The 57,671-nt window shown below is 74.5% G+C and carries 47 protein-coding genes and 2 pseudogenes (1 of these 49 running past the window's edge); 12 read left to right on the forward strand and 37 right to left on the reverse strand.

What is annotated here, in order from left to right:
* Nucleotides 1–836: 836 nt before the first annotated feature.
* Entirely contained in the window at nt 837–1,727 is an 891-nt protein-coding gene (locus BM093_RS17155; protein ID WP_093344739.1) for a heme o synthase, read from the reverse strand.
* A gap of 604 nt (nt 1,728–2,331) precedes the next feature.
* Between BM093_RS17155 and tkt the strand changes: the two genes are divergently transcribed.
* From tkt to BM093_RS17200, 9 genes are all read left to right on the forward strand, one after another.
* Complete coding sequence (tkt, locus tag BM093_RS17160) at nt 2,332–4,452, forward strand: transketolase (protein ID WP_093344744.1); 2,121 nt, start codon at nt 2,332–2,334, stop codon at nt 4,450–4,452.
* A 28-nt stretch (nt 4,453–4,480) separates the two neighbouring features.
* Nucleotides 4,481–5,590, forward strand: coding sequence for a transaldolase (gene tal / locus BM093_RS17165; RefSeq protein ID WP_093344412.1), 1,110 nt, complete (start codon nt 4,481–4,483; stop codon nt 5,588–5,590).
* Between the two features lie 84 nt (nt 5,591–5,674).
* On the forward strand, nt 5,675–7,702 hold the full coding sequence (locus BM093_RS17170) for a hypothetical protein (RefSeq protein ID WP_143105415.1): 2,028 nt from the start codon (nt 5,675–5,677) through the stop codon (nt 7,700–7,702).
* A 5-nt stretch (nt 7,703–7,707) separates the two neighbouring features.
* Nucleotides 7,708–9,249 (forward strand): glucose-6-phosphate dehydrogenase, encoded by a 1,542-nt coding sequence (zwf, locus tag BM093_RS17175; protein WP_093344417.1) that lies wholly within the window; start codon nt 7,708–7,710, stop codon nt 9,247–9,249.
* A gap of 46 nt (nt 9,250–9,295) precedes the next feature.
* Nucleotides 9,296–10,240, forward strand: a complete 945-nt coding sequence (gene opcA / locus BM093_RS17180) for a glucose-6-phosphate dehydrogenase assembly protein OpcA (protein WP_093344419.1) — start codon at nt 9,296–9,298, stop codon at nt 10,238–10,240.
* Nucleotides 10,237–11,019: a 6-phosphogluconolactonase gene (pgl, locus tag BM093_RS17185; protein WP_093344421.1), complete on the forward strand. Its 783-nt coding sequence runs from the start codon at nt 10,237–10,239 to the stop codon at nt 11,017–11,019. Before opcA ends, pgl begins: the two co-directional genes overlap by 4 nt.
* A 75-nt stretch (nt 11,020–11,094) precedes the next feature.
* Nucleotides 11,095–12,285 (forward strand): formate-dependent phosphoribosylglycinamide formyltransferase, encoded by a 1,191-nt coding sequence (purT, locus tag BM093_RS17190; RefSeq protein ID WP_093344423.1) that lies wholly within the window; start codon nt 11,095–11,097, stop codon nt 12,283–12,285.
* A 49-nt stretch (nt 12,286–12,334) separates the two neighbouring features.
* Nucleotides 12,335–13,657, forward strand: coding sequence for a patatin-like phospholipase family protein (locus BM093_RS17195; RefSeq protein WP_177238532.1), 1,323 nt, complete (start codon nt 12,335–12,337; stop codon nt 13,655–13,657).
* Nucleotides 13,658–13,697: 40 nt separating this feature from the next.
* Nucleotides 13,698–14,120 carry a DoxX family protein gene (locus BM093_RS17200; RefSeq protein ID WP_093344426.1) on the forward strand — a complete coding sequence of 141 codons (423 nt, stop codon included), beginning with the start codon at nt 13,698–13,700 and terminating at the stop codon, nt 14,118–14,120.
* A gap of 17 nt (nt 14,121–14,137) precedes the next feature.
* Here BM093_RS17200 and BM093_RS17205 read toward each other — a convergent pair whose 3' ends face one another.
* The 12 genes from BM093_RS17205 to uvrC all read right to left on the reverse strand — a co-directional run bounded on the left by BM093_RS17205 (nt 14,138) and on the right by uvrC (nt 26,509).
* On the reverse strand, nt 14,138–15,397 hold the full coding sequence (locus BM093_RS17205) for a TrpB-like pyridoxal phosphate-dependent enzyme (protein ID WP_093344428.1): 1,260 nt from the start codon (nt 15,395–15,397) through the stop codon (nt 14,138–14,140).
* A gap of 11 nt (nt 15,398–15,408) precedes the next feature.
* The gene (locus BM093_RS17210; protein ID WP_245773587.1) at nt 15,409–16,272 is read right to left on the reverse strand and encodes a class I SAM-dependent methyltransferase; all 864 of its coding nucleotides are present in this window, start codon (nt 16,270–16,272) and stop codon (nt 15,409–15,411) included.
* Nucleotides 16,269–16,610, reverse strand: coding sequence for an RNA polymerase-binding protein RbpA (locus BM093_RS17215; RefSeq protein WP_093344430.1), 342 nt, complete (start codon nt 16,608–16,610; stop codon nt 16,269–16,271). The genes BM093_RS17210 and BM093_RS17215 overlap by 4 nt, the downstream gene beginning before the upstream one ends.
* Nucleotides 16,611–16,649: 39 nt before the next feature.
* Nucleotides 16,650–16,883: a preprotein translocase subunit SecG gene (gene secG, locus BM093_RS17220; RefSeq protein ID WP_093344432.1), complete on the reverse strand. Its 234-nt coding sequence runs from the start codon at nt 16,881–16,883 to the stop codon at nt 16,650–16,652.
* A 156-nt stretch (nt 16,884–17,039) separates the two neighbouring features.
* Nucleotides 17,040–17,828 carry a triose-phosphate isomerase gene (tpiA, locus tag BM093_RS17225; protein WP_093344435.1) on the reverse strand — a complete coding sequence of 263 codons (789 nt, stop codon included), beginning with the start codon at nt 17,826–17,828 and terminating at the stop codon, nt 17,040–17,042.
* Nucleotides 17,828–19,018, reverse strand: coding sequence for a phosphoglycerate kinase (locus BM093_RS17230; RefSeq protein ID WP_093344437.1), 1,191 nt, complete (start codon nt 19,016–19,018; stop codon nt 17,828–17,830). Before BM093_RS17230 ends, tpiA begins: the two co-directional genes overlap by 1 nt.
* Nucleotides 19,015–20,028 (reverse strand): type I glyceraldehyde-3-phosphate dehydrogenase, encoded by a 1,014-nt coding sequence (gap, locus tag BM093_RS17235; RefSeq protein ID WP_093344439.1) that lies wholly within the window; start codon nt 20,026–20,028, stop codon nt 19,015–19,017. Before gap ends, BM093_RS17230 begins: the two co-directional genes overlap by 4 nt.
* 239 nt (nt 20,029–20,267) lie before the next feature.
* Nucleotides 20,268–21,227: a hypothetical protein gene (locus tag BM093_RS36005; RefSeq protein WP_093344441.1), complete on the reverse strand. Its 960-nt coding sequence runs from the start codon at nt 21,225–21,227 to the stop codon at nt 20,268–20,270.
* A gap of 206 nt (nt 21,228–21,433) precedes the next feature.
* The gene (gene whiA, locus BM093_RS17245) at nt 21,434–22,423 is read right to left on the reverse strand and encodes a DNA-binding protein WhiA (RefSeq protein ID WP_093344443.1); all 990 of its coding nucleotides are present in this window, start codon (nt 22,421–22,423) and stop codon (nt 21,434–21,436) included.
* A complete protein-coding gene (locus BM093_RS17250) occupies nt 22,414–23,484 on the reverse strand; it encodes a gluconeogenesis factor YvcK family protein (protein WP_177238533.1) in 1,071 nt (356 codons plus the stop codon). Before BM093_RS17250 ends, whiA begins: the two co-directional genes overlap by 10 nt.
* The gene (gene rapZ / locus BM093_RS17255; RefSeq protein ID WP_093344445.1) at nt 23,481–24,395 is read right to left on the reverse strand and encodes an RNase adapter RapZ; all 915 of its coding nucleotides are present in this window, start codon (nt 24,393–24,395) and stop codon (nt 23,481–23,483) included. The genes BM093_RS17250 and rapZ overlap by 4 nt, the downstream gene beginning before the upstream one ends.
* The gene (uvrC, locus tag BM093_RS17260; RefSeq protein ID WP_093344448.1) at nt 24,392–26,509 is read right to left on the reverse strand and encodes an excinuclease ABC subunit UvrC; all 2,118 of its coding nucleotides are present in this window, start codon (nt 26,507–26,509) and stop codon (nt 24,392–24,394) included. Before uvrC ends, rapZ begins: the two co-directional genes overlap by 4 nt.
* A 189-nt stretch (nt 26,510–26,698) precedes the next feature.
* Here uvrC and BM093_RS17265 point away from each other — a divergent pair, with 189 nt between their 5' ends.
* Nucleotides 26,699–27,481, forward strand: a complete 783-nt coding sequence (locus tag BM093_RS17265) for a DUF2786 domain-containing protein (RefSeq protein ID WP_093344451.1) — start codon at nt 26,699–26,701, stop codon at nt 27,479–27,481.
* Nucleotides 27,482–27,557: 76 nt separating this feature from the next.
* On the opposite strand, the gene BM093_RS17270 is transcribed toward BM093_RS17265, so the two are convergent.
* From BM093_RS17270 to pyrR, 22 genes and pseudogenes are all read right to left on the reverse strand, one after another.
* Nucleotides 27,558–27,986, reverse strand: a complete 429-nt coding sequence (locus BM093_RS17270) for a PH domain-containing protein (RefSeq protein ID WP_425439170.1) — start codon at nt 27,984–27,986, stop codon at nt 27,558–27,560.
* A 113-nt stretch (nt 27,987–28,099) separates the two neighbouring features.
* Nucleotides 28,100–28,591 carry a 6,7-dimethyl-8-ribityllumazine synthase gene (ribH, locus tag BM093_RS17275; RefSeq protein ID WP_093344453.1) on the reverse strand — a complete coding sequence of 164 codons (492 nt, stop codon included), beginning with the start codon at nt 28,589–28,591 and terminating at the stop codon, nt 28,100–28,102.
* A gap of 64 nt (nt 28,592–28,655) precedes the next feature.
* The gene (locus BM093_RS17280; RefSeq protein ID WP_093344762.1) at nt 28,656–29,924 is read right to left on the reverse strand and encodes a bifunctional 3,4-dihydroxy-2-butanone-4-phosphate synthase/GTP cyclohydrolase II; all 1,269 of its coding nucleotides are present in this window, start codon (nt 29,922–29,924) and stop codon (nt 28,656–28,658) included.
* Nucleotides 29,925–30,001: 77 nt separating this feature from the next.
* A complete protein-coding gene (locus BM093_RS17285) occupies nt 30,002–30,640 on the reverse strand; it encodes a riboflavin synthase (protein WP_093344456.1) in 639 nt (212 codons plus the stop codon).
* A 15-nt stretch (nt 30,641–30,655) separates the two neighbouring features.
* Nucleotides 30,656–31,741 carry a bifunctional diaminohydroxyphosphoribosylaminopyrimidine deaminase/5-amino-6-(5-phosphoribosylamino)uracil reductase RibD gene (gene ribD, locus BM093_RS17290; protein WP_425439168.1) on the reverse strand — a complete coding sequence of 362 codons (1,086 nt, stop codon included), beginning with the start codon at nt 31,739–31,741 and terminating at the stop codon, nt 30,656–30,658.
* 13 nt (nt 31,742–31,754) lie between these two features.
* Nucleotides 31,755–32,447, reverse strand: a complete 693-nt coding sequence (rpe, locus tag BM093_RS17295) for a ribulose-phosphate 3-epimerase (protein ID WP_093344458.1) — start codon at nt 32,445–32,447, stop codon at nt 31,755–31,757.
* Nucleotides 32,448–32,546: 99 nt separating this feature from the next.
* Nucleotides 32,547–33,995 (reverse strand): annotated as a pseudogene (locus tag BM093_RS37360) (RsmB/NOP family class I SAM-dependent RNA methyltransferase); the annotation flags it as partial.
* A 1,122-nt stretch (nt 33,996–35,117) separates the two neighbouring features.
* Nucleotides 35,118–36,050 carry a methionyl-tRNA formyltransferase gene (locus tag BM093_RS17305; RefSeq protein WP_093344462.1) on the reverse strand — a complete coding sequence of 311 codons (933 nt, stop codon included), beginning with the start codon at nt 36,048–36,050 and terminating at the stop codon, nt 35,118–35,120.
* Nucleotides 36,047–36,595: a peptide deformylase gene (gene def, locus BM093_RS17310; RefSeq protein WP_093344464.1), complete on the reverse strand. Its 549-nt coding sequence runs from the start codon at nt 36,593–36,595 to the stop codon at nt 36,047–36,049. Before def ends, BM093_RS17305 begins: the two co-directional genes overlap by 4 nt.
* A gap of 145 nt (nt 36,596–36,740) precedes the next feature.
* Complete coding sequence (locus BM093_RS17315; protein WP_093344467.1) at nt 36,741–38,894, reverse strand: primosomal protein N'; 2,154 nt, start codon at nt 38,892–38,894, stop codon at nt 36,741–36,743.
* A gap of 95 nt (nt 38,895–38,989) precedes the next feature.
* On the reverse strand, nt 38,990–40,192 hold the full coding sequence (gene metK / locus BM093_RS17320; protein WP_245773588.1) for a methionine adenosyltransferase: 1,203 nt from the start codon (nt 40,190–40,192) through the stop codon (nt 38,990–38,992).
* A 606-nt stretch (nt 40,193–40,798) separates the two neighbouring features.
* Nucleotides 40,799–41,050 carry a hypothetical protein gene (locus tag BM093_RS36015; RefSeq protein WP_177238534.1) on the reverse strand — a complete coding sequence of 84 codons (252 nt, stop codon included), beginning with the start codon at nt 41,048–41,050 and terminating at the stop codon, nt 40,799–40,801.
* A gap of 116 nt (nt 41,051–41,166) precedes the next feature.
* Entirely contained in the window at nt 41,167–42,396 is a 1,230-nt protein-coding gene (gene coaBC, locus BM093_RS17330) for a bifunctional phosphopantothenoylcysteine decarboxylase/phosphopantothenate--cysteine ligase CoaBC (RefSeq protein ID WP_093344474.1), read from the reverse strand.
* A gap of 9 nt (nt 42,397–42,405) precedes the next feature.
* Nucleotides 42,406–42,675 carry a DNA-directed RNA polymerase subunit omega gene (gene rpoZ, locus BM093_RS17335; protein WP_093344476.1) on the reverse strand — a complete coding sequence of 90 codons (270 nt, stop codon included), beginning with the start codon at nt 42,673–42,675 and terminating at the stop codon, nt 42,406–42,408.
* 104 nt (nt 42,676–42,779) lie between these two features.
* Nucleotides 42,780–43,403 (reverse strand): guanylate kinase, encoded by a 624-nt coding sequence (gmk, locus tag BM093_RS17340; protein ID WP_093344479.1) that lies wholly within the window; start codon nt 43,401–43,403, stop codon nt 42,780–42,782.
* Between the two features lie 13 nt (nt 43,404–43,416).
* On the reverse strand, nt 43,417–43,731 hold the full coding sequence (gene mihF / locus BM093_RS17345) for an integration host factor, actinobacterial type (RefSeq protein ID WP_177238535.1): 315 nt from the start codon (nt 43,729–43,731) through the stop codon (nt 43,417–43,419).
* Nucleotides 43,732–45,190: 1,459 nt separating this feature from the next.
* Nucleotides 45,191–46,060, reverse strand: coding sequence for an orotidine-5'-phosphate decarboxylase (gene pyrF / locus BM093_RS17350; RefSeq protein WP_093344483.1), 870 nt, complete (start codon nt 46,058–46,060; stop codon nt 45,191–45,193).
* Entirely contained in the window at nt 46,057–49,587 is a 3,531-nt protein-coding gene (carB, locus tag BM093_RS17355; RefSeq protein ID WP_245773589.1) for a carbamoyl-phosphate synthase large subunit, read from the reverse strand. Before carB ends, pyrF begins: the two co-directional genes overlap by 4 nt.
* Nucleotides 49,588–50,498: 911 nt before the next feature.
* Nucleotides 50,499–51,638: pseudogene (gene carA, locus BM093_RS36655) on the reverse strand (glutamine-hydrolyzing carbamoyl-phosphate synthase small subunit); the annotation flags it as partial.
* The gene (locus tag BM093_RS17365; RefSeq protein ID WP_093344485.1) at nt 51,638–52,930 is read right to left on the reverse strand and encodes a dihydroorotase; all 1,293 of its coding nucleotides are present in this window, start codon (nt 52,928–52,930) and stop codon (nt 51,638–51,640) included. The gene BM093_RS17365 and the pseudogene carA, both read right to left, overlap by 1 nt.
* Nucleotides 52,927–53,904, reverse strand: coding sequence for an aspartate carbamoyltransferase catalytic subunit (locus BM093_RS17370; RefSeq protein ID WP_093344487.1), 978 nt, complete (start codon nt 53,902–53,904; stop codon nt 52,927–52,929). The genes BM093_RS17365 and BM093_RS17370 overlap by 4 nt, the downstream gene beginning before the upstream one ends.
* A complete protein-coding gene (gene pyrR, locus BM093_RS17375) occupies nt 53,901–54,566 on the reverse strand; it encodes a bifunctional pyr operon transcriptional regulator/uracil phosphoribosyltransferase PyrR (RefSeq protein ID WP_093344489.1) in 666 nt (221 codons plus the stop codon). Before pyrR ends, BM093_RS17370 begins: the two co-directional genes overlap by 4 nt.
* 574 nt (nt 54,567–55,140) lie before the next feature.
* Between pyrR and bldD the strand changes: the two genes are divergently transcribed.
* Complete coding sequence (gene bldD, locus BM093_RS17380) at nt 55,141–55,632, forward strand: transcriptional regulator BldD (protein ID WP_093344491.1); 492 nt, start codon at nt 55,141–55,143, stop codon at nt 55,630–55,632.
* 211 nt (nt 55,633–55,843) lie between these two features.
* Here bldD and nusB read toward each other — a convergent pair whose 3' ends face one another.
* Complete coding sequence (nusB, locus tag BM093_RS17385; RefSeq protein WP_093344493.1) at nt 55,844–56,263, reverse strand: transcription antitermination factor NusB; 420 nt, start codon at nt 56,261–56,263, stop codon at nt 55,844–55,846.
* Nucleotides 56,264–56,278: 15 nt separating this feature from the next.
* On the reverse strand, nt 56,279–56,839 hold the full coding sequence (gene efp / locus BM093_RS17390) for an elongation factor P (RefSeq protein ID WP_093344496.1): 561 nt from the start codon (nt 56,837–56,839) through the stop codon (nt 56,279–56,281).
* Between the two features lie 209 nt (nt 56,840–57,048).
* Here efp and BM093_RS17395 point away from each other — a divergent pair, with 209 nt between their 5' ends.
* A protein-coding gene (locus BM093_RS17395) for a response regulator (RefSeq protein ID WP_093344500.1) crosses the window boundary here: on the forward strand, nt 57,049–57,671 show its 5' portion. The gene runs 43 nt beyond the window's last position; the window shows 623 of its 666 coding nt (coding positions 1–623); it begins with the start codon at nt 57,049–57,051; its stop codon lies off the right edge, out of view.

Raw genomic sequence — 57,671 nt, forward strand, 5'->3', positions numbered from 1 at the left:
ATTTCTTGGTGAAAAGTTCGCGGCGGGCCGCGGGGTGGCCGGGTTGGCGTGCCGGGGTGACACCTGTCGAACCGGCCCGGCCAGCTCTCCGCGGGGCGGGACTGTGCTGATCGACAGGCCCTGGCGCAGTGACGTGCCCGCTTTCGCCCCGCGTCGGGCGGGTAGGTGCTGATCGACAGGCGTTGGTGCAGTGACATGCACGCTCTCGCCCGCGCTGGGCGCGACCGTGCTGGTCAACAGGCCCTGGTCTGGCGACATGCGCGCTTCCGCCCCGGACTGGGCGCGGAAGTGCTGATCAACAGCCTGCGGCGCTGAGGCATGCGCGCTTCCGCCCTCTACTGGGCGGGACGGTGCTGATCGACAGGCCCCGGTGCGTCGAGATGCGCGCTTCCGCCCCGCGACAAGCGGGTAGGTCCTGATCAACAGGCTCCGGTGCGGCGACGCGCACGCTTCCGCCCTCCAGAGGACGAGAGCGTGCCACTCGACCCCCACGGCTCGCCCGGACGCACCCTGTCGCCCCTCGAAGGGCGAGAACGTGCTGCTCGGTACCGACACCCACCCCGACATGCACGCTGTCGCCCATAACGGGCCCTCGGCACCCCGACCCGGCGTGCGCGACGAGCTGCCGGGCAGCGAACCGAACGGCGCAGCCTCCGTGTGCGGACGATTCCCGATGTCCGGAGGTGGCTCGACCTGGCCGGAGGCTCGCACCCGTCCGGACACACCGGCGGCGACACCCGGCCCCCCGGGCGGCGGGTCGTTGAGACACAGTGCGACCGGGGCCGACCCCGACCCCGACCCCACGTGAGCGTCGCCGCCCACGCGGGCACGGGGAGTCAGAACAGGACCGGCAGCCCCAGCGCGGCGTCGACGGCGATGGCCGCGAACAGCACGCACAGGTACAGGTTCGACAGGTGGAACAGCGGCATCGGCGAGACCTCACCGCCCGCCTTGACCTCGCTGTGCAGCCGGTGCGCCTTGAGGATGAAGTAGGCCCCGCTGAGCAGCGCGACGGCCAGGTACACCCACGACGTCGCCGGCAGCAGGAGCAGGCTCCAGGCCACCATCACCCAGCTGTAGACCACGATCCGGACCGACACCGCGGCCGCCGGGGCGACGACCGGCAGCATCGGGACACCGGCCGCGGCGTAGTCCTCGCGGTAGCGCATCGCCAGCGCCCAGAAGTGCGGCGGCGTCCAGAAGAAGATCACGCCGAACATGACCAGCGCGGGCCACTCGACGGTCCCGGTCACCGCGGCCCAGCCGATCACCACCGGCATGCAGCCCGCGGCACCGCCCCAGACGATGTTCTGCGAGGTCCGCCGCTTGAGCAGCAGGGTGTAGACGAGGACGTAGAAGGCGATCGCCGCCAGCGCGAGGACGGCGGCGAGCCAGTTCGTCGTGAACGCCAGCCACACTGAGCTGGCCGCGGAGAGCACCAGCCCGAACACGAGCGCGTGGCTCTTCGGGACCTGCCCCTTCGCCAGCGGACGCCGCGCGGTGCGCTTCATCTTCTGGTCGATGTCGGCGTCGACCACGCAGTTGAGCGCGTGTGCCGCCGCCGCGGCGACGGCACCGCCGATCAGCGTCGCGACGATCAGCCACAGCGACGGGACACCGCGCTGGGCCAGGAACATGGCGGGCACGGTGACCACGAGCAGCTGCTCGATGATCCGGGTCTTGGTCAGGCCCAGGTAGGCCTGCAGCGTGGCGCGGACCCGGGCCATCCGGCCCGTGGGCACCGCGACCTGCGGAGCGTCGAGAACGGGCTCCACCGGCTCCGGGGAAACCGGCGGAACGCCGGGCACTCCGGCACCGGCCGTCGCGGACGCCTCCGTCCGTCCCGGCCGTGCGGACTGCTCCGCCCGGCTCCGCCGCGACGCGGGTGCGCTCACCTGTTCGTACCTCGCTCGGCTCGGCAGTTCGGAATCTGCACCGCCACGATGCACCACCGTGCGGCACAGTGCTGAGAGCCGGGGTCGCTGCGGTGGCGGCGCTCCTCTAGTTCTACAGCGCGTCGATGCTAACCCGTCGCATGCGATCGGGGGCGCCCGGGTAGGCCCGCGTGGGCGTCGCGACCGCCCACCGCGCCGGGCGGCAAAGCCGCAGGCGACAGGCCCGCGCAGTAGGGTGGACGGGAGCCGGGGGCGGCGACGGTGCCGCCGGGTGATCCGGGTCGGAGTACGACAGCCCCGATCCGCACCACACGCGGTGCCGTGTCGCCACCGGGCGGTGCGTGACACACCCGCCGTGACACGCCCGTTGCAGCCTACGGCTCGACCGTCACACGCCGATGCGAGTACAGGAGTCACCGCTTTGTCCGACACCGCCATGTCCCCCCACGCCGGGGACAGCGCCGTCGCCGCGCTCACCCGCGCGCACGTGCCCGACGACTGGACCGACCTCGACCGCAGGGCCGTGGACACGATCCGCGTACTCGCCGCGGACGCGGTCCAGAAGTGCGGCAGCGGACACCCGGGCACCGCGATGAGCCTGGCCCCGCTGGCGTACACGCTGTTCCAGCGGGTCATGCGGCACGACCCGGCCGACCCGGACTGGATGGGCCGCGACCGGTTCGTGCTGTCCGCCGGGCACTCCAGCCTGACCCTGTACATCCAGCTCTACCTCGCCGGCTACGGCCTGGAGCGCGAGGACCTGGAGCAGCTGCGGCAGTGGGGATCGCTGACCCCGGGCCACCCGGAGTACGGCCACACCCGCGGTGTCGAGATGACCACCGGGCCGCTGGGCCAGGGCCTGTCCTCCGCGGTCGGCATGGCGATCGCCGCCCGCCGTGAGCGCGGCCTGTTCGACCCGGACGCCGCCGAGGGCGCCTCGCCGTTCGACCACCAGATCTACGTGATCGCCTCGGACGGCGACATCGAGGAGGGCGTCACCTCCGAGGCGTCGTCGCTGGCCGGCCGCCAGGAGCTGGGCAACCTCACGGTGATCTACGACGCCAACGAGATCTCCATCGAGGACGACACCACCATCGCCCTCAACGAGGACACGGCCAAGCGCTACGAGGCCTACGGCTGGCACGTCCAGGTCGTCGACGGCGGCGAGAACGTCACCGGCATCCTCGAGGCCCTCGAGGCGGCGCGGGCCGAGACCTCGCGGCCGTCGTTCATCATGCTGCGGACCGTGATCGGCTACCCGGCGCCGAACAAGATGAACACCGGTGCCGCGCACGGCGCCGCCCTCGGCGACGAGGAGGTCCGCGAGGTCAAGAAGGTGCTGGGCTTCGACCCGGACCAGAACTTCGAGGTCGACGAGGACGTCCTCAAGCACACCCGGGCCGTCGGCGAGCGGTCCCGGGAGGTGCACGACACCTGGCAGGGCACCTTCGACGAGTGGGCGCAGCGCGAGCCGGAGCGCAAGCGGCTGCTGGACCGCCTCCTCGCCGGTCGCCTGCCCGACGGCTGGGACGCGAACCTCCCGCACTGGGACGCCGACGAGAAGGGCCTGGCCACCCGCAAGGCCTCCGGCGCGGTGCTGGCCGCCGTCGCCGACGCGCTGCCCGAGCTGTGGGGCGGCTCGGCCGACCTGGCCGAGTCCAACAACACCACGATGAAGGGCGCCGACTCGTTCGGCCCGCGCTCCGCCGCGACCGGCATGTGGAACGCCACCCCGTACGGGCGGACGCTGCACTTCGGCGTCCGCGAGCACGCGATGGGCGCGGTGCTCAACGGGATCGCGCTGCACGGCCCGACCCGGCCCTACGGCGGCACCTTCCTGGTCTTCTCCGACTACATGCGCCCGGCCGTGCGGCTGGCCGCGCTGATGAAGACCAACCCGATCTACGTGTGGACGCACGACTCGATCGGCCTCGGCGAGGATGGCCCGACCCACCAGCCGATCGAGCACCTCGCCGCGCTGCGGGGGATCCCCGGCCTGTCGGTCGTGCGCCCCGGTGACGCCAACGAGACCGCCTACGCCTGGAAGGCCGCCCTGGAGCAGGTCGACGGCGGCCCGGTCGGCTTCGCGCTGACCCGGCAGAACGTGCCCACCCTGACCGGCACCTCCGCCGAGGGCGTGGCCCGGGGCGGCTACGTCATCGCCGAGGCCGGCTCCGGCTGGCCCCAGGTGCTGATCATCGCGACCGGTTCCGAGCTGCACCTGGCCCTCGGCGCGCGCGAGGCCCTGGAGGCCGAGGGCGTCGGCACCCGGGTCGTCTCGATGCCGTGTGTCGAGTGGTTCGAGCAGCAGGACGACGCCTACCGCGAGTCGGTGCTGCCCGCGGCCGTGCGGGCCCGCGTCTCGGTCGAGGCGGGCATCGCGATGCCGTGGCGCGGGTACGTCGGCGACGCCGGCCGCTCGGTGTCGATCGAGCACTTCGGTGCCAGCGCCGACCAGGCCACCCTGTTCGAGAAGTTCGGCTTCACCGCCGAGACCGTCGCCGCGGCCGCCCGCGGGTCCCTCGCCGCGGCGGGCACCGCCGGGACGACCGCCTGATCCGGCACCCGATCGCAAGGAGACACGAATGAGCAACGATCGACTCGCCGCACTCGCCGCGGCTGGGGTCTCCATCTGGCTGGACGACCTGTCGCGGGAGCGGCTCGACAGCGGCAACCTGGCCCGGCTGATCGCCGACTGGCACCTGGTCGGTGTCACGACCAACCCGACGATCTTCGCGGGGGCCCTGGCCGACGGTGCCGCCTACGACGAGCAGGTCCGCGAGCTCGCCGCCCGCGACGCCGACGTCGACAGCGCGATCCGCGAGATCACCGTGGCCGACGTGCAGCAGGCCTGCGACGTCTTCTCCGGCACCTGGGAGAGGACCGACGGTGTCGACGGCCGGGTCTCGCTCGAGGTCGACCCGAACCTCGCGCACGACACCGAGCAGACCTACGCCCAGGCGCAGGACCTGTGGAAGGCCGTCGACCGGCCGAACCTGCTGGTCAAGATCCCGGCCACGGAGGCGGGCCTGCCCGCCATCACCCGGGCCACCGCGGACGGCATCAGCGTCAACGTCACGCTGATCTTCTCGGTGGAGCGCTACAAGGCCGTCATGGACGCCTACCTCACCGGCCTCGAGCAGGCGGTGGAGAACGGCCAGGAGCTGTCCCGTATCCACTCCGTCGGCTCGTTCTTCGTGTCCCGGGTGGACAGCGAGATCGACAAGCGGCTGGAGGCGAACGGCAGCGACGAGGCCCTGGCGCTGCGCGGCAAGGCCGCGATCGCCAACTCCCGCCTGGCCTACGCGGCATACCGCAACGCGTTCTCCGGGGCCCGCTGGGAGGCGCTGAAGGCCAAGGGCGCTCACGCCCAGCGGCCGCTGTGGGCCTCGACCGGGGTCAAGAACCCGGACTACCCGGACACGCTCTACGTCTCCGAGCTGGTGGTCGACAACACCGTCAACACCATGCCGGAGAAGACCCTCGAGGCGTTCGCCGACCACGGCGAGGTGCAGGGCGACAAGGTCACCGACACCGCCGGTGCCGCCCAGCAGGTCTTCACCGACCTGGAGGGCGTCGGGGTCGACCTCGACGACGTGTACCGCGTGCTCGAGGACGAGGGCGTCGACAAGTTCGCGAAGTCCTGGACCGAGCTGCAGGACACCGTCCGCCGGCAGCTCGAGGCCGCGAAGTAGCCCCCGAAGTAGAAGCCGCGAAGTAACCGGCGGAGCAGCCGGCGCCGGGGTCACCGGCGCACGATCTGGTTGGTGGAGGGCTGGTTGACGGAGCACTCTCCCGGTGGTGACGGGGCCGATCTCGGCTCCGCCGCCACCGGCGGTCCGTCCGGATCCGCGTCCGGTGCCCCGGTGCGGGTGCTCCTCGCCGGTGAGCCGTTCACCGGCGCGGCCCGGCGCATCGCCGCCGAGCTGGCCGACGAGACGGTGGCGTCCCGGCTGGCCGACGGCGACGACAGCGTCTGGCCGGCGCCCGCGACCGGGGCAGGCCGGGCTCGGCCCGCCCCGGTCGCCGGGAGCGATCCCACCCGGCCGGGTGCCGCGCCCGGCCGCTCCGGCCCGTCCACCGGCTGGGCCGGGCTGGCCCGCCGCTCCCGCCCGCTGAGCGGGCAGATCGCCGCGCTGCGCGAACGGTTCGCGGTCGCCGGCGCGCACCGGGTGCTGCTGGTCGGGACGCCGGACGCCGTCGCGGCCGCGCGGCTCGTCGCCGCCCACTCCCCCGGCAGCACGCGACTCACCGCGCTCGACTCGGCCGACCCGGTGCAGCTCGCGGAGGCGCTCTCCGGCGAGCTCACCGAGACCGTGCTGGTGATCGCCGACGCCACCGGTGACGACCCGGTCGTCGGTGCCGTCGCCCACGCGGTGACCGCGGTGCTCGCCGACGAGGTCGGGCCGGACACCCTCGCCGCCCGCACGGTGCACCTCACCGAGCCGGGCTCCCCGCTGGACACCGCCGGAGCCGGGGACACCACCCCGGTGGTGATCACCCTCGACGCCGACGTACCGGGCCGGTTCGGGGCGCTCGGCCCGCTGGGTCTGGTGCCGGCCGGGCTGGCCGGTGCCGACGTCGCCGGGTTGTTGGCGGGCGCCGTGCCCGCCGAGGAGGCGCTCGCCGCCGACGACCCCGACAACCCGGCGCTGCTGCTCGCCGGCGGCCTCGCCGCTGCCCGCGGGTCGGTGCTGGCGCTGCGCGACGAGGTCCGCTCCCCCGCCGTCACAGCCTGGCTCGCACCGCTGCTGACCGCGGCCGGGCTGGTCGCGGTGCCCGCGGCACCGGACGAGACCGTGCCCCCGGCCGCCGGTGGTACTCCGGGCGGAGGAGACGACGGCGACGACCGGCGCAGTGACAACAGGCGCAGCGACGACCGGCGCGGCGACGACGGCCGCGGCGGCGGCGACCGGCGCGGTGACAACAGGCGCTGTGACGACGGCGACGGCGGGCGCGGTGACGACGGGCACGACGACGACGGCGGCGACCGGGCCGGGGCCCACGGGGACGACCACGACGGCGACGACCACGACGGCACCGCACCGCCCCGGGTCGTCGACGTCCACGCCGACGGCACCGGAGCCGTCCCCCGGGCCGTGAACGGCGCCGTCCGCACCGACGCCGACCCCGGCGCGACGATCGTGCTGTGGCAGGTCGCGGCCGCGCTGGCCGCCCGGGTGCTCGGCACCGACCCGTTCGCCCCGGCGCCGCCGATCCCCCGGACGGGCCCCGCCCCGGACGGGCCCGCGTTCGTCGACGAGGGCGTCGTCGTGCACGCGGGTGACTGGCTCCCGTCCGGGGTGGACACCGTCGCCGGGGCGCTGGACGCGCTCGCCGACGCCGCGCGTGCCGAGGGCGGGCACCTGACCGTCTCGGCCTGGCTGGACCCGGAGTCCGACGCCTCGGTCGGGGTCCTGCGCGCCCCGCTCAGCGCGCGGACGGGACTGCCGGTGGCCTTCGGCTGGGCTCCCGGCAGCCGCAGCGGGGACACCGGCGCGCCGGACCGGGCCGCGCACTGCCACCTCACCGGCGGCGGCCTGGACGACCCGGACGACCTCGCCGACACCGGTCTGCACGGACCGGGTGACGACGCGCTCGTCGCCGGCACCGCGCCGGAACCCTCCGGAATGGATAGCCTGCACGCGGCGCAGGCCCGTGCGGTCGTCGAGGACCAGCGGCGCCGGGGACGCCCGGTGCTGCACCTGCACCTCGCCGACCGGCTGACCGGCCTGGTCACGCTCGCACGGGCCGTCCAGGGCCGTGCCGGCACCGACACGGCCACACTGCACGAGAGAGGCTTCTAGGAGCGATGCCCACCGCGAACGGCGGCCGGACCAACCCGCTGCGCGACCCCCGCGACAAGCGGCTCCCCCGCATCGCGGGTCCCTGCGGACTGGTGATCTTCGGGGTGACCGGGGACCTGTCCCGCAAGAAGCTGATGCCGGCCATCTACGACCTCGCCAACCGCGGCCTGCTGCCGCCCGGTTTCGCCCTCACCGGCTTCGCCCGGCGGGACTGGGCGACCGAGGACTTCGGGCAGGTCGTCTACGACGCGGTGCGCGAGCACGCGCGCACCCCGTTCCGCCAGGAGGTGTGGGACCGGCTCGCCGAGGGCCTGCGGTTCGTGCAGGGCAGCTTCGACGACGACGCCGCGTTCGACGAGCTGGAGCGCACCGTCCGTGAGCTCGACGAGGTGCGCGGCACCGGCGGCAACCACGCGTTCTACCTGTCGATACCGCCCTCGGCGTTCCCCGTGGTGTGCAAGCAGCTCGCCCGCTCCGGGCTCTCCGGCTCCTACGAGGACACCTGGCGCCGGGTGGTGATCGAGAAGCCGTTCGGCCACGACCTGGAGTCGGCCAAGGAGCTCAACGCGATCGTCAACGAGGTCTTCCCCGAGGACTCGGTGTTCCGCATCGACCACTACCTCGGCAAGGAGACCGTGCAGAACGTGCTCGCGCTGCGGTTCGCGAACCAGCTGTTCGAGCCGATCTGGAACGCCAACTACGTCGACCACGTCCAGATCACCATGGCCGAGGACATCGGCCTGGGCGGGCGGGCCGGCTACTACGACGGCATCGGCGCGGCCCGCGACGTCATCCAGAACCACCTGCTGCAACTGCTCGCCTTCACCGCGATGGAGGAGCCGACCTCGTTCTCCTCGGACGAGCTGCGCGCCGAGAAGACCAAGGTCCTCAAGGCGGTCAAGCTGGCCCAGCCACTGGACGAGACGACCGCCCGGGGCCAGTACGAGGGCGGCTGGCAGGGCGGCGAGGAGGTCCCTGGGCTCAAGGAGGAGGAGGGTTTCAACCCCGAGTCCACCACCGAGACCTTCGCCGCGATCACCTGCGAGGTGGAGAACCGCCGCTGGGCCGGCGTGCCGTTCTACCTGCGCACCGGCAAGCGGCTCGGGCGCCGGGTCACCGAGATCGCGGTGATCTTCAAGCGGGCCCCGCACCTGCCCTTCGACGCCACGATGACCGAGGAGCTCGGGCAGAACGCCATGGTCATCCGGGTGCAGCCGGACGAGGGGGCGACGATCCGGTTCGGCTCCAAGGTGCCCGGCAACCAGATGGAGGTCCGCGACGTCACGATGGACTTCGGCTACGGCAACGCCTTCACCGAGTCCTCGCCCGAGGCCTACGAGCGGCTCATCCTCGACGTGCTGCTCGGCGAGCCGTCGCTGTTCCCGGTGAACGAGGAGGTCGAGCGGTCCTGGGAGATCCTCGACCCGGTCCTCGAGCACTGGGCGTCGCTGCCGCAGGGGCCCGACGGCTACCCGGCCGGGTCCTGGGGCCCGGACTCCTCCGCGGAGATGCTCGCGCGCACCGGCCGGCAGTGGAGGCGCCCGTGAGTGCTTTTCGCGGTCCGGGCAACGACAACCACTCACGGGACCATTGATGATCATTGATCTGCCGTCGAGCAACACCTCGGCTGTGAACCGCAAGCTGGTCGAGCTGCGCGAGTCGGGCGGCGTCTTCGCCCTCGGGCGGGTGCTCACCCTGGTCGTCGTCACCGACGACGGGCCGGACCTCGAGCGCGCCATCGACGCCGCCAACGCCGCCAGCCGGGAGCACCCCTGCCGGGTGATCGTCCTGGCCCGCGGGCAACGCCGGGCCTCCCCGCGGCTCGACGCCCAGATCCGGGTCGGCGGCGACGCGGGCGCCAGCGAGGTCGTCGTGCTGCGCGGCTACGGCGCGCTGGCCGCCGAGGACGCCGGCGCCGGCATGGTGATGCCGCTGCTGCTGCCGGACGCCCCGGTCGTCGCGTGGTGGCCGGGTGAGGCACCGGCCAAGCCGTCGGAGGACGCCGTGGGCCGGCTCGCGCAGCGCCGGATCACCGACGCACTGTCGTCGAAGAACCCGACGAAGGCGTTCGAGCAGCGCCGTCGCGACTACGCCCCCGGCGACACCGACCTGACCTGGACGCGGCTGACGCACTGGCGGGCCCAGCTCGCGGCGGCCCTGGACATGCCGCCCTACGAGGAGATCGGCTCGGCCGTCGTCGCCGGGGAGCCGGTGTCGCCGTCGACCGAGCTGGTCGCCGGCTGGCTGGCGTCCGCGCTCGGGGTGAAGGTGAAGCGCTCGCCGTCGGAGCACGCCAACGGGCTGTCCCTGGTCCGGCTCGTGCGTCCGTCCGGCAGCGTGGAGCTGGCTCGCCCGGACGGCAAGACGGCCCGGCTCACCCAGCCCGGCCAGCCGGAGCGGCTGGTGGCACTCGCCCGCCGCGAGGTCTCGGACTGTCTGGCCGAGGAGCTGCGCCGGCTCGACCCGGACGAGGTGTACGAGGAAGCCCTGGCCGGCGTGTCCCAGGTGACGCGCGGCCGTACCCCGGTGAAGGTGTGAGCGTGACCGTCCAGATCGCAGTCCACCCGGACCCCGACACCCTCGCCGCGGCCACCGCGGCGCGGCTCGTCACCACGCTGGTCGACCTGCAGGCACGCGGCACCGTGCCGCGGGTGGTGCTCACCGGCGGCGGGGTCGGCATCGCGTTGCTGCGCGACGTCGCCGCCTCGCCCGCCCGCGACGCCGTCGACTGGGGCGCGGTGGACGTGTTCTGGGGCGACGAGCGGTTCGTCCCGGCCGACGACGACGAGCGCAACGAGAAGCAGGCCCGCGAGGCCCTCCTCGACGCACTCCCCCTCGACCCGGCGCGGGTGCACCCGATGCCGGCCGCACCGGCCGACGGCGGCACCGCCGACGAGGCCCGGGCGGCCGCCGCGGACTACGCGGCGGTGCTCGCCGAACAGGCCGGTCCGGGCGGCGGGATCCCCGCGTTCGACGTCACCCTGGTCGGCATGGGCGGGGAGGGCCACACGTTGTCGGTGTTCCCGGACTCCCCCGCCGTGCACGAGCAGGACGCCACCGTGGTCGCGGTGTTCGACTGCCCGAAGCCGCCACCGACCCGGATCTCGCTGACCCTCGCGGCGGCGCGGCGCTCCCGCGAAGTGTGGGTGGTCGCGGCCGGCGCGGCCAAGGCGCCCGCGGTGGCCGGGGCGCTGGCCGGGGCGCCGGAGACGGAGCTGCCGGTCGGCGGGGCGCGGGGTACCGAGGTCACCCGCTGGCTGCTCGACACCGAGGCCGCCGGCGCGCTGCCGCAGGACCTGCGCCCGCGGATCTCCTGACCGGCGCGACGGCCGGTGTGAGATCGCGCCCGTCGACCGGGTCCGGGCGGGGGCGCTCCGGTTAGGGTCCGGCGCATGCGCATCGGCACCCCGCTCGGCCCGGACCCCACCCGCGTGCTGCTGCTCGGCTCGGGCGAGCTGGGCAAGGAGGTCGCGATCGCCTTCCAGCGCCTCGGCGTGGAGGTCGTGGCGGTCGACCGCTACCCGCACGCGCCGGCCCACCAGGTGGCGCACCGGTGGCACGCGATCGACATGACCGACCCGGTCACGCTCGCGACCCTGATCGAGCAGGAGTCGCCGGACCTGATCATCCCGGAGATCGAGGCGCTCGCGACGAACGCCCTGGTGGAGATCGAGGCCGCGGGCACCACGGTGGTACCGACCGCGCGGGCGGCGCAGCTGACCATGGACCGGGAGGGCATCCGCCGGCTCGCCGCCGAGAAGCTGGGCCTGCCGACCTCGCCCTACGCGTTCGCGGACACCCTCGAGGAGGTCCGGGCCGCGGTCGACGAGGTCGGGCTGCCGTGCGTGCTCAAGCCGGTCATGTCCTCCTCCGGTAAGGGCCAGTCGCTGCTGCGTTCGGCCGACGACGCCGAGGCCGCCTGGGAGCACGCCCGTACCGCCGGCCGGGTGCCCAACCCGCGGGTGATCGTCGAGGGCTTCGTCGAGTTCGACTACGAGATCACCCAGCTGACCGTGCGGCACGCCGGCGGCACGGCGTTCTGCGAGCCGATCGGCCACCGCCAGGAACACGGCGACTACGTCGAGTCCTGGCAGCCGCAGCCGATGTCGCAGGCCGCGCTCGCCGCCTCCCAGGACATCGCCGGGCGGGTCACCGACGCGCTCGGCGGGCTCGGGGTCTTCGGGGTCGAGCTGTTCGTCCGCGAGGGCGCCGAGCCCGAGGTGCTGTTCTCCGAGGTCAGCCCGCGCCCGCACGACACCGGGCTGGTCACGCTGGCCACCCAGCGGCTCTCGGAGTTCGAGCTGCACGCCCGCGCCGTGCTCGGCCTGCCGGTGGACACCGGCCTGCGTACCCCCGGCGCCTCCGCGGTGGTCTACGGCGGCGCGGACATCGAGGCTCCCGGCTACACCGGTGTCGCCGAGGCGCTCGCCGTCGAGGGCGCGGACCTGCGGCTGTTCGGCAAGCCGCACGCGACCGAGCGGCGCCGGATGGGTGTCGCCGTCGCCCACGCCGACGACGTCGACACCGCCCGCGACCGCGCGACCCGGGCGGCCGGGCTCGTGCACCCCGTCCCGCGCGGCTGAGCGGAGCGGGCGGTCCGCGCGGGTACCGTCGGGTCCGGAGGTGGGTGAGATGACCGGGCGCACGGGACTCGTGGTGGCGGGCGCCGGAGCCCGGGGAGCCTACGAGGCGGGCGTGCTGACCGAGCTGCTGCCCCGGCTCACCCACACCTGGTCCGCGCCCTCGATCCTGGTCGGGACGAGCGCCGGTGCCCTGAACGTGGCCGCGCTGGCCGGCCTGACCGGCACCGACCCGCAGGACGCGAGCGCCGAGCTCGTGTCGCGCTGGGAGTCGGTGCGCACCGACGAGGTGATTGCGCTGCCGTCGTCGGCGCTGGAGGCGGGTGCCGCCTACGCCGGGGACCTGCTCGGCCTCCCGTCGTGGCTGCGGCGGGCGCTGGGGCTGCCGGACCGGGTGACCCGGCTGCTCGACGCCGAGCGCCTGCGCCCGGTCGTGGAACGCGTCGTCGACTGGGGCCGACTGCACCACGCGATCGCCCGCGGCCCGGTGGACGCCGTCGGTGTCGCCTGCACCTCGGCCGGGACCGGGGGGACGGTCGTGTTCGTGGAGCGCGGGCCGGGGGTACCCCTACCGCCGTACGACCCGGGCCGCGACATCCGCTACGTCGACACCCGGCTCACCGCCGACCACCTGCTCGCCTCCGCCGCGGTGCCGGTGCTGTTCGCCCCGCGCCGGCTCGACGACGGCTGGTACCTCGACGGCGGGGTGCGGCTCAACACCCCGCTCAAGCCCGCGTTGCGGCTCGGGGCGGACCGGATCGGGGTCGTCGCGACCACGCCCGCGGTGCCGGTCCCGGAGGGCCCGGCACCGCCGGAGCACGCCCCCGACGTCTACGCCGTCGCGGCGCTGGCGCTGCGGATCGTCCTCGGGGCCGGGGTCACCGAGGACCTGCGGACGCTGCGCGCGGTCAACGAACTGGTGGAGCGGGGTGCCGACGACCGGCACGCCCGGATCGGGACCTGGTTCGCCGGGCCGCCCGCGGACCGGGGTGCCGAGCTCGCCGCGCTGGCCGCCGAGGTGCGCCGCCGCGAGTACGGCGGCCTGCGCGCGCTGCGCAACCCGTCGCTGTTCGTGCTGGAACGCCTGGTCGGCGGCGGGGTACCGGACGTCGACTCCACCGACGGGGCGGAGCTGCTCAGCTTCCTGTTCTTCGACCGTGCCTTCGCCTCGGCCGCCGCCGCGCTCGGCGCGGAGCACGCCGCGACAGCGGTGGCACCGGACTCGGCGGCACAGGACTCAGCGGCACCGGACGCAGCGGCACCGGACTCGGCGGCACCGGGCGCAGCGGCACCGGGCGCAGCGGCACCGGACTCGGCGGCACCGGGCCGGCGGGCTCCGATGAGTCCGGTGGGCCGGCGCGGTCGGTACTCCTGACGGCGGCCCGCCCGGGGCCGCCCCGGGAGGGGAGCCCACCATGACCACCGCATCCGCACACGGCACCACCACCCCGTCGCGCCGGCGCCCGGTCGCCGGGACCGTCGCACTCTGGGTGCTGCAGGTCCTGCTCGCCGGGGTCTTCGTGATGGCCGCGCTGCCCAAGGTGAGCGGCGACCCGATCGCCGTCGCCGGGTTCGAGCTGCTCGGCCTCGGCGTCCCCGGAATGATCGTCGTCGGCTGGCTGGAGCTCGCCGGCGCGGTCGCCCTGCTGGTGCCCCGGCTGTGCGGGCTCGCCGCCACCTGCCAGGTGGCACTCATGATCGGGGCCGTCTCGGTCACCGCGGTCCTGATCCCGGAGATGATCGCGTTCCCGGCGGTGACCCTGGTCGCGGTCTGCGTGGTCGCGTGGTTCCGCCGCCACGACACCGCCGCGCTGTTCCGGGCCCTGCGCCGCGGCTGACCCGCAGCCGTACGGGCTCAGCCCATCTCGTCGGTGAGCCGGCCGTGGTTGTGGTCGTCGTAGGCGGCGAGGTCGAGGAAGCCGTGCCCGGAGAAGTTGAACAGGATGACCTTCTCCGCACCGGTCTCCTTGGCGGCGAGCGCCTCGTCGATCGCCGCCGCGACCGCGTGCCCGCACTCCGGCGCCGGGATGCGGCCCTCGGTGCGGGCGAACCGGACCGCCGCCTCGAACACCTTCCCCTGCGGGTAGGCGGTGGCCTCCATCCGGCCGTCCTTGACCAGCGACGACACCAGCGGCGAGCTGCCGTGGTAGCGCAGCCCACCGGCGTGGATCGACGGCGGCACGAAGTCGTGCCCGAGGGTGTACATCGGCAGCAGCGGGGTGAGGCCCCCGACGTCGCCGAAGTCGTAGTCGTAGCGGCCCTGGGTGAGCGTCGGGCAGGACAGCGGTTCCACCGCGACCAGCCGGACCCCCGCGTCCGGGACGAACGGGAAGGTGATCCCGCCCAGGTTGGAGCCGCCACCGCAGGACCCCACGACGACGTCCGGCAGGCCCTCCCCGGCCTGGCCCAGCTGTTCCCGTGCCTCCAGGCCGATCACCGTCTGGTGCAGGAGCACGTGGTTGAGCACCGAGCCCAGCGCGTAGTGGGTGTCGTCGCGCCCGACGCAGTCCCGCACCGCGTCGGAGATCGCCGAGCCGAGCGAGCCCGGCTGGTCCGGTTCGTCGACCGGGGACGGCACGACCTCGCCGCCCCAGGTCTCGATCGCGATCCGGCGGTAGGGCTTCTGCCCGTACGACGCGCGCACCATGTAGACCTTCAGGTCCAGCCCGAACTGGGCCGCGGCGAACGCCAGCGCGGTGCCCCACTGGCCGGCGCCGGTCTCGGTGGTGAGCCGCTTCGTCCCCTCGCCCGCGTTGTAGAACGCCTGCGCCACCGCCGTGTTGGTCTTGTGGCTGCCGGACGGCGAGACCGACTCGTCCTTGTAGTAGATCCGCGCCGGGGTACCGAGCGCCTGCTCGAGCCTGCGCGCCCGCTGCAGCGGCGTCGGCCGCCAGAGCTTGAGGATGTCGAGCACCTCGCCGGGGACGTCGATCCACGGCTCGTCGCTGACCTCCTGCTCGATCAGCGACATCGGGAACAGCGGCGCGAGGTCGTCGGGACCCACCGGCTCCCGGGTCCCCGGGTGCAGCGGCGGCTGCGACGGGCTCGGCAGGTGCGGGACGACGTTGAACCAGGCCGAGGGGATCTGCTCCGGGGGCAGCGTCCAGCGGGTCATACCCTGGGAACCTATCTCGGACGGGGCGCGGGGCCCGCGTGGGGAGCGGTCCCCTCGATCCGGACCGCCACCTGCTCGTGGTCGTGGGTGTAGCAGGCGTAGCGGTGGCGCACCCCGTGCTTCTCGGCGTACTCCCACCACGCGCGGGCCTCGTGGCGCTCCCAGTCGGGGAAGTTGAAGAACTCGTCGAACAGCACGATGCTGCCCGGCCGCAGCCGGGGGCCGACGGCCTCCAGCACAGTCACGGCCGAGGAGTACAGGTCGGAGTCGACGTGCAGGAAGTCCACCGGGCCGGGGTGGGTGGCCAGGAACCGGTCGAGGGTGTCGTCGAACAGGCCGACCACCAGCTCGGCACCCGGTACCTCGGGCAGCTCGGCGAGGTCGTCGAAGGCGCCGGCCGGGAACCCCGGCCGCCAGTTCTCGGGCAGGCCGGTGAACGTGTCGAAGCCGTGGACCCGTCCGTCCCCGCGGTGCGCGGCGATCGCCCGCAACGTCTCCCCGCGGTAGACGCCGAACTCCAGCGCCATCCCGCCGGTGGGCGCCAGCCCGAGCGCGTGCTCCAGGGTCGCCTCGGGGCCGGACAGCGGGACCGCGTCGCCGAGGTGCTCGCGCACGAACCGGGCGGTGCCGGCGACGACCTCCCGCTCGGTGGCGGCGATCGTGTCACGGCGGTCGCGGATCTCCACCGCGCGGATCTCCGCGACGGCGCGGTCGACCTCGCTGCGGACGCGGGCGTCCAGCTCGTCGCGCAACGCGGCCAGCTCGGAACGCAGCACGGCCGTCTGCGCGGCGGTGTGCCGGGCGAGTGCCTCGTCGAGCAGCCGCCCGGCCCGGCGCCGGGCCCGCAGCAGCAGGGCACCCGGGCCCGCGATCACAGCTCCCGCGACGCCCGCAGCCGACCGAGGGCCTCCTCCAGGATGGCCTCGCCGTCGGCGTCGCTGCGCCGCTCCTTCACGTACGCCAGGTGCGTCTTGTACGGCTCGGTGCGCGGCGCGGCCGGCGGGTTCTGGGCGTCGCGCCCGCCGGGCAGGCCACAGCGCGGGCAGTCCCAGGTCTCGGGGACCTCGGCGTCCGCGGAGAACCACGTGTTGTTGACGTGTCCGTTCGCGCAGTAGAACGGGATCCGCTCGCGTGCGGCGGTCTCACCGCGCTCGGACTCCCCCATCGGACCGGCCCCGACCCGGGTGCCGCGGATCGCGTTGCCACCAGCCATCTCGGTGTCCCCTCTCGCTCGCCCTGCGGCCGTCGCCGGTCAGGACCCGGCCAGCATGAGGCCGTTGCCGACCACCGCGATGAACCAGATCAGCCCGACGAAGACGGTGTAGCGGGCGACGTTGCGGTCCGCGGCGGCCGAGCCCGACAGGCTCGACTGGACGCCGCCGCCGAAGAGACTGGTCAGTCCCCCGCCCTTGCTGCGCTGCAGCAGGATCAGCGCGATCAGCAGCAGGCTGGTCACGATGAGGATGATCTGCAGGGTCAGGATCACGGGCAATTCCCAATCTTGCGGTCGCTCGCCGGAGTGGCCGAGGATACTCCGCTCGCCGGTGCAGCCGCGCCACACCCCCGACGAGCGGAGCCGCGGCCCGGCGTACCGGGCCGCGGCTCCCCCTGCCGTGGCGTGTCGTGCCGTCGCCCGTCGCCGTTACGGCAGCGGGCCGCCGGCGGCGAGCGCCGAGAGCTTCGCGAACTCGTCGGCGTCGAGGCTGGCGCCACCGACCAGTGCGCCGTCGACGTCGGACTGGGCGACGATCTCGCCCACGTTCGACGACTTCACCGAGCCGCCGTAGAGGATCCGGACGCCCGCGGCGGCCTCCTCCCCGTACAGCTCCCGCACGGTCCCGCGCAGCGCGGCGCAGACCTCCTGCGCGTCCGAGGCGCCCGCCACCTTGCCGGTGCCGATCGCCCAGACCGGCTCGTAGGCGAGCACGAGCCCGGCCGCCTGCTCCGCGCTCACCTTCTTCAGCGCACCGCGGAGCTGGTCGGTGCAGTGCTGCACGTGCGTACCGGCCTCGCGGACCTCCAGGCCCTCGCCGACGCACAGGATCGGGGTGATCCCGTGCTTGAGCGCGGCCAGCACCTTCGCGTTGACGACCGCGTCGTCCTCGCCGTGGATCTCCCGGCGTTCCGAGTGCCCGACGACGACGTAGCGGCAGCCCAGCTTGGCCAGCATGAGCCCGGACACGTCACCGGTGTAGGCACCCGAGTCGTGCGGGGACAGATCCTGCGCCCCGTGCACCACCCGGAGCTTGTCACCGTCGATCAGCGTCTGGACGCTGCGGATGTCGGTGAACGGCGGCAGCACCGCGACCTCGACCTTGTCGAAGTAGCGCTCCGGCAGCGCGAAGGCGAGCTTCTGCACCACCGCGATGGCCTCGAGGTGGTTGAGGTTCATCTTCCAGTTGCCCGCGATCAGCGGGGTACGGGTCGCCATCAGGCCCCCTCCTCCAGCACTGCGACGCCGGGCAGGGTCGCGCCCTCGAGGAACTCGAGCGAGGCGCCCCCGCCGGTGGAGATGTGCGAGAAGCCGTCCTCACCGATGCCCAGCGCCCGCACCGCGGCGGCCGAGTCGCCACCGCCGACGACGGAGAAGGCACCGGAGTCGGCGACGGCCTGCGCCACACCGCGGGTGCCCTCGGCGAACGGCGCCATCTCGAACACGCCCATCGGACCGTTCCAGAAGATCGTCTTCGCCGCGGCGATCCGGCTGCCGAAGTCCCGGACCGAGTCCGGCCCGATGTCCAGGCCCAGCCAGCCGTCCTCGATCTCGCCGACCCCGACCGTTCGCGTGTTCGCGTCCGCGGAGAACGCGTCGGCGACCACCACGTCGGTCGGCAGGACGATCTTGCCGGACTCCAGCAGCGTCCGGCAGGTGTCGATCTGCTCGGACTCCAGCAACGAGGAGCCGACGCCGTGCCCCTGCGCGGCGAGGAACGTGAAGCACATCCCGCCCCCGACCAGCAGGCTGTCCACCTTCGGCAGCAGCGCCTCGATCACGGCCAGCTTGTCCGAGACCTTGGACCCGCCGAGCACGACGGCGTACGGGCGGTCCGGCTGCCCGGTGAGGGTGCGCAGCACCTCGACCTCGGACAGCACGAGCCCGCCGGCGAACGGCTCGAGCCGCTGCGCGACGTCGTAGACCGACGCCTGCTTGCGGTGCACCACACCGAACCCGTCGGAGACGAACGCCGCGTCGTCGCCGACCAGCGCGACGAGCTCGTCGGCGAACGCGCCGCGCTCGGCGTCGTCCTTGCTGGTCTCGCGGGCGTCGAACCGGATGTTCTCCAGCATGACCACGTCGCCCGCGGCCATGTTCGGGAGCGGCTTGCCGAGCTCCACCAGCCGGACCGGTGCACCGAGCAGGTCGCCGAGCCGCTCGGCGACCGGGGCCAGCGAGAACCTCTCCTCGGGCCCGTTCTTCGGGCGCCCCAGGTGCGCGGTCACGACGACCTGCGCCCCCGCTCCGGACAGCGCCGAGATGGTCGGCGCCGAGGCGCGGATGCGGCCGTCGTCGGTGATGTTCCGGTCGTCGTCGAGAGGGACGTTGAGGTCGGACCGGACCAGCACGGTCCGGCCCTGCACCCCCTCGTCCCCGTCGTCGAGGAGGTCGTCGAGGGTCCTCACAGCTTCGACGCCACCAGCCCGGCGATGTCGACGAGGCGGTTCGAGTAGCCCCACTCGTTGTCGTACCAGCCGAAGATCTTCACCTGCTTGCCGATGACCTTGGTCAGGCTCGCGTCGAGGATGCACGAGTGCGGGTCGGTCACGATGTCCGAGGACACGATCGGGTCCTCGGTGTACTTGAGGATGCCCTTGAGCGGGCCGTCCGCGGCGGCCTTGAACGCCGCGTTGACCTCCTCGGCGCTGATCTCCCGCGTGACCTCGGCGACCAGGTCGGTGATCGAGCCGGTCGGCACCGGCACGCGCAGCGAGTAGCCGTCGAGCTTGCCCTGCAGGTGCGGCAGGACCAGACCGATCGCCTTCGCGGCGCCCGTGGTGGTCGGGATGACGTTCAGCGCGGCGGCCCGGGCCCGGCGCGGGTCCTTGTGCGGGCCGTCCTGCAGGTTCTGGTCCTGGGTGTAGGCGTGGATCGTGGTCATCAGACCCTGCTCGATGCCGGCGGCGTCGTCGAGCACCTTCGCCATCGGGCCCAGGCAGTTGGTGGTGCAGGACGCGTTCGAGACGATGTTCTGCGAACCGTCGTAGTCACCGTCGTTGACGCCCTTGACGATGGTGATGTCCTCGTCGGTCGCCGGGGCCGAGATGACGACCTTCTTCGCGCCGGCCTCGAGGTGCTTGGCCGCACCGTCGCGCTTGGTGAAGATCCCGGTCGACTCGACGACGACGTCGACGCCCAGGTCCTTCCAGGGCAGCTCGGAGGGCTCGCGGACGGCGAGTGCCTTGAAGCCCTTGCCGTCGACGAGGATCTCGTCGCCCGACGTGGTGACCTCGTAGGGCAGCCGGCCCAGGATCGAGTCGTACTTCAGCAGGTTCGCGAGCGTCGCGTTGTCGGTGATGTCGTTCACCGCGACGATCTCGATGTCGGTGGTGCCGGCGGCGCGCTGGGCGTCCACCGCCCGCCAGAAGTTCCGGCCGATGCGGCCGAAGCCGTTGACTCCTACGCGGACCGTCACAGTGCCTCCATGGGCTCGTCGTGCGTGTCTTCTCCCCCGGCCCGCCGGGTCCCGGCGGCGGGGCGTGGCAGGTCGATCGCGGCGCGCTCCGGATGCGGGTCGCGCCGCGTGCCGTGCTCGGCCGCCACCCTATCGGCGCAGGCCGACGTCCGGACCCCGCGTACCCCGTGACCTGCGCCGCGATGTGAGCGGCTCCGCCGCCCGTGAGTGGTTATCGCGGTCAGAGCCGCGATAACCACTCACGGGCGGCTGAGCCGCAGGAACTTCCGCCAGGCCGGGCGGGTGTCGGGGACCTCGGCGGCGGCGCGCTCGGCGTCGGAGAAGCCCTCGACCGGTTCGTGCGGGCGGGCCGCCCGTGCCCGGGTGACGAACGCCGACGCCGCGGCCAGCGCGGCGGTCACGCCCGCCGCCCCCGGCCCGGCGGTGATCGTCGCGGTCGCCGGGACGCCGAACCGGGCGGCCGCAGCCGGCGCGCCCGGGAGCTCGCCGAGCACGGTGCCGGTCCCGCCGCGGGCGCCCGCCGCGGCCTCGCCGATACCGGCCGCGTCCCGGGCGGCCGGCTCCGGGGCGGCCACGCTCCTGCTGCCGGCGCCCCGGGTGTCGGCCCGGTTGTCGACAGCCCCGGTACCGGCGGCCGGGGCGGCTGCCGAGGCGGCGGCCGGGGCGGCTGCGGACCGGGCGTCCGCGGCCGGGGCGCCGCCGGTGCGGGCGAGCACCTTCGCGACCGGGATCCCGCCGCTGGTCACATCGACCAGCACGATCTCCCACGCGTAGGCGGCCTGCTGGTGCGTGATGCGCTCGCGGACCTCGGTGGTGTCACCGACCGCGGCCTCGCCGACGAGCAGCACGACGACCCGCTCGGGCCGGTCGGCCTCGTCGCGCGCGGCCAGCTCGTCGCCGACCGCGTCGAGCAGGCGGGCGGCGCCGGTCCGCAGGTCGGGACCGTCGAGGGCGCGCAGCCGTGCGGGGAGCGCGGCGCGAGCAGCGGTGCGGCTCGTCGGCACGGCCGGCGGGTGCGACCCGTCGGACAGCGAGCGGGTCAGGTCGTTGCCGGTCGCCACCACGACCTCCGGCTCGCCCGGACCGGCCTGGTCCTCGAGCAGGTCGGCGAGGCCGGCACGCAGGGCCGGGAGCAGCGGCCGCAGCATGCTGGAGCGGTCGAGGTGCACGGCGAGGAGCGCGGTTCCCGGGCTGGTCACGCGCGGCATCATGCCAGGGGTGATCACCGGGCCGGCGCCGGGACGCTGCGCCCGGGCCGCCGCTCCCGCACGGCGGGCCGCGACGGCGCCGCCGCTCGGGCCTCCTCCGCCCGGGCCACCGCCGCTCGGGACACCGCCGCTCGGGACACCGCCGCTCGGGACACCGCCGGAGACCGAGCTCCGGGGCAGCCGTCAGGGGATCGGGCTCAGCGGCCCTCCTCCTCCAGCATCTCCGCGGTCACCGCGGACTCGGTGTCCGGGATGCCCAGCTCGGCCGCCTTCTTGTCGGCCGTCTGGAGCAACCGGCGGATCCGGCCGGCGACGGCGTCCTTGGTCATCGGGGGGTCGGCCAGCTGCCCCAGCTCCTCCAGCGAGGCCTGGGTGTGCTGGGCCCGCAGCTGCCCGGCCGCGCGCAGGTGCTCGGGCACGTCGTCGGCGAGGATCTCCAGTGCCCGGGTCACCCGCGCCGCGGCCGCGACGGCGGCCCGCGCCGAGCGGCGCAGGTTCGCGTCGTCGAAGTTCGCCAGCCGGTTCGCGGTGGCCCGGACCTCGCGGCGCATCCGCCGCTCCTCCCAGGACAGCACGCTCTGGTGCGCCCCCATCCGGGTCAGCAGCGCACCGATCGCGTCGCCGTCCCGCACCACGACCCGGTCCGCGCCCCGCACCTCGCGCGCCTTCGCCGCCACACCGAGCCGGCGGGCGGCCCCGACCAGGGCGAGCGCGGCCTCCGGACCGGGGCAGGTGACCTCGAGTGCGGAGCTGCGCCCGGGCTCGGTCAGCGACCCGTGCGCCAGGAACGCGCCCCGCCAGGCGGCCTCGGCGTCGGAGAGGTCACCGGAGACGACCGGCGGCGGGAGCCCGCGCACCGGACGGCCACGGTTGTCGAGCAGCCCGGTCTGGCGCGCCAGACCCTCCCCGTCCCGGATCACCCGGATGACGTACCGGGCGCTGCGCCGCAGGCCGCCCGCGGTGATCACGTGCGCGTCGGCGGTGTGCCCGTAGAGCTCGTGGATCTCGCGGCGCAGCCGGCGCGCCACCGACCCGGTGTCGACCTCGGCCTCGATCACGACGCGGCCGCCGACGATGTGCAACCCGCCGGCGAAGCGGAGCAGCGAGGCGACCTCGGCACGACGCGACGACTGCTTGGTGACGGTGAGCCGGCTCAGCTCGTCCTTCACCGTGGCGGTCATGGCCATTGCGGGCTCCTTCCACGCTGCGGGCTGTGCTGGTCCGTCACCTGGCTCGGCGCGGCCGCGCCGTCGTCGCCCGCGGCCGGGGCGAGGGCGCCGAACACGTCGAGCAACGCACCGGCCAGGGCGTCCGGGTCGTGCCGCGGGGTCGCCGATCCGACGTCGGCGACGTCGGCCAGCCACACCCGACCGCCGGGGACCAGCAGGTCGGCCGCGGCCGCGTGCAACCGGTCCGGCAGCGGCACCGACCCGGTGTCGGCCAGGACGGCGTGCGCCCGCAGGGAGGGCGCGTGTCCGGACAGTACTTCAAGGTGCTGCTCCGGCGAGAATCCGGCGGTCTCGCCCGGCTCCGGGGCGAGGTTGAGCAGCACCACCCGGGCCGCCGGGGTCGTCAGCAGCGCGTCCCGCAGCCCCGGCACCAGCAGGTGCGGCAGCACGCTGGTGAACCACGACCCCGGACCGAGGAGCACCACGTCGGCCTCCAGCACCGCCCGGACGGCCTCGTCGCAGGCCGGCGGGTCCTCCGGACGCAGCCACACGCGGCGCACCCGCCCCGGGGTGGAGGCCACCGCGACCTGCCCGCGGATGCGGTGCGCGCGGTCCAGGCCGTCCAGCGCGACCTCCGCCTCGATGTCCAGCGGCACCCGGGCCATCGGCAGCACCCGTCCGTCGCACCCGAGCAGCCCGCCGACGGTCTCCAGCGCCTGCACCGGGTCACCGCCGCGCTCCAGCAGCCCGGCCAGCAGCAGGTTGCCCAGTGCGTGCCCGGCGAGCGCGCCGTTGCCGCCGAAGCGGTGCTGGACCAGGCCGGACCAGAACCGGCCGTCCTCGTCGTCGGCGGCCAGCGCCGCCAGCGCCATCCGCAGGTCACCCGGCGGCAGCAGCCCCAGCTCGCGGCGCAGCCGGCCCGAGGACCCGCCGTCGTCGGCGACGGTCACGACGGCGGTGATCCCGGCGACGGCCGGGCAGCGGCGCAGCGCGGTCAGGGTGGCGTGCAGGCCGTGGCCGCCACCCAGCGCGACGACCCGCAGCGCCGGTGACGGGGGCGCCTCCACGGGCCCGCTCATTCACGCCCCATGTCGCGGTGCTCGACGTTCACCTGGATCCCGGGCCGGTCGGCGAGCCGGCGTCCGAGCTCCTCCGAGATCGCCACCGAGCGGTGCTTCCCGCCGGTGCAGCCCACGGCGAGGGTCAGGTACCGCTTGCCCTCCCGCCGGTAGCCGGCACCGACCAGGTCGAGCAGCTCCAGGTAGCGGTCGACGAACTCCTCGGCCCCCTCCTGGGAGAGCACGTAGTCACTGACCTCGCTGTCCCGGCCGGTGAACTCGCGCAGCTCCGGGATCCAGTGCGGGTTCGGCAGGAACCGGACGTCGACGACCAGGTCGGAGTCCAGCGGCAGGCCGTACTTGTAGCCGAACGACAGCACCGTGATCCGGGTGGCCGCGTGCGCGTGCTCCCCCGCGAACGACGCCTCGATCCGGGCGCGCAGGTCGTGCACGGACAGGTTCGAGGTGTCGAGGACGAGGTCGGCGTCCTCGCGCAGCGGCCGCAGCACCTCACGCTCGGCGTTCAGCCCATCGGTGATCCGCCCGGCGCCCTGCAGCGGGTGCGACCGGCGGTTCTGCTCGAAGCGGCGCACCAGCACCGCGTCGGACGCCTCCAGGAACAGCAGCTTCGGCCGGTAGCCGCGGCTGTCGAGGTCCTTGATGATCGCACCCAGGTCGTCGGTGAACGCCCGCGAACGCACGTCCATCACCACCGCGATCCGGGTGACGTCGCCGCGCGCCCGGGACCCGAGATCGACCATCGTGGCGATCAGTTCCGGCGGCAGGTTGTCGACGACGAACCAGCCGAGGTCCTCCAGCACCTTGGCCGCCGTGCTGCGCCCGGCCCCGGACAGGCCGCTGACCAGCGCGACCTCGATCCCCGGCCCGCCGGTCCGCGCGTCGCGGGACCGGTCGGCATCCGCCCGTGTCATCCCCGTCCCCCCTCGGTCGACCCCGTACCGTCCTGCAGCGCCGCGACCACCGTCTCCGCGGTCCGGCGGCCGAACCCGGGCACCCCGGCGATCTCCTCCACCCCGGCCGCGCGCAGCTTGCGGACCGAGCCGAAGTGCTGCAGCAACGCCTTCTTGCGGGCCGGGCCCAGCCCGGGCACCCCGTCCAGCGCCGACGCCGTCATGCCCTGCGAACGACGCTGCCGGTGGTAGGTGATGGCGAACCGGTGCGCCTCGTCGCGGACCCGCTGCAGCAGGTACAGCGCCTCGCTCGTGCGGGAGAGGATCACCGGGTCGTCGTCGTCCGGGAGCCAGACCTCCTCGAGCCGCTTCGCGAGCCCGCAGACCGCCACGTCGGTGATCCCCAGCTCGGCGAGCTCGGCGGCGGCCGCGTCGACCTGCGGCTTCGCCCCGTCGACGACCAGCAGGTTCGGCGGGTAGGCGAACTTTTTGGGTCGTCCGGTCGTCGGGTCGATGCCGGTGCGGATGCTCTCGCCGGGCCCGGCCTCACCGGGCTCGATCTCACCGGGCACGATCTCGCCTGACCCGATCTCACCGGACCCGGCGCCGGGCCCGGCGCCCCCTCCGGTCGCGTCACCGGTCACCGCACCGGCCTCGGCGTCCTCCGCCGTCTCGGCCAGGTAGCGCTTGAACCGCCGCCGGACGACCTCGGCGATGGCGGCCACATCGCTGTGTTCACCCGCCCCGCCGGCTCCGCCGGCTGCCGTCCCCCGGCGCTGCGCGGCGTCCTTGATCTCGAAGCGGCGGTACTCCGACCGGCGCGATAGCCCGTCCTCGAACACCACGAGCGAGGCCACCACGTTGCTGCCCTGGACGTGGCTGACGTCGATGCACTCGATCCGCAGCGGCGCCTGGTCGAGCTCGAGGTTCTCCTGGATCTCCTGCAGCGCGGCGGACCGCGCCGTGAGGTCCCCGGCGCGGCGCAGCTTGTGCTGGGCGAACGCCTCCTTCGCGTTGCGCTCGACGGTCTCGGCGAGCGCCTTCTTGTCGCCGCGCTGCGGCACGCGCAGCGCGACCTTGGAGCCGCGCAGGCCCCCCAGCCAGCGCTCCAGCGAGGCACTGTCCGCGGGCAGCACCGGCAGCAGGATCTCCTTCGGCACGGGCTGGGTGGCGTCGTCGGCGGCGCCGGCCAGCGCGTGCTGCTCGCCGTAGAACTGGGACACGAACCGCTCGGCGAGCTGCTCGGTGTCGGTCGGCTCGACCTTGTCGATCACCCAGCCGCGCTGGCCGCGGACCCGGCCGCCCCGCACGTGGAACACCTGCACGGCGGCCTCCAGCTCGTCCTCGGCGAAGGCCACGACGTCGGCGTCGGTCCCGTCACCCAGCACGACGGCCTGCTTCTCCATCGCCCGCCGGAGCGCGCCCAGGTCGTCGCGCATCCGGGCCGCCCGCTCGAACTCCAGGTTCTCCGACGCCTCGGCCATCTCCCGCTCCAGGTGGCGGACCATCCGGTCGGTGCGCCCGGAGAGGAAGTCGGAGAAACCCTCGACGATGTCACGGTGCTCGTCGGCGGTGACGTTGCCGACGCAGGGAGCCGAGCACTTGTCGATGTAGCCGAGCAGGCAGGGACGGCCGATCTGGCCGTGCCGCTTGAACACCCCGGCCGAGCAGGTGCGCGCCGGGAACACCCGCAGCAGCAGGTCGAGCGTCTCGCGGATCGCCCAGGCGTGCGCGTAGGGCCCGAAGTAGCGGACCCCCCGCTTGCGGGGGCCCCGGTAGACGTGCAGCCGCGGGTACTCCTCGTGCATCGTCACCGCGAGGACGGGATAGGACTTGTCGTCGCGGTAGCGGACGTTGAACCGCGGGTCGTACTCCTTGATCCAGTTGTACTCGAGCTGGAGCGCCTCGACCTCGGTGCCGACGACCGTCCACTCGACCTTCGCGGCCGTGGTCACCATCTGCCGGGTCCGCGGGTGTAGCCCGGCCAGGTCGGCGAAGTAGGAGTTGAGGCGCTGGCGCAGGTTCTTGGCCTTGCCGACGTAGATCACCCGGCCGCGCGGGTCGGAGAACCGGTAGACCCCCGGCGACTCCGGGATCGTCCCGGTCGCCGGACGGTAGGTGCTCGGGTCGGCCATGGTGTCCCCCAGAGTAGATCCGGCCACCGACACGCCCGCCCGGCCCCCGGTCGGCCCGGGCGCCGCGACCGGGGTGTAGGGACGGTGTCGGCCGATCGTGGCGGCGGTGCCGCGGCGAACTGTCGGTGGCCTGCGGTACAACAGTGACTCGAACACGAGTTCGACCCGCAGGCCTGGCGAGGAGGCCCCATGAGTACCGCACACGACATCGAGTTCGGCACCGCCCCGGGCGAGGCGTCCGTCCCGGAGGCCCGGCTGGACCGGATCCGCAAGCTGCTGGCCAAGGCGGAACGGGCCGGCACGCCGGACGAGGCGGAGATCTACACCGACAAGGCCGTCGAGCTCATGGCGCGCCACGGCGTCGACGAGGCGCTGCTCGCTGCCACCGGTCCCCCGCGGACCGACCCGATCGGCCCGGTGCGCATCGACATCGACGACCCCTACAGCGGGGCGAAGGCCCGGCTGCTGGGCTGGATCGCGTCGGCGCTGCGCTGCCGGTGGGTGATCCACGACGCCCGGGGAGGCAAGGTCTCCGCGGTGACCGTGTTCGGGCACGCCTCGGACCGCGAACGCGCGGAGCTGCTCTACACCTCGCTGCTGCTGCAGGTCGCCGGGCAGCTGGCGGTGGTCCGGCCGCCGGGGCCGCGGGAGTCGGTCGCCGCCTACCGCCGGTCGTGGATCTACGGGTTCGCCGCGCGGGTGCACCAGCGGCTGCTGGAGGCCGAGCGGAGCGCGGTGTCGGAGACCGCGTGCGGGTCCGCGGCCGGCGCGCCGTCGGTCGAGCTGGTGCTGGCCGACCGGGGCGCGGAGGTCGACCGGGCCTACGACGAGGAGTTCGGCGACCTGCGCCGGGCACGCAGGCCCCAGGTCTCCGGATCGGGCTACCGGCGCGGGGCCGCCGCGGCGGACCGGGCGGACCTGGGCGGTCCGCGGCTGGGCGGGCGGGGCCGTGCACGGGCACTGGGCCGGTGAGCCGCGGCCCGGTGGGGTCCCGCTGGGGCCGGTCACCAGGGGTGTGACCGGCCCGGGAGCCGGGCCGGCGGCCGGCTCAGCCGCCGGTGCGCGCGGCGCCGTGCAGCTCGCGCAGGGTGCGGACGCCGCGGACCGCGAGCCCGCGGTCGACCGCCTGCACCGCGAGCACCGGGTGGTACTCGTCGTCGGGCAGCTCCAGGCGTGCCGAGGAGGCACCGTCCGGGAAGGAGACGCCGAGCACCCCGTCCCACGGGAACCAGCGCGTGGTCAGCACGTTGCGGACCTCGATCCCGCTGTGGTCGGCCCGCACCCGCGGGCGGGCCATCAGCAGCAGGCCACCGGCCACGAACGCGCCGATCACCATCATCGCCACCTGGTCCACCAGCCGGAAGGTCACGCCGGTGTCCTCGGTCGGCAGCAGGTACGTGACGATCGCGAAGAAGACCATGATCCCCGCGGCGCACACCCAGGCCGTGATCAGCAGGGCGCGCGGGCGCAGGGTCACCGCGTCCGGGCCGGGGCCGGTCGGCGCCGGCCGGTCCCCCTGCGGGGCGCCCGGTCCCTGCTGGTGCTGCTCGGTCACGGGGTGTCCTCCCTGCACGGCCCGGTCGGGGCCGCTCACGTGTGGGCCGCTGCGCCGGCGCGCAGGTCGCGCAGCACCAGCGCCGATTCCAGGGCCGCGAGGCACGCCTCGGCCCCCTTGTCCTCCACCGATCCCGGCGCGCCCGACCGGTCCTGCGCCTGCTGGACGGTCTCGGTCGTGAGCACGCCGTTGCCGACCGGGGTGGACTCGTCCAGCGCGACCCGGGTCAGGCCGCTGGTGACGGCGTCGCAGACGTACTCGAAGTGCGGGGTGCCGCCCCGGACCACGACGCCGAGGGCCACGACCGCGTCGTGCGTGCGGGCCAGCTCCTGGGCGACGACCGGCAGCTCCACCGTGCCGGGGACCCGGGTGACGGTCGGCTCGGTGCCGGCGTCGCGCGCGGTCGCCACCGCCCGCTCCAGCAGGCTGTCGACGATCTCGGCGTGCCAGCGGGCGGCGACCACCCCGACCCGGAGTCCGGATGCGTCCAGCTGCGTGGCCCCGGTGGGCCGCCCCTCACCGCTCATACCCCGATTCTCGCCGGTGCCGCCCGGCGACCGGGCACGGGGGTACCCGGTCGTCCGCCCGGGCTCAGCGACCCGGGTCGGCGACCCCGCCCAGGTCGGGCAGGTCGTGCCCCATCCGGTCGCGCTTGGTGCGCAGGTACCGCAGGTTCTGCGGGGTCGGCCGGACCGGCATGGCCTCACGGCCCACCACGCGCAGGCCGTAGCCCTCCAGGCCGGCCCGCTTGTCCGGGTTGTTGGTCAGCAGCCGCATCGACTTCACGCCCAGGTCGGCGAGGATCTGGGCGCCGATGCCGTAGTCGCGCGCGTCGGCGGGCAGGCCCATGGCGAGGTTCGCGTCGACGGTGTCGGCACCGGCCTCCTGCAGCTGGTAGGCCTGCAGCTTGTGCAGCAGGCCGATGCCGCGGCCCTCGTGCCCGCGCATGTAGAGCACGACACCGCGCCCCTCGTTCGCCACGGTCTCCAGCGCCGCGTCGAGCTGCGGGCCGCAGTCGCAGCGCAGCGACCCGAGGACGTCCCCGGTCAGGCACTCGGAGTGCACCCGGACCAGGACGTTCTCGCCGTCGTCGGCGGGCGTGCCGACGCTGCCCATGACCATCGCGATGTGCTCGACGCCGTCGAGCAGCGAGTCGTAGCCGTGGGCGAGAAAGTCCCCGTGGCCGGTCGGGATCCGGGCGGTGGCGACCCGCTCGATGTGCTTCTCGAACCGGCGCCGGTAGGCGATCAGATCGGCGATCGTGATCAGCGTGAGGTCGTGGTCGGCGGCGAAGATCCCGAGCTCCTCGCCGCGGGCCATCTCCCCCTCGTTCTTCTCCGACACGATCTCGCACAGCGCACCGGCCGCGGGCAGGCCCGCCATCCGCGCCAGGTCGACGGCCGCCTCGGTGTGGCCCGGGCGGCGGAGCACGCCGCCCTCACGGGCCTGCAGCGGCAGCACGTGCCCGGGGCGGACGAGCTCGGCGGGCTCGGTGGCCGGGTCGGCGAGCAGCCGGATGGTGCGCGAACGGTCCTGCGCCGAGATCCCGGTGGTCACGCCCTCCTTGGCGTCCACGGTGACCGTGTACGCGGTGCGGAAGGAGTCCCGGTTGGTGTGGTGCATGGGCGGCAGGTCGAGCCGCTCGCACGCCTCCTCGGTGATCGCCACGCAGATGTAGCCCGAGGTGTAGCGGACGGTGAACGCGAGCAGCTCGGGGGTGGCCTTCGCCGCGGCGAAGATGAGGTCGCCCTCGTTCTCCCGGTCCTCGTCGTCCATCACCACGACCGGCTTGCCCTCGGCGATGTCGGCGATCGCCTTCTCGATCTGGGCGAAGCGCTCGGCCCGCTCCGCGGGCCCCATCGCGGTGTGCGGGGCGGCCGGCAGCTTCTCGGCGGCGGTCTCGTCCGGGGTCGTGCCCGGGGTGGTCGACGGCTCCCTCACCGGGCGACCCCTTCCTGTCCGGACCCGGGGCCCTGCAGGTACCCCGCGGTCATCCGTTCCACATACTTGGCGATCACGTCGACCTCCAGGTTGACCGGATCACCGGGGGTGCGCGACCCCAGGGTGGTGTCGGCCAGGGTCGTCGGGATCAACGCCACGCCGAACCCGTCCGGGTACACGGCGGCGACGGTGAGCGAGACGCCGTCGACGGCGATCGATCCCTTCTCCACCACGTACCGGGACAGCTCGGCCGGCAGTGCGAACCGCACCTCGTCGCTGCGCTCGCCCGGGGTCCGGGAGACCAGGGTGCCGACCCCGTCCACGTGGCCCTGCACGATGTGGCCGTCGAGACGCCCGCCGGCGGGCACCGCGCGCTCGAGGTTCACCCCCGACCCGGCGGTGACGGCGCCGAGCGAGGTGCGGGTGAGCGTCTCGGGCACGAGCTCGAGGGTGAGGGTGCCGCCCGCTCCGGCAGCGCCGTCGACGACGGCGGTGAGGCAACAACCGTTCACCGCCACCGACTCGCCGTGGCCGACCTCGGGGGCCAGCGCCGCCCGTACGGTCAGCACGACGACCTCGTCGTCGGTCCGGACGTCGACGACCTCGCCGACCTCCTCCACGATGCCGGTGAACATCCTCGTCCCCTCCTGCTACCGGGCCGGCCGGGCGACCGGCCCGGCGTCGTCGACCACTGCATCGATCAGTATGTCCGTGCCGGCGCGGCGGACCTCGTCCACCTGCAACCGGACGATGTCCGCGATCGTTCCCACCCCCGCGTCCCGGAGCGCGTGCGGTCCGGCGCCGAGCAGCGCCGGGGCCAGATGCACCAGCACCCGGTCGACGGCACCGGCGGCGACGAACGCCCCGGCGAGGGTCGGGCCCCCCTCGAGCAGGAGGTCCACGACATCGCGCCGGGCGAGGTCGGCGAGCACCTCGGCCGGGTCGCGGGTCCGCAGGTGCAGCGCCGGAGCGACCCCGGCGGTGTGCAGCCGGGCACCGGCCGGCACGTCCCGGTTCCCGACCACCACCCGCAGCGGCTGGTGGTCGCGCAGGGTCCCGTCCGGGTGGCGGGCGGTCAGTGCGGGATCGTCCGCAAGCACGGTACCCGTGCCCGCGACGATCGCGTCCATCCTGCGGCGCAGGTCATGCACCTCGCCCCGGGCCTGGGGGCCGGTGATCCAGCGGCTGCTCCCGTCGGCGGCGGCGACCCGCCCGTCCAGGGTGGTGGCGACCTTCCAGGTCACGTGCGGGCGCCCGGTGCGCTGGCGGTGCAGCCAGCCGCGCAGCGGGCCGCGCGCCACCTCCTCGGCCAGTGTGCCCAGGGTCACGTCGACGCCCGCGCCGCGCAGCCGGTCCAGCCCCCCGGCCGCGGCCGGGTTCGGGTCGGCGAGCGCGGCGTACACCCGGGCGACCCCTGCCTCGAGCAGGCCGTCCACGCACGGTGCGGTACGTCCGGTGTGGTTGCACGGCTCGAGGGTCACCACGGCGGTCCCGCCCGCGGCCCGGGCGCCCGCCTCGGCCAGCGCGGCGCGTTCGGCGTGCGGGCCACCGGGCGGCGCGGTCGCCCCGGTGCCCACGACCTCCCCGGCGCGGTCCAGGACGACGCAGCCGACGGCGGGGTTCGGGCTCGTCGTACCGTGCGCGCCGTCGGAGGCGGCGAGAGCGCGACGCATCGCCGCCTCGATCACCGCGGACTCGATCACCGCCGCACCGGCCCCTGGCCCGTCCGTGCTCACCTCGAGGGTCCGGTCAGCCGGCCCAGCGGTGCGGCGCGGTGCGGCGCACACGGTCGCGCAGCACGGAGACCGCGCGGCCCGGATCCTCGGCCCCGTAGACGGCCGAGCCCGCGACGAAGCAGTCGACGCCGGCCTCGGCGGCCTGCTCGATGGTGTCGGCGTTGATCCCGCCGTCGATCTCGACGATCAGCTTCAGGTGCCCGGTGTCGACCAGGCGCCGCGCGGCGCGGACCTTCTCGAGCACCTCGGGGATGAAGCTCTGCCCGCCGAATCCGGGCTCGACGCTCATCACCAGCAGCGTGTCGTAGTGCTTGAGCAGCTCGACGTACGGGTCCAGCGGCGTGTTCGGCTTGATCGACAGACCGGCGAGGGCACCGGCGGCACGCAGGTTCCGGGCGAGCATCACCGGGTCGTGCGCGGCCTCGACGTGCACCGTGACGTTCTTCGCGCCCGCCTCGGCGTACCCGGGGGCCCAGCGGTCCGGGTCCTCGATCATCAGATGGCAGTCGAGCGGGATGTCGGTGGCGGCGCGCAGGCTCTCCACGACCGGGAGGCCCAGGGTCAGGTTCGGCACGAAGTGCGCGTCCATGACGTCGACGTGCAGCCAGTCGGCGCCGGCCTGCTCGCCCGGGCCGCCACCGGCCACGGCGGCGGCCTCGTCGGCCAGCCGCGCGAAGTCGGCCGAGAGGATGCTGGGCGCGATCATCGGATGCACACCGAGCAGGCTATCCCTGCCTGCCTCCGGCCCCCGGCACCCCCGTACGAGGGCGGAGTCACACCCGTTCGCGGGTGCCGGGGCCGCCGGTCACTGCGCCGGGCGGCGGATCAGCGCCAGGAACATCGCGTCGGTGCCGTGCCGGTGCGGCCAGAGCTGCACGGCCGGGCCGGCGCCGAGACCGGGCATCCCCTCGGGCAGGCAGGCCCGGGCATCGAGCTGCTCGACCGGGCCTGCGGGGCCCGGGCGGCCCTCCCGGCCGACGATGCGCCCGACGACTCCCACCGTCTCCGACAGGTGCGGCGAGCAGGTGACGTACGCGACGACGCCGCCCGGGCGGACATGGCGCAGCGCGGCGACCAGCAGCTCGCGCTGCAGCCGGGCCAGCTCGGCGGTGTCCTCGGGACGCCGGCGCCACCGGGCCTCCGGGCGGCGGCGGAGCGCGCCGAGGCCGGTGCAGGGAGCATCGACGAGGACCCGGTCGAACACGCCGTCCGGCAGCGGTGCCTCCCGGCCGTCGGCGACGTGCACGGTCACCGGGAGCTCCGCGGTCGCCGTCCGGACCAGCCCGGCCCGGTGCTCGCTCGACTCCACCGCGTCGAGCGTGCCGCCCTGGGTGCCGACCAGGCCGCCGAGCAACGACGCCTTCCCACCCGGCCCTGCGCACAGGTCGAGCCAGCGTCCGGTGTCCTCCCCGACCAGCTCGGCCTCGGACAGGGCGACGGCGACGAGCTGGCTGCCCTCGTCCTGGACGACCGCCAGCCCCTCGGCGACGGCGTCGAGCTCACCGATCTCGCCGGAACCCGGCTCCAGGTGCACGCCGTACGGCGACCAGGGCGCCTCCTCGCCCCCGGTGGCCAGGGCGAGCTCCTCGGCGGAGATCTCCCCCGGGCGGGCGAGCAGGTGGACCTGCGGGCGGGCGTCGTCGGCGGCGAGCGCCGCGGTGAGCTCCTCGCCGGTCTCGCCCAGCGCGTCCGCGAACGCCTGGGCGATCCAGCGCGGGTGGGCGTGGCGCAGCGCGGCGGAGCCGACCGGATCCTCGGCCGCATCCGGGGCGAGCCGGTCGAGCCACTCGGACTCGTCGTGCTCGCCGATCCGGCGCAGGACCGCGTTGACGAACCCGGCCGACTGCGAACCGTGGTCGCCGCGGACCAGCTCGACGCAGGTCGAGACGGCCGCGTGGTCCGGGACCCGGGTCCGCAGCAACTGGTAGGCGCCGAGCCGCAGCGCGTCCAGCAACGGATGCTCGATCTTGGACAGCGGCCGGTCGGTGCACGCGTCGATGACGGCGTCGAGCAGCCCCTGGGCGCGCAGGGTGCCGTAGCCGAGCTCGGTGGCCAGCGCGGCGTCGCGGTCACGCAGCCCGTAGCGACGGAGGAGCCCCGGCAGCGCGAGGTTGGCGTAGGCGTCCCGCTCGCGGACGGCGGTCAGCAGGTCGTAGGCGGCCTGCCGGGCGGGATCGACCGCCGGTGGCCGGCCGGGGCCGACGCGACCGCGCGGCGGCCCCGCGTTGCGCGGGCCGGCCGTGCGCTCACGACGGCCGCCGTCCCGGCGGTCGTGCTCACGCCCGTCGTGCTCACGGCGCGGGGACCGGCCGGTGTCGCGATCGCGGCGCGGGCGGCCCTCCCGGTCGTCCCGGGCCCGGCCGGGCGCGGGTCGCTCGTCCCGGGGGCCTCCCCGGGGGCGCGCGACGTCCCCGCCGGAGCGGGAGTGGCTGGGCCGGTCGTCGTGGTCGCGACGGCGGTCGTCGCCGCGCTGGTCACGCCGGTCGTCGCGGCGCTCGTCCCGGTAGCGCCCGCCGCCCGCGTCACCGGGACGGCCCGCGCGCCGGTCGTCGCCGTAGCGGGGGCGGTCGCCGCCGCGGTGCCCGCCACGATCGCCGCGGGTGCCGCCCCGGTCGTCCCGGTTGTGGTCAGCACGGGGGGTCCGGCTGCGCTCGTCCCGGCCCCGGTCGTCGCGGTACCCGCGGCGGTCGTCACGGTGGCCGGAGCCGCGGTCGTCGCGACGGTCCCGATCACGTCCGTCACGCCCCCGCCCGCGGTCGTCGCGCTGGTCGCGGCGCCGGTCGTCACCCCCGCCGGCCCTCGGGCGGCCGCGGTCGTCGCCCCCAGCGGATCCGGTACGGCCGCCCCGGTCCGAGCCACCGCCCCACCCGGACCCGGTACGGCTACCCCGGTCCGGGCCACCGCCCCAGCCGGATCCGGTACGGCCACCCGTACCCCGGTCGTCGCGCCGGCGGTCGTCGCCACGGCGGCCCGCGCCGTCCGGCCGGCCTCCGCGGCCGCGGTCGTCCCGACTCCCGGCGTCGTCACGCGGCCGTCCCCGGTGCTCGTCTCCGGCGGCACTGCGGCGCCGGTCGTCGTCGCCCGGCCGGGTCCGGGGATCCTGCTCGCTCACGTCGTCTCCTTGGCGGTCGGCCCGCCGCGGCCGGGCGTCGGATCCGGCCGTCCTCGTTCGTCGTCGTTCATCAGGCACCGTCGTGCATCCGGCGCCGTCGTACATCAGGCACCGTCATCGAGGGCACCGCCGTTCATCCGGCACCCTCATCGAGGGCACCGCCGTTCATCGGGCACCGCCGATCGTCCGGCACTGCATTCATCCCACGCCTGCGTGCACCCGGCACTGCCGGTCGCACTGTCACGACCGGCCGCACCCGGCAGGTCAGCGCAGGTACTCGCCCGCCTCGATCCGGGCCCCGCGGGCCCAGTCCGGGGCGGGCATCGCCCGCTTGCCCTTCGGCTTCACCTCACCCAGCTCCAGTGGAACCGTGGCGGTCCCCACGAGCACCCGGCGGCGCTCGACCCGCAGCTCACCCGCGGCGAGCTCCACCTCTCCGGTCCGCACCGGCCGGACCGGGCCGATCCCGAGGCGGTCGTCGCGGAACTCGCACCACGCGCCCGGGTCCGGGGTCACCGAACGGACCAGCCGGTCGATCACCGTGGCCGGCGAGCCGGGGTCCACCCGGGCGTCGGCCGGGGTCACCTTCGGTGCCAGGGACACCCCGTCGGCGGGCTGCGGCACCGCGGCCACGGTGCCGTCCTCGATGCCGTCGAGGGTCGCCGCCAGGAGCTTGGCCCCCGACTCGGCGAGCCGGGCCAGCAGCGCCCCCGCCGTGTCGGTCTCCCCCACCGTCTCGGTCACGACCCCGAAGGTCGGGCCGGTGTCCATGCCCTCCTCGAGGCGGAAGGTGGTGGCACCGGTGACGTCGTCGCCGTGCCGGATCGCGGCCTGCACCGGGGCGGCGCCCCGCCAGGCGGGCAGCAGGGAGAAGTGCAGGTTCACCCAGCCGTGCTCGGGCACGTCGAGCACCGGGCGGGGCAGCAACGCCCCGTACGCGACGACCGGGGCGCAGTCCGGCGCGAGCTCACCCAGCGTCTCCAGGAAGCCGGGCTCCGACGGCCGGGCAGGGGTCAGCACGGGGATCCCGGCCTCGTCGGCCAGTGCACCGACCGGCGACCGGGTCAGCTTCCGTCCGCGGCCGGACGGCGCGTCCGGGCGGGTCAGGACGGCGACCACCTCGTGTCGCGGGGACTCCAGCAGCGCCCGCAGCGCCGGGACGGCGGGCTCGGGGGTACCGGCGAACAGCAGCCTCATCGGGCCTTGCCGAACATCGGGTGCGGGCTCACCTTCACGACCGGCTCCGGCTCGCCGAACCAGTCCGCCTCCCGGATCTCGCGCATCGCCTGCCTGCGCAGGTCGGCGTCGAGCCGGTCGACGAACAGCACGCCGTCGAGGTGGTCGGTCTCGTGCTGGATGCACCGCGCCAGCAGCTGCGAGCCCTCGATCACCTGCGGCTCGCCGTGCATGTTCCACCCGCGGGCGACGACGGTCAGCTTCCGCCGGCAGTCCCAGCCGAGGCCGGGGATCGACAGGCACCCCTCCGGCCCGAACTGCTCCTCGTCTCCGATCGCCTCCCAGGTGGGGTTGATCAGGTGCCCGGAGAACCCGTCGCAGTCGAAGACGAAGACCCGCTTGCCCACACCGATCTGCGGTGCGGCGAGGCCGGCACCGCCCTCGTCGTGCATGGTGTCGGTGAGGTCGGTGACCAGCTTGCGCAGCTCCGCATCGAAGTCGGTGACCTCGGTGGCACGGGTACGGAGCACGGGGTCGCCGAACAGCCGGACGGGCTGGATGGGCACGGTTCTCCTCGTGGACGGTCGGGCCGGTGGATCGGGCACGCATCGGGGCGGGGCACCGGCGGTGCACGCCCTGGACCGGTGGTCGGCGCACCATTGTGCCACTGCGGCACCGCACCGGGTCGGCCCCCGCGACGGGGCCGGCCGGTCACTCGATCTCGTCGGGATCCAGCCGTACCCGCACCGTCTCGGGCGCCTTCCGGGCCGTGCGCACCGCCTGGGCGTCGTGCAGCGCCGCCGCGAGCCGCCGACCGGCCCCGCGCGGCACCCGCAGCAGGGCACGTTCCCGGATCTCGTCCCGGCCGGCGGCCGACCCTCCCGGCCGCTCCGGCGGGTCGATCTCCACCGGGCCGAGCAGTTCGACGCCCTCGGGCGGGTCCCGGTCCGGGTCGAGCACGGTGTCGCAGATCTCCGCCACCGCGGCCGGTGGCCCTTCGACCGCCGCCATGCGCACCGCGGGCGGGAAGCCGACGTCGGCACGTTCGGCCAGCTCGCCCTCCGCGTGGCCGGCCGGGTCCCAGCGGACGAGTGCCTGCACGGTCGGGATCGCCGACTCGGCGACGACCACGACGCGGCCGCCGTCACCGTGCGGGACGACGCCCGCGGCCGCGGCGAACCAGCGCCGCAGCGTCTCCTCGGCGACCCGCAGGTCCGGGCGCGCGAGCATGGCCCACCCGTCGAGCAGCAGGGCCGCGCCGTACCCGCCCTCGGCGACCGGCTCGGCCCCCGGGGTGGCGACCACCAGGGACGGGCCCGCGCCGACGTCGTCGAGCACCGCGGAGCCACCGCCGGAGGTCCGCACCGGCACGCCGGGGAACGCCCGCCCGAGCTCCTCGGCCGTCCGGCCCGCGCCGACCACCCCGGCCCGCAGCCGCCGGGACCCGCAGTTCCCGCACCGGAACCCGGGCTCCGCCCGGCCGCACCAGCGGCACGCGGGCAACCCCGCACCGGCCCCACCGCCGGCCGCGTCCGGCCCGGAACCGCCGGCCGGCGGCCGCGCCGCGCCGCCGCCACCTGCACCCGGGCGCGGCAGCCCGATCGGGCCCGCGCAGTGCCGGCACCGCGCCACCTCACGGCAGGAGGCGCACGCCAGGAACGGCAGGTAGCCCGAGCGCGGGACCTGCACCAGGACCGGACGGCCGGCCCGCAGCGCCGCCCGCGCCGCCTCGAACGCCACCCCGGGCACCCGGGCGGCCCGGGCCGCGGGATCCCGGACGAGCTGGGTGTCGCTCTCGCCGATCGCAGTGACCCGGGGGGCGCGCGCCCGCACGGTGGCGCGGTCGGCGACCACCGCGCTGGCCCAGCCGGACTCGACCAGCAGCTGGGCCTCCGCGGTGCGGGCGAACCCGGCCACCAGCAGCGCGGCGCCCTCCCGGTGCGCGCGCAGCATCAGCACGTCACGGACCTGCGGATACGGCGCGCGGGGCTCGGAGTGGGAGTCGTCGCCGTCGTCCCACACGGCCAGCAGGCCCAGCTCCCCGAGCGGGGCGAACGCACCCGACCGGGTCCCGACGACCACCCGGACGCTCCCCCGGCGCACCGCCAGCCACCGCCGGTACCGCTCGGCCGGGCCGAGGTCGGCGGTGAGCGCGACGACCGCGTCCTCGCCGAGCACCGCAGCACAGGCGGTGTGCAGGCGGTCGACGTCGCGCTGGTCGGGGACCACGAGCAGCGCCGAGCGGCCCGCGATGCGGGTGGCGGCGGCGGCCTCGGCGAGCCGGGTCGCCCAGTCCTCCCTCGGCAGCGCCTGCCAGACGGCGTGCGCGGCCCGGCCACCGGCGAGCGCGTCGAGCAGCGCACCACCGCGGGGATAGGCCTCCCAGCCGGCCCGGTCGGGCGGCTGCGGGTCGGGGATCGTGCGGTCGCGGGGCTTCTCCGACTCCACCCGCGCGTGCCGGGCGGGGACCGCGAGGCGCAGCACGTCGGCGAGCACCCCGGCGTACCGGTCGGCGACGGCCCGCGCGAGCCCGGCCACCGCCGGGGTCAGCACCGGCTCGGCCGACACCACCTTCTCCACCCACGCCAGCCGGCCGCCGTGCGCGGAGTCCTCCACCCGCTCGAGCAGGTATCCGTCGAGCATCCGCCCGGCGAAGCGCACCCGGACCCGCACCCCGGGCACCGCGGCCTCGTCCAGGTGTGCGGGAACGCGGTAGTCGAAGGGCCGGTCGAGGTGGGGCAGGCTGACGTCGACGATCACCCGGGCCACCGGCAACGTGCCGGCCGGCTCGCGTTCACCGCGGTTGCGCGCGGGCCGCCGGGCGCGGGCCGCGCCCTCGGACCGGGCCGTCGCGGGAGAACTCACGACCAGGGTCTATCAGACGACACCGACGGGCTCCGGACACGGCCGTGGCCGGGCCCGCGGAATGCGGACCCGGCCACGGACGGGAACGACGGTGCTCAGGCGCCGGCGGCGGACTTGAGCGCGTCGGCGCGGGAGGTGTCCTCCCACGGCAGGTCGACGTCGGTCCGGCCGAAGTGACCGTAGGCCGCGGTCGGCGCGTAGATCGGCCGCAGCAGCTTCAGGTCGCGGATGATCGCGGCGGGCCGGAGGTCGAAGACCTCGTCGATCGCCTTCTGGATCTTCGCCGGGTCGACGTTCTCGGTGCCGAAGGTCTCGACGAACAGGCCGACCGGGGCGGCCTTGCCGATCGCGTAGGCGACCTGGACCTCGATCCGGCCGGCCAGGCCGGCGGCGACGGCGTTCTTGGCCACCCAGCGCATGGCATACGCGGCGGAACGGTCGACCTTCGACGGGTCCTTGCCCGAGAAGGCGCCGCCGCCGTGACGGGCCATGCCGCCGTAGGTGTCGACGATGATCTTCCGGCCGGTGAGGCCCGCGTCACCCATCGGGCCGCCGAGGACGAACCGGCCGGTCGGGTTGACCAGCAGCTTCGGCTCCGCCGGGTCCCAGCCCAGCGCCTCGACCTCGGGGGTCACGACGTGCTTGAGGATGTCCGGGCTCAGCATGCCGTCGAGGTCGACGTCCGCCGCGTGCTGCGAGGACAGCACGACGGTGTCCAGGCGGGCCGGCTTGTCGCCCTCGTAGTCGATCGTGACCTGGGTCTTCCCGTCGGCACGCAGGTAGGGCAGCGTCCCGTTCTTGCGGACCTCGGTCAGCCGGCGCGACAGGCGGTGCGCCAGCGCGATCGGCAGCGGCATGAGCTCGGGGGTGTCCTCGCAGGCGTACCCGAACATCAGGCCCTGGTCGCCGGCACCCTGCTTCGCGATCTCGTCCTCGGCGGACTCGACGCGCTTCTCGTAGGCCGTGTCCACGCCCTGGGCGATGTCCGGCGACTGCGCGCCGATCGAGATGTTGACACCGCAGGACGCGCCGTCGAAGCCCTTGGACGACGAGTCGTAGCCGATCTCGAGGATGCGGTCCCGCACCAGCTGCGGGATCTCGACGTAGGCGTTGGTCGTGACCTCGCCGGCGACGTGCACCTGGCCGGTGGTCACCATGGTCTCGACGGCCACGCGGCTGCTCGGGTCCTGCGCGAGCATCGCGTCGAGGATCGTGTCGCTGATCGCGTCACAGATCTTGTCCGGGTGGCCCTCGGTGACCGACTCGCTCGTGAACAGACGGCGGCTCGTGTTCGACACGCGCTGTTTCTCCATCCCGTTGGTGGTACTGCGTTCACTCCGGCGCGACCTCGCGGCCGCGCTCGTACGGACGCGCCCAAGATCGGAACGCCCTCTGGCGGCTCACCCTAGTCCAGATTCGGCCTCCGTACGGGAGAGCGGAGGTCGACTTCACATACACAGAGTCAGCAACCCCCAGTTCATCGCTACGCAGTGTCGCTGGATGGGGTGATTGATTCCCTCCTCCACGAATCGATCGGGCGTCGGCTCGTTGGTCGAGTCAACGCCCCTCCGAACGACTCGGAGCGGGCACGAGAGCAGACGTAACGGCGGTATTCCAGACCGCCGTCGGCACGGAGGTTGTCCCACGATGAAGCCGAACTCGCGGCGTGTCGCCGCCGCCATCGGTGCCCTTGCGGTCAGTGGACTCGCAGTCACCGGTGTGATTGCGGGCACTGCCAGCGCTGCCGGTACCGGCACCTGCACCTCGAGCGTCAACGTGCGCTCGGAGCCCGCGACCACCGCGCCGATCGTCGGCGTCTGCGAGCGGGGTGAGAGCACCTCGGTCGGCGAGACGCAGGACGGCTACGTCGAGCTGCCCGAGTACGGTGGCTGGGCGGTCGCCGACTACGTCTCGACCTCGAGCAGCTCCTCGCCGCAGACCGGCACCGAGTCGTCCGACGCCTCGGAGGACTCGCTGACCTCGGACAGCACCGAGCCCTCGGCCTCGTCGTCGCCCAGCAGCTCCCCGAGCTCCACGCAGCCGGGCACCTCGGCCGAGCCGTCGACCGGCAGCAGCGCCTCCCCGTCGGCCTCCCCGTCGGGCTCGTCCTCGACGGCGCCGTCGGACTCGTCGGCCACCCCCACCGAGCGCAGCACCACGGACTCGCTGTTCTGGAGCGACGACGAGGACTGACACGACGAGGACTGACACACCGCCACACGACGACGGCGCCGCTGCGGAATCGCAGCGGCGCCGTCGTCGTCGGTGCGGGTCAGGCCAGGCGCGGGGTGACAGCGTCCCAGATACGCGAGGCCAGCAGCGCCTTGGACCCCATCGGGAGTTCTTCCTCGCCACCGTCGCGGGCGAGCAGCCAACCGGCGTTGTCCGGGGTCTCGAACGCCTTGCCCTCCCCGACCGCGTTGACCACCAGCAGGTCGCACCCCTTCCGGGTGAGCTTGGCGCGACCGTGGTGCAGTACGTCACCCTCGGCGTCACCGGTCTCCGCGGCGAAGCCGACGATCACCTGACCGGGCCGCGGGGTGTCACGCACCAGACCGGCGAGGATGTCCGGGTTCTGCACCAGCCGCAGCGGGGCGGGCTCGTCGCCGCCCCTCTTGATCTTGTCGGTGGCCAGGTCGACCGGGCGGAAGTCGGCGACGGCGGCGGCCATGACGACCGCGTCCGCCCCGGCCGCCGACTCGCGCACCGCGGTCTCCATCGCCGCGGCGGAACCGGCCGTGACCAGGTCGACGCCGGCCGGGGTCGCCAGGTCGGCGGTGTGCCCGGCGACGAGGGTGACCCGCGCACCGCGCTGGGCGGCCACCCGGGCGAGGGCGTAGCCCTGCCGGCCGGACGAGCGGTTGCCCAGGTAGCGGACCGGGTCGAGGTTCTCCCGGGTGCCGCCGGCGCTCACGACGACGTGCCGTCCCTCGAGGTCACGGGGCAGCGCGTCGGGGCGCTCCAGCAGCAGCCGGGCGAGGTCGAAGATCTCCGCCGGGTCCGGCAGCCGGCCCTTGCCGGTGTCGGCGCCGGTCAGCCGACCGGCCGCGGGCTCCAGCACCACGGTGCCGCGCGAGCGCAGCAGCGCGACGTTGTCCCGGGTCGCCGGGTGCTCCCACATCTCGGTGTGCATCGCCGGCGCGAGGACGACCGGACAGCGCGCGGTGAGCAGTGACGCCGTGAGCAGGTCGTCGGAGCGGCCGTGCGCGAGCCGGGCCATCAGGTCGGCCGTGGCCGGGGCCACGACGACCAGGTCCGCGTGCTGCCCGAGGGCGACGTGCGGGACCTCGGGGACGTCGGTGAAGACCCCGGTCGCCACCGGACGCCCGGAGAGCGCCTCGAACGTGGCGGCGCCGACGAACTGCAGCGCGGACTCCGTCGGGATCACCCGCACGGCATGGCCGGACTCGGTGAGCCGGCGCAGCAGCTCCGCGCTCTTGTAGGCGGCGATACCGCCCGAGACGCCCAGCAGTACCTCGGGCGGACGACCCTGGGATGTCACGGTCGGGGCTTACTCGCCCTCGGTGTGCTCGAGCATGCCCGCCTGGATCTCGCGCATGGCGATCGACAGCGGCTTCTCGCGCGGGCCCGGCTCGACGAGCGGGCCGACGTACTCCAGCAGGCCCTCGCCGAGCTGGGAGTAGTAGTCGTTGATCTGCCGGGCCCGCTTGGCCGCGTAGATGACCAGCGCGTACTTCGAGCTGACCTGGCCGAGCAGATCGTCGATGGGCGGGTAGGTGATGCCTTCGGGGGCGATGCTGCCGGTGGTCGGCGTGCTCACGTACGTGCTCCTGGGAAGACGAGGGGTCCGGCGCGGTGGACGAGATCGGTGGTCGACCGGACAGCGCTGCCCTGCGGACAGCTGCGTCTGGTCGACCGGAGATGTCACACCGCGTCGCGGTCGACCACCAATGCTACCAACCGGCCGATCGCGGCCTGCAGGTCGTCGTTGACGACGACCTCGTCGAACTCGTGCTGCGCGTCCATCTCCTCGATGGCGGTACGCAGCCGGCGCTCGCGCTGCTCGGGGGTGTCGGTACCGCGGTCGGTGAGCCGGCGGGCCAGCTCCTCCATCGACGGCGGCGCGACGAACACGGTCACGGCCTCCGGCAGGGCCCGCTTCACCGAGCGGGCGCCCTGCAGGTCGACCTCGACGAGAACCGGGGTCCCCGTGGCGAGGGCCCGCTCGACCGGTTCGCGCGGTGTGCCGGAGCGCTGCAGCCCACCGTGCACCTCGGCCCACTCGAGCAGGTCACCGCGCGCGATGAGCGCGTCGAACCCCTCGCGGCTGACGAAGTGGTAGTCGTGGCCGTCCACCTCGCCCGGCCGCGCGGGCCGGGTCGTGGCGGACACGCTGAACAGCAGCTCCGGCAGCGCCTCGCGCAGTCCCGCGACCATTCTGCTCTTCCCCACGCCGGACGGCCCGGCCAGCACGAGCAGGCGTCCGCGGGGCGGACGGCCCGCCTGGTCGGGCGACGCCGGTGAGGTGTCGGAGGATGTTCCGGTCACGGGATGCGCCGGCTCAGCCCTGGAAGCGCTCGAGCAGGGCCTTGCGCTGGCGGTCGCCGAGACCGCGCAGCCGGCGGCTGCTCGCGATCTCCAGCTCCTCCATGATCTGCTGCGCGCGGACCTTGCCCACGTTCGGCAGCGCCTCGAGCAGCGCCGAGACCTTCATCTTGCCGAGCACCTCGTCGGTCTCCGCCTGCTTGAGCACCTCGTCGAGGGTGGTGCCCCCGCGCTTGAGGCGGTCCTTCAGCTCGGCCCGGGCCCGGCGCGCGGCCGCGGCCTTCTCCAGCGCTGCGGCGCGCTGTTCCTCGGTCAGCTGGGGAAGGGCCACGGTGGTTCCTCCGTAGTTCAGTGTCGTTCGCGTCGTTCGTGGTCGTTCGCGGTCGTTCGCGTCGTTCTCGCCCCGTCACGGCAGCGACCGGGTGGGCGGGTCGCACCGACCCGTCCGGGGGACGTCCCCGGATCCGCGATCGAACGTACCCAGCGCTTCCACGACGGCGTCAATGGGGGTCCCACCACCGGTTTCAGGGTTCGGAAGGTGATCATCGGCACGCTCTGTGATGCTTCTCGCGGTACCGTCCGGCTCCGCACGACGACGGGTGGGCGCAACGCCAGGCCCGGACGGCGGAGCCGGGACACCGCCGCACGCGCCCAGCTGCCGTCCGGGCGCGCCCGGGGCCCGCCGGTCGGGTACACCGCGCACACGGTCTGCGACGGACGGCACGTCCGCCGACGCCACGGTGTCGCCCGCCTTGCCGGACCCCTCCCCCGAGGCAACCCCCGCGGGTTCCGGCGCCGTGGGACCTGCTCTCCGTGATCCGCCACCGACTCGCGCTGCGGGCGGTGACCTCACCCGGGCTGTCCCGCCCCGGCCGGCACGCGGTCCCCATCCGGGTTCCGGCCCGGCGGCGACGGCGCCGCTCGGCGTCGCCGCCCGCTCGGCCGGCACGCTGTCGCCCACGACAGGACGACACCGTGCGAATCGAGTTCTGCTGCGCGGTCGAGTTGCACGGTCCTGCCCTCGGCGGGGCGGAAGCGTGCATCTCGCATCTCGCACTCGGAGCGGGGCAGGTAGTCCACCCGCACGCCGGTGCCGAGGTCCGTGGCCGCTCACCCAGATGCGAATGCCCTCAGCGCGGTGAAAGAGTGCCGCTCGCACCGGGTTCTGCGTTCCGGGCGATGACCCAGGGCTCGCCGTCGACATCCGGACCCGCCCGGCCTCCGCAGCGGTCCGCCACATGGCCCAGCTTCCCGCCCCGCAGAGGGCGAGACCGTGCAGCTCGGCGGGCCCGGCCCGTCGATCAGCACGCTTCCGCCCGCCACAGGGCGAGAACGTGCAACTCGCGCCGTACGGCCGGGCCGACTCGCACACTTCCGCCCTCCCCAGGGCAAGAACGTGCAGCTCGCCGGGTGCGGCCGGGTCGATATGCACGCTCTTGCCCCACAGGACGTACGCGCCTCCCGCGTCGCTGGACGACACGTCACGCACGTCGACGCGCTTCACGGGAGAATCCGCCACCCGACAGCCACGCCGGACCGACCACGCTGTGCTGCTCCACCGGTCCGGAGGTTCCTGCTCGACGTGCACGCTCCCGCCCGCCACAGGGCGAGAACGCGCCACTCACCCCCTGCACCCGGCTCGACTCGCAGGCTTCCGCCCGCCCGAGGGCGAGAACGTGCAGCTCGCTCGGTGCGGCTGGGCCGACGTGCGCGCTCCCGCCCTCCCGTGGGCGCGAACGGGCCTCTCGCCCCGAAAGGTGCCTTCCGAAGGGGTGCGTTGCTCCAGAGGCTCAGTGCGCGCCGGTGCGGGCCGAGGCCAGCTCCTCCCCCAGTGCCCGGGCGGCGTCGCGCAGCGCGGACGGGTCCGGCCCCGCGCGCAGGACCGACCGCGCGGCCACCGGCAGCACCGGACCGGCGGTCCCGGCGAAGCGGGACACGATGTCGGCCGGGCTCGCGCCCTGGGCACCCAGACCGGGCACGAGCACCGGACCGTGGAGCCCGGACAGGTCCAGGCCGTGCTCGCGGGTCCCGCCGACGACGACGCCGACGTCCCCGCAGGGCTGCGGCCCGCCCGGGTCGGTCGCCGTCCCGTACTCCCCGGTGCCGGCGTTACGCACCGCGGCGGCGTCGACGACGGACTGGGCGACGGTCCCGCCGCCGGCCGCGGTGGCGAGCTGGACGGGCGCGCCCTCCGGGTTGGAGGTCCGCGCCAGCACGAACACCCCGCGCCCGGCCTCGGCGGCCGCGACGAACGCCGGCTCCAGCGAGTCGAAGCCCAGGTAGGGCGACAGGGTCAGCGCGTCCGCGCCGAGCGGGGCGCCCACGCGCAGGTAGGCGTCGGCGTAACCGTCCATCGTGGACCCGATGTCGCCGCGCTTGGCGTCGAGCAGGGTCAGCGTCGGTGTCGACGCGAACCCGGCCAGCAGCCGTTCGAGCACCGCGACACCGGCCGAGCCGTGCCGCTCGAAGAACGCCGCCTGCGGCTTCACGACCGCGACCGCCCCGGCGAAGGCCTCCAGGCAGGCGTCGGCGAACCGGCCGGCGCCGTCGGCGTCGTCGGTCAGGCCCCACTGCGCGAGCAGCGCCGGGTGCGGGTCGATCCCCGCACACAACGGGCCGTACGACGCCACGGCGTCGGCGAGCCGCGCGCCGAACGTCACGACCGCGGCCCGGTGGCCGGGGACGACTGGTCCTCCGACGCCGGTGCCGTCCCGGAAGCCGGCGCCGTCCCGGAAGCCGGGGCCCGTCCACCCGGAGCTGCCGACGGCTCGGCCCCCGGAACCACCGGCGGCTCGGCCTCCGGAGTCCCGGATGCCTCGGACCCGGTGGCCGCGGACGGCTCGGACCCGGTGGCCGCGGACGGCTGGGGCCCCGCGGTCGTCGGGGCGGTGGACGACTGTGCCCGCAGCGCCGAGTGCGCCTGCTGCAGCGACCGCACCCCGAGCCCGCCGGAGGCGAGCGCCTCGATGCCCTGCACCGCGGCCGCGGCGCCCTGCACCGTCGTGATGCACGGGACCCCGCGGGAGACCGCGGCGGCCCGGATCTCGTAGCCGTCGACCCGCGGACCGGAGTTGCCGACCGGGGTGTTGACGATCAGGTCGACCTCGCCGGCGAGGATCGCGTCCACGATCGTCGGGTTCTCCGGCGACGAGCCGGACGAGTGCTTGCGCGTCACCGTCACGCTGATCCCGTTGCGGCGCAGCATCTCTGCGGTGCCGTCGGTGGCGAGGATCTCGAAGCCCATGTCGGCGAGCCTGCGGATCGGGAAGACCATCGCGCGCTTGTCCCGGTCGGCGATCGAGACGAACACCGTGCCGGAGACCGGCAGCGACCCGTAGGCGGCGGCCTGCGACTTCGCGAACGCCGGACCGAACGCCGAGTCGAAGCCCATGACCTCACCGGTGGACTTCATCTCCGGCCCGAGCAGCGGGTCGACGCCCTGGCCCGCGGTGTTGCGGAACCGGTTGAACGGCAGCACCGCCTCCTTCACCGCGACCGGCGAGTCGGCAGGCAGTGTGCCGCCGTCCCCGGTCGCCGGGAGCAGGCCCTCCGAGCGCAGGTCGGCGATCGTCGCACCCAGCATGATCCGCGCAGCGGCCTTGGCCAGCGGGATCGAGGTCGCCTTGGACACGAACGGCACGGTCCGGGAGGCGCGCGGGTTGGCCTCGAGCACGTAGAGCACGTCGCCGTGCAGCGCGTACTGCACGTTCAGCAGGCCGCGGACGCCCACGCCGTGCGCGATCCCGGCGGTCGCCTCCCGCACCTTCTCCAGCACCGACGAGCCCAGCGTGATCGGCGGCAGTGTGCAGGACGAGTCGCCGGAGTGCACCCCGGCCTCCTCGATGTGCTCCATCACGCCGCCGAGGTAGACCTCGTCGCCGTCGCAGAGGGCGTCGACGTCGATCTCGATGGCGTCGTCGAGGAACTTGTCGACCAGTACCGGACGGTTCTGCGAGACCGTGGTGGCGCGGGCGATGTAGCCGGCCAGCGAGGACTCGTCGTAGACGATCTCCATGCCGCGCCCGCCCAGCACGTAGGACGGCCGCACCAGTACCGGGTAGCCGATCCGCGAGGCGATCTCGCGGGCGCCGTCGAAGCTGGTCGCCATCCCGTAGTCCGGCGCGAGCAGCCCGGCCTTGGCGAGCACGTCACCGAACGCGCCGCGGTCCTCGGCCAGGTCGATCGCCGCCGCCGACGTCCCGACGACCGGCACCCCGGCGTCGGTCAGCCGCTGCGCCAGGCCCAGCGGGGTCTGCCCGCCCAGCTGCACGATCACCCCGGCGACCGTGCCGGAGGCCTGCTCGGCGTGCACGACCTCGAGGACGTCCTCGAAGGTGAGCGGCTCGAAGTAGAGCCGGTCCGCGGTGTCGTAGTCGGTGGAGACCGTCTCCGGGTTGCAGTTGACCATCACGGTCTCGAAGCCGGCCTCGCGCAGCGCCATCACCGCGTGCACGCACGAGTAGTCGAACTCGATGCCCTGCCCGATCCGGTTCGGCCCGGAACCGAGGATGAGCACCTTCGGCCGCTCGGTCTGCGGGGCGATCTCGGACTCGGCGCCGGGATCGGTCTCGTAGGCCGAGTAGTGGTACGGCGTCCGCGCGGCGAACTCGGCGGCGCAGGTGTCCACGGTCTTGTAGACCGGCCGGATCCCGAGCCGGTGCCGCAGCGCGCGGACCCCGTCCTCGCCGGCGAACTCCGGGCGGACGGCGGCGAGCTGGCGGTCGGACAGGCCGTAGCGCTTGGCCTTGCGCAGCAGGTCGGCGTCGAGCACCGGGGCCGCCTCGAGCTCGGCCCGGATCTCGCCGAGCAGCGCGATCTGGTCGACGAACCACGGGTCGATGCCGGAGGCCTTGGCGACGTCGTCGACCGACTGGCCGGCGCGCAGGGCACGTTCGACCTCGTAGATCCGGCCGTCGACCGGGGTCGTGTACTCGGGCTCGCCGGTCGGATCGGGCGCGGTCCAGAACCCGGCCCGGGCGCGCTCCATCGAGCGCAGCGCCTTGCCCAGCGCCTCCGGGAACGAGCGGCCCAGCGCCATGGCCTCGCCGACCGACTTCATGGTCGTGGTCAGCTCGGGGTCGGCACCGGGGAACTTCTCGAACGCGAACCGCGGGATCTTGACGACGACGTAGTCCAGCGTCGGCTCGAACGCGGCCGGGGTCTCGCCGGTGATGTCGTTGCGGATCTCGTCGAGGGTGTAGCCGACGGCGAGCCGGGCGGCGATCTTCGCGATCGGGAACCCGGTGGCCTTCGACGCCAGCGCCGAGGACCGCGACACCCGCGGGTTCATCTCGATCACGACCAGGCGCCCGGTCTCCGGGTGGATCGCGAACTGGATGTTGCAGCCGCCGGTGTCCACGCCCACCGCGCGCAGCACGGCGATGCCCACGTCGCGCATGTGCTGGTACTCGCGGTCGGTGAGCGTCATGGCCGGGGCGACGGTGATCGAGTCACCGGTGTGCACGCCCATCGGGTCGAGGTTCTCGATCGAGCACACGACGACCACGTTGTCGTGGTGGTCGCGCATGAGCTCGAGCTCGTACTCCTTCCAGCCGAGCACCGACTCCTCGATGAGGACCTCGGTGACCGGGGAGGCGGCCAGCCCGGCGCCGGCCAGGCGTTCGAGCTCCTCGGCCGAGTGCGCCATGCCCGAGCCCAGCCCGCCCATGGTGAACGACGGCCGGATGACGACCGGCAGGCCCAGCTCGGCCGCGGCCTCGCGGACCTCCGCCATGGAGTGGCAGACCCGCGAGCGCGGGACGTCGCCGCCGACCTCGGTGACGATGTCCTTGAACTTGAGCCGGTCCTCGCCGCGCTCGATGGCGTCGACGTCGGCACCGATGAGCTCGACGCCGTAGCGCTCCAGCACACCGTTCTCGTGCAGGGCGATCGCGGTGTTCAGCGCGGTCTGACCGCCGAGGGTGGCCAGGATCGCGTCCGGGCGCTCGGTGGCGATGACCTTCTCGACGAACTCCGGGGTGATCGGCTCGACGTAGGTCGCGTCGGCGAACTCCGGGTCGGTCATGATCGTCGCCGGGTTCGAGTTGACCAGCGAGACGCGGATGCCCTCGGCCTGCAGCACCCGGCACGCCTGGGTCCCGGAGTAGTCGAACTCGCACGCCTGGCCGATGACGATCGGCCCGGAGCCGATCACCATCACGTGGTTGATGTCGTCGCGGCGGGGCATCAGTGGTCCTCCTGCCCGGGCCGGGCCTGCTCGTCGGTCGGGTCGGTCGCGGGTGGTGGCCAGGGACGGTCGTCGACCGGGCCGGATCGGCCGGTCACCGGGTCGGCGGCGCCCTGGTGCGCGCGCGGGTCGGCGGCGGCGCCCGGGTCGCCGGCCGCGGCCGGGTGCCCGGGCAGTCCGCTCTCGCGGCGCAGCGCGTCCTCGATGTCGGAGAACGGCGCCGTGAGCGGGTCCGGGGTGCCGGGACGCCCGACCGCGGGCATCCGGCTGGTCTCCGGCTCACCGGCGGGACCGCCGGGCTCGGCCGACGCGGCGGCCGGGCTGACCGGCAGCCGGGTGGTGTGGTCGGCGGCGTCGGGTCCGGCGGCGGGCCCCGGGCGCGTGCCGGCGCCGGCGTCCCCGGCCGGGCGCGGCTCCTCCGGGCTGTGCGGCGCGATCGGCGCCGCCCCGGAGCTCGCCGGCGGGGCGGCCGGGTACAGGTCGACCGACGGGGCCGCGGTGGCCGACGGCGGCGCCGACGGCGAGGGCTGCGCGGTCATCGCCGGTGCGGCACCCGACGCCGAGGAGCCCGCACCGGCGGCGGACGGTGCGCTGCCGGCTGCGGCGGCAGACGACGCGCTGCCCACGGAGGCGGCTCCCGACGGGGCGCCGCCCGGCGCCGTGCCGGCGGGCGCGGCGGTGGCCGACGAACCGGTGGCCGGCGGCGCGTCCGGCTCCGGGGCCGACGGTGCGGCCTGGGTCGCGGGTGCAGCCGGGGCCGACGGTGCGGCCGCGGCCGAGGGTGCAGCCGGGGTCGCGGACGGGGCCGCCGGGTCACCGTCCGGCAGTTCCTCCGGGTCCGGGTACGGCGCGGGCTCGACCCCGGCGGGCCGCTGCCCGGCCACACCGGCGTAGCCGACCGGGTTGTCCGTCATGAGCTGCACGAACCGGTCGAACAGGTCGGCCGCGTCGTGCGGGCCGGCCGCCGCCTCCGGGTGGTACTGCACGGAGAACGCCGGGAAGTCGATCCCGGCCATGCCCTCTACGCAGCCGTCGTTCGGGCAGGTGTGGGTGATCTGCGCGCGGCCGTACGGGGTGTCGAACTCCTCGCCCGCCTCCCCCGCGACGGCGAAGCCGTGGTTCTGCGAGGTGATCGCGACCCGGCCGGTGGCGTGCTCGACGACCGGGATGTTGATGCCGCGGTGGCCGTAGCGCAGCTTGTAGGTGGAGCGCCCGAGCGCGCGCCCGAGCAGCTGGTTGCCGAAGCAGATCCCGAACAGCGGGATCCGGCGCTCCAGCACCTGGCGGGTCAGCGCGACCGGACCGTCGGCGGTGGCCGGGTCCCCCGGGCCGTTGGCCAGGAAGAACCCGTCCGGGCGCAGCGACTCGATCGTCTCGATCGTGCTGGAGGCGGGCAGCACGTGCACCTCGATGCCCCGCGCCGCCATCATCCGCGGGGTGTTGAACTTGATCCCCACGTCGAGCGCGGCGACGACGAACCGGCGCTCGCCGGCCGCCGGGACCACGTAGCTCTCACCGGTGGTGACGGCGCCGTAGAGGTCGGCCCCCTCCATCTGCGGGCTGCGGCGGACCTGCTCGACCAGCTCGTCGTCCGGCGCCAGGGCGTCCCCGGAGAAGATCCCGGCCCGCATCGCGCCCCGCTCGCGCAGGTGGCGCACCGCGGCGCGGGTGTCGATCCCGGCCACCCCGACGACACGCTGCCCGCGCAGCGCGTCCTCCAGCGAGCCGGTGGAGCGCCAGTTCGACGGCCGGCGCGCCGGGTCGCGCACCACGTAGCCGGCGACCTGGATGGACGACGACTCGTCGTCCTCGGTGTTCCACCCGGTGTTGCCGATCTGCGGTGCGGTCTGCAGCACGATCTGGCGGTGGTACGACGGGTCGGTGAGCGTCTCCTGGTACCCGGTCATGCCGGTGGTGAACACGGCCTCGCCGAACGTCGCGCCGGTCGCCCCGTACGCCTCACCGCGGAAGATCCGCCCGTCCTCGAGCACCAGCAGCGCGGTGGTGTTCTCCCCGCCCCGCGGACTCGGCCCGTTACCTGCTGCCCCCATCACCTGACTACCTTCCCGTCCTGCGCGGTGATGCGGCCACGCAACACCGTCGCGACCACCGATCCGGGCAGTCGCATTCCCTCGTACGGCGTGTTCGCCGCCTTGCTCGCCAGGTTCGCGCCCCGCACGGTCCAGACGGCGTCCGGATCGACCAGTGCGAACGTCCCCGGCTCGCCCTCCGCGACCGGACGGCCCTGGTCGGGCAGCCGGCCGATCTCCGCGGGGCGCTCGGACAGCACCCGCGCGACGCCGTGCCAGTCCAGCAGGCCGGGCTCGACCATGGTCTCGATCAGGACCGACAGCGCCGTCTGCAGGCCCAGCATGCCCGGTTTCGCGGCCTGCCACTCGGTGTCCTTGTACTGCGCGGCGTGCGGGGCGTGGTCGGTCGCGACGACGTCGATCACCCCTTCCGCCAGTGCCTCGCGCATGGCGCGGGTGTCCTCGGCGGTGCGCAGCGGCGGGTTGACCTTGTTCACCGGGTCGTAGCCGGACAGCCGGCTGTCGGTGAGCAGCAGGTGGTGCGGGGTGACCTCGGCCGAGACCTGCACCCCCTGCGCCTTCGCCGCGCGCAGCACGTCGATCGTGCGCGCCGTCGAGATGTGGCAGACGTGCAGCCGCGCCCGCGCCTCGCGGGCCAGCGCGCAGTCGCGGGCGACGACGGTCTCCTCGGCGGTGGCCGGCCAGCCGGCCAGCCCCAGCCGGGCGGCGACCGCGCCCTCGTGCGCCTGCGCGCCGCCGGTGAGCCGGTGGTCCTCGGCGTGCTGGGCGATGACCACGTCCAGCGCCGAGGCGTACTCCAGCGCCCGGCGCATGATCAGCGGGTCGTTCACGCAGCGGCCGTCGTCGGAGAACATCCGGACGCCGGCGCGGGAGTCCGCCATGGTCCCGAGCTCGGCGAGCCGCTCCCCGCCGAGGCCGACGGTCACCGCGCCGACCGGGTGCACGTCGACCAGGCCGAGCTCGGCGCCGCGTCGCCACACGTGCTCCACGACGACGTCGGAGTCGGCGACCGGGTCGGTGTTCGGCATCGCGAACACGGCGGTGAACCCGCCGAGTGCCGCGGCCTGCGAGCCCGTCTCGATCGTCTCGGACTCCTCGCCACCGGGTTCGCGCAGGTGGACGTGCAGGTCGACGAAGCCGGGCAACAGGACCGCACCCCGCGCGTCGAGCACCTCGGCGCCCTCGGGCGCGGACTGGCCGGCCGCGACGGTCTCCACGACCCCGTCGGTGACCAGGACGTCGACGGTGTCCTCGCCGTAGGGCCGGGCGTTGGTGATCAGCAGCTGGCTCACTCGGGCGCTCCCGCGAGAAGGTGGTAGAGGACGGCCATCCGGACGTGCACGCCGTTGCGCACCTGGGCGAGCACCGCGGAGTTCGGCGCGTCCGCGACGGCGGGGGCGATCTCCATGCCGCGCACCATCGGGCCCGGGTGCAGCACCACGGCGCCCTCGCGCAGCAGCGCGGCCCGGTCCTCGGACAGTCCGAACCGGACCGCGTACTCGCGCGCCGAGGGGAAGAACCCGCCGTGCATGCGCTCGGCCTGCACGCGCAGCATCATCACCGCGTCCACGGCCGGCAGCTCGGCGTCGAGCTCGTAGGAGACCCGGCACGGCCAGGTGTCGACGCCGGTGGGCAGCAGCGTCGGCGGTGCGACCAGCACGACCTCGGCGCCCAGGGTGGCCAGCAGCAGCACGTTCGACCGGGCGACCCGGCTGTGCAGCACGTCGCCGACGATCGCGATCCGCCGCCCGGCGATCCCGCCGAGCCGGTCCCGCAGGGTGGCCGCGTCGAGCAGGGCCTGGGTGGGGTGCTCGTGGGTGCCGTCGCCGGCGTTGACGATCGCCGTCGGGGTGCCCGTGGTGGCCCCGCCGGTGTCGATGCCCGCTCCGCCTGCGCTCGGCCCGGTCCCGCCCCAGTGCGCCAGCCGGTGCGCCGCCCCGGACGCCGGGTGCCGGACGACGACGCAGTCGGCGCCCATGGAGGACAGCGTCAGCGCGGTGTCCCGCAACGACTCCCCCTTCGACACCGACGAGCCCGAGGCGGAGACGTTGATCGTGTCCGCGCTCATCCACTTGCCGGCGATCTCGAACGACACCCGGGTGCGGGTGGAGTTCTCGTAGAACATGGTGACGACGGTGCGCCCGCGCAGCGTCGGCAGCTTGCGCACCTCCCGGCCGAGCAGCGCCTCGCGCAGCCGGTCGGAGGTGTCGAGCAGCGCGGTCGCCTCGCCGGCGTCGAGGTCGGCGGCGGAGAGCAGGTGCCTCATGCGCCGTCCCCCTGATCGCCCGAACCCGAGCCGCCCGGCTGTGCGCCGCCCGGTTCCGGGTCCTCCTCCTGGGCGATCCACACCCCATCGCTGCCGTCGGTCTCGGCCAGCGACACGAGGATCTGCTCCGAGCGGGAGGTGGGGACGTTCTTGCCGACGTAGTCCGCGCGGATCGGCAGCTCGCGGTGCCCGCGGTCGATCAGGACGGCGAGCTGGACGCTGCGCGGGCGGCCCTCGTCGCGCAGCGCGTCGAGTGCCGCCCGGGTGGTGCGCCCGGACATGAGGACGTCGTCGACGAGCACGACCAGCTTGTCGTCGACGCCGCCCTCGGGCATGGCGGTCGACTCCAGTGCACGGGCCGGGCCGCGGCGCAGGTCGTCGCGGTAGAGGGTCGCGTCCACCGAGCCGACGGCCGGTGCGACGCCGGTGAAGTCCGCGATCGCCGCGGTCAGGCGGTGGGCGACGTGGACGCCCCGGGTCGGGATGCCGAGCAGCACCAGGTTATCGGAGCCGTCGGGCCCGAAGGCGGTCTTCTCGATGATCTGGTGCGCGATGCGGGCGATGGTGCGGGTGACGTCGGCGGCGCTGAGCAGTTCCCGGCCGGGCTGCTGTTCGCGCCCGGAATCCCGGGCACCGACGTCCCCGCGGCGGTTCTGCGCCACGAGAGATGCTCCTTCCCCGCCTCACCGGACGGGCTTAAAGGACGATGTTGCCCGGCCAAACTAGCAACCGGCACGGTGTGACGCGGGCCCGGCCGCACCGCGTCACATGTGCGCTGCACCGCTCCCCCGTCACCCGGACGAGGTCACGTTCCGGTCACGATGCGCAGTGGCCGCGGCGGCGGCCCGCGGCCCCACTGCGATCCCCGGTTCTGCCCATGACACCCACAGGGGCGGGTGGTACCAGCCCGGCATCCACACCCAGCGCTACCGCTGACGAGGGATGCAGGACTGCCCCGTTCGTGTGGGAAAGCGCTCGTCAACCCCCCGAGCAGGGGGTCGAACTTGACCGCGCCGGACCGGACCCGGAGGATTACTCTCCGTATCAATCAGGGAACGTGTAGCAGGGATCGGGGCGAGCGCGACGGCCGGGGAGCCGGGCGCCCGCCGGTGGTACCGGCGCCGCCAGGCCCGGGCGGGAACCACCCACAGGGGCGACGACCCGGCCACCACCCGGCACACCGCCGGTGATCGACGGGCGGGGCTGCCGGCACGGACCGTAGGAACGAGGGGATCGATGGGCGACTACGCCAAGGCGCTCGGGGGGAAGCTCCGGGCGATCAGGCAGCAACAGGGGCTGTCGCTGCACGGCGTCGAGCAGAAGTCGGGCGGACGCTGGAAGGCGGTCGTCGTGGGCTCCTACGAGCGCGGCGACCGGGCGGTCACCGTGCAGAAGCTGGCCGAGCTGGCCGACTTCTACGGGGTCCCGGTGGCCGAGCTGCTCCCCGAGGGACGCATCCCGTCCGGCAGCGAGCCGGCCACGAAGATCGTGATCAACCTGGAGCGGCTGCAGCAGCTCCCCGCGGACAAGGTGGGCCCGCTCGCCCGCTACGCCGCGGCCATCCAGAGCCAGCGCGGCGACTACAACGGCAAGGTGCTGTCCATCCGTGCCGAGGACCTGCGCTCGCTCGCGATCATCTACGACATGTCGCCCGGCGAGCTGACCGACCAGCTCATCGAGTGGGGCGTCCTGCCTCCCGAGGCACGGCCCGGCAATCCCGTGGGATGATCGGACCAGCGCCGGACGCGCCCCAGGGGAAGGGTGGCGCGCCCGGCGCCCGAACGGGCGGTGGCGGCGGGGATCCGCACAGTCTCCCGGCCGCCACCGGCCCGCCCGGGCCGGAGCTCCGCCCGGGTCAGAGCCTCGGGGCACCCGGCCTCGGGGCACCCGGCTCGGGTCAGAGCCTCGGGGCAGAGCCTCGGGTCGGGGCAGCCTCAACTCAGAGCGTCGCGCGCAGGTGCTCGGCGATGTCCGAGATCTGGCCGAGCACCCCGTTGACGTAGCGCGGGGAGTCGTCGGTGGACAGTGTCCGCGCCAGCTCGACCGCCTCGGTGATGGCGACCGGGTCGTCGACGTCGTCCACCCACAGCATCTCGAAGACCGCGATCCGCAGCAGTCCGCGGTCGACCGCGGGCATGCGGTCGACCGACCAGCCGACGGCGTGCTCGGCGATCAGCTGGTCGATGCGCCCGGCGTGGGTCGCGACGCCCTCGACGAGGCGGATCGCGTAGTCCTGCACCGGCGGGGCGTCGTCGGTCTCGCGGCGTGCGGTCAGCACGTCCAGCGGGGCCTCCTCGCGGGCCTCCGCCTCGAACAGGATGTCCAGGGCCCGCTTGCGGGCCTTGGTGCGTGCGCGCACGTCAGATCGCCCGGCTCAGGAGGTACGGCCGAGGTACCGGCCGTCCCGGGTGTCGACCTTGACCTTGGTGCCGCTCTCCAGGAACAGCGGGACCTGGATCTCGGCACCGGTCTCGAGGGTGGCGGGCTTGGTGCCGCCGGTGGAGCGGTCGCCCTGCACGCCCGGGTCGGTGTGGGAGATCACCAGCTCGACCGAGGCCGGGAGCTCGACGAACAGCGGCTCGCCCTCGTGCGAGGAGACCTGCGCGACCGCGTTCTCCAGCAGGTACCGCGCGGCGTCGCCGACGGCCTTCTCCGGGATCGGGATCTGGTCGAAGGTGTCGCCGTCCATGAACACGAAGTCGTCGCCGTCGCGGTACAGGAAGGTCATGTCGCGGCGGTCGACCGTCGCGGTGTCGACCTTGGTCCCGGCGTTGAAGGTCTTGTCGACGGTCTTCCCGGTCATCACGTTCTTCAGCGTGGTGCGGACGAAGGCACCGCCCTTACCCGGCTTGACGTGCTGGAACGCCGTCACGGTCCACAGCTGGCCGTCGAGGTTCAGCACCAGGCCGTTCTTGAGGTCGTTCGTGGTCGCCACGTGCGCGCTCTCCTGAGGGGTGTCGGGTCATAGCGGTCTTGCGTGCATAGCGGTCTCGGTCCTGCGGTCACCGCACCGGCACCCGGGGACGACGGCGCCACGGCTCACGGAGCGGGCGGCGCGTCGCGGGGACGTGCGATGCGTCGGGCCGCAAGGGTACCGGCACGCTGTCGACCTGGCGGTTGCGGGCCGCCTGCGAGGATGAGCCCATGACGGTGCGGGTGGTGGTGGCCGACGACCAGGCGGTCGTGCGGGCGGGGCTGCGGACGGTACTGGCGGCGGCACCGGACATCGAGGTGGTCGGCGAGGCGTCCGACGGCGGCGCGGCGGCGGAGCTGGCCGAGTCGTTGCGCCCGGACGTGGTCCTGATGGACGTCCGGATGCCCGGCACCGACGGCATCGAGGGCACCCGGCGGATCCGGGCACTGCGCGACCCGGCCATCCGGGTGCTGGTGGTGACCACGTTCGATCTGGACCGCCACGTCTACGACGCGCTGCGGGCCGGGGCGTCCGGGTTCGTGCTGAAGGACGTCGAGCCGGAGGACCTGCACGTCGCGGTGCGCACCGTGCACGCCGGTCACGAGCTGTTCGCCCCGTCGGTGACCCGGCGGCTGGTCGGGTCGTTCGTCCCGGCCGAACCGGAGCCCGACGGCGGACCGGCCGGGGCGCTCACCGAGCGCGAGCGGGAGGTCCTCGGCCTGGTCGCGGCCGGGCTGTCGAACGCCGAGATCGCCGGGCGCCTCGTCCTCGGCCCGACCACGGTGAAGACGCACGTGTCGAACCTGCTGACCAAACTGGACCTGCGCGACCGGGTGCAGCTCGTGGTGTTCGC

The organism is Pseudonocardia ammonioxydans (assembly GCF_900115005.1).
GTDB lineage: Bacteria > Actinomycetota > Actinomycetes > Mycobacteriales > Pseudonocardiaceae > Pseudonocardia > Pseudonocardia ammonioxydans.

Bases quoted from the DNA above. Each gene is read 5' to 3' on its own strand.
- whiA (WP_093344443.1), bottom strand. From the start codon at position 22,423: ATGGCCATGACCGCCACGGTGAAGGACGAGCTGAGCCGGCTCACCGTC.
- BM093_RS17215 (WP_093344430.1), bottom strand. From the start codon at position 16,610: ATGGCTGGTGGCAACGCGATCCGCGGCACCCGGGTCGGGGCCGGTCCG.
- uvrC (WP_093344448.1), bottom strand. From the start codon at position 26,509: ATGGCCGACCCGAGCACCTACCGTCCGGCGACCGGGACGATCCCGGAG.
- BM093_RS17305 (WP_093344462.1), bottom strand. From the start codon at position 36,050: ATGAGGCTGCTGTTCGCCGGTACCCCCGAGCCCGCCGTCCCGGCGCTG.
- carB (WP_245773589.1), bottom strand. From the start codon at position 49,587: ATGCCCCGCCGCGACGACATCAACCACGTGATGGTGATCGGCTCCGGG.
- rapZ (WP_093344445.1), bottom strand. From the start codon at position 24,395: ATGACACGGGCGGATGCCGACCGGTCCCGCGACGCGCGGACCGGCGGG.
- BM093_RS17155 (WP_093344739.1), bottom strand. From the start codon at position 1,727: ATGGCCCGGGTCCGCGCCACGCTGCAGGCCTACCTGGGCCTGACCAAG.
- BM093_RS17265 (WP_093344451.1), top strand. From the start codon at position 26,699: ATGAGTACCGCACACGACATCGAGTTCGGCACCGCCCCGGGCGAGGCG.
- BM093_RS17250 (WP_177238533.1), bottom strand. From the start codon at position 23,484: ATGAGCGGGCCCGTGGAGGCGCCCCCGTCACCGGCGCTGCGGGTCGTC.
- BM093_RS17280 (WP_093344762.1), bottom strand. From the start codon at position 29,924: ATGGGGCCCGCGGAGCGGGCCGAGCGCTTCGCCCAGATCGAGAAGGCG.
- BM093_RS17205 (WP_093344428.1), bottom strand. From the start codon at position 15,397: ATGACCCGCTGGACGCTGCCCCCGGAGCAGATCCCCTCGGCCTGGTTC.
- BM093_RS17370 (WP_093344487.1), bottom strand. From the start codon at position 53,904: ATGAGGCACCTGCTCTCCGCCGCCGACCTCGACGCCGGCGAGGCGACC.
- BM093_RS17200 (WP_093344426.1), top strand. From the start codon at position 13,698: ATGACCACCGCATCCGCACACGGCACCACCACCCCGTCGCGCCGGCGC.
- ribH (WP_093344453.1), bottom strand. From the start codon at position 28,591: ATGAGCGGTGAGGGGCGGCCCACCGGGGCCACGCAGCTGGACGCATCC.
- rpe (WP_093344458.1), bottom strand. From the start codon at position 32,447: ATGATCGCGCCCAGCATCCTCTCGGCCGACTTCGCGCGGCTGGCCGAC.
- tal (WP_093344412.1), top strand. From the start codon at position 4,481: ATGAGCAACGATCGACTCGCCGCACTCGCCGCGGCTGGGGTCTCCATC.
- purT (WP_093344423.1), top strand. From the start codon at position 11,095: ATGCGCATCGGCACCCCGCTCGGCCCGGACCCCACCCGCGTGCTGCTG.
- tpiA (WP_093344435.1), bottom strand. From the start codon at position 17,828: ATGGCGACCCGTACCCCGCTGATCGCGGGCAACTGGAAGATGAACCTC.
- BM093_RS17285 (WP_093344456.1), bottom strand. From the start codon at position 30,640: ATGTTCACCGGCATCGTGGAGGAGGTCGGCGAGGTCGTCGACGTCCGG.
- opcA (WP_093344419.1), top strand. From the start codon at position 9,296: ATGATCATTGATCTGCCGTCGAGCAACACCTCGGCTGTGAACCGCAAG.
- BM093_RS17195 (WP_177238532.1), top strand. From the start codon at position 12,335: ATGACCGGGCGCACGGGACTCGTGGTGGCGGGCGCCGGAGCCCGGGGA.
- tkt (WP_093344744.1), top strand. From the start codon at position 2,332: ATGTCCCCCCACGCCGGGGACAGCGCCGTCGCCGCGCTCACCCGCGCG.
- bldD (WP_093344491.1), top strand. From the start codon at position 55,141: ATGGGCGACTACGCCAAGGCGCTCGGGGGGAAGCTCCGGGCGATCAGG.
- zwf (WP_093344417.1), top strand. From the start codon at position 7,708: ATGCCCACCGCGAACGGCGGCCGGACCAACCCGCTGCGCGACCCCCGC.